This window comes from Pseudomonas sp. CFBP2511, assembly GCF_030209255.1.
GTDB classification, from domain to species: Bacteria; Pseudomonadota; Gammaproteobacteria; order Pseudomonadales; family Pseudomonadaceae; genus Aquipseudomonas; species Aquipseudomonas avellanae.
Genome location: NZ_JARVSI010000018.1, coordinates 1 through 55,718, shown reverse-complemented (window position 1 = coordinate 55,718; position 55,718 = coordinate 1). Strand labels below are relative to the sequence as shown.

Below are 55,718 nucleotides of genomic sequence, written 5' to 3'. Positions count from 1 at the left end.
TCGTGGGGCAGCGTTGTACCGCCCAGCAGTTGATAACCGGGCACCGAGCGCTGCTCTTTGTTCTGGTACTCGACGTCCAGTTGCAGCAGGGCCCGCTCGCTGATGTTCCAGTCGAACGCCAGCGATGCAAAATCGCGCTGACCGTCGGCATGCTCGACATAGGAACGAATGTCTTCGTGAGCCAGGTTGGCGCGCAGACCGAATTGCTGCTCGCTGCCGAACCAGCCGCCGACGTCGGTGGCAATGTAGCGCTCACCGTGCTCGTTGCTGGACACCGTGACCGACCGGACGTCCTGCGCGCGTTTGGTCTGATAGTTGATGACGCCACCCGGCTCGGAAACGCCGCTCTGCAGGCCAGACAAGCCTTTAAGCAGCTCGACCTGTTGCTTGTTTTCCAGCGCCACGTTCTGCTCGCCGGCGATGCTGCGGCCGTTGATGCGATAGCTGTTGGCCGCATTCAACGAGAAGCCGCGCACCACAAAGTTTTCGTAATAGCCCACCGGCGCATAGCCCTCGCCCACCGAGGCATCGTTGCGCAGCACGTCACTCAGCAGCTTTGCCTGACGGTCCTTGATCAGCGCTTCGCTGAACACCGACACCGAAGCGGGCGTGTCGAGCAACAAAGCCTGATCGAGCCCATAAATCGATGCACGGCCAGCTCTATAGTCGCTGGCGCTTTCCTGCTCGCTGAACCCGGTTACGTTGACCGCATCCAGATTGAGCGGCTCTGCGGCCAGCAGCGGCGAGGCGACCGCCATCCCCAGGGGCAGCAATCGCCAGGCGTGATGCATGGCAGGTCGGTATGGCGTACTCATCGATCAGACTCCGCAGGGACAGGCGCCTGGACAGACGCGATGCACCTTCCGGCAGGGGGCAACCTTGTACGTTCACTGCCGGTTTTTTTCAACCTCTACGTGACGCTTCGGTATAAACGAAGGGTTCTGGAAAACTTTACTTACGAAGCAGACGGCAGGCAGCGAAGCAAAACTGTTGCAGGCTGGAATAATTAAGCGTGAATTAAGTAAGCGCAGCTAATCTGACGCCAACAAAACGGCTGAACCAATCAGCGTTTGACGACTCCATTAAAACAGATCAATCAGAAGGAACACCTTATGAAACTTATGCCTGCCCTCTTCGCTGCTGTTGCCCTCACTGCTGCTGCCGGTGCTGCCCAAGCCGATATTGGTCCCGATGAAGTAGTTCGCCTGCACAAGGCGGGCACAGTAGGTGACTTCGAACAGTTCAACAAACAGGCTCTGGCTGCACACCCCGGCTTCACGATCCACGATACCGAGCTGGACAAGACCGTTACTGGCCAACTCGTTTATCAGATCGAGCTGAAAGGTCCTAATCGCGTTGAATGGAACTACGACGTTGACGCCAAGACCGGCAAAGTGGTGCGTGACGCGCAAGATCATTAATCCGGCAGCCTGACCTACCTGTAACACTTATAAGAAAATTCCCACGTACTTGTGGGAATTTTCGTTTCAAGCATTTGACACTTATTAATTAGCCAGCCCGACTTTCAATACACTTCCCTTGTCGTCATCGGTCAACAGGTACACATAACCATCCGGTCCCTGACGCACATCGCGTATCCGCTGTTTCATGTCTTTCAACAGTCGTTCTTCATGAACGATCTTGTCACCCTCGAACTTCAGCCTGATCAGTTCTTCAGTCGCCAGTGCACCGATGAACAGACTGTGATCCCATGCCTTGAACAGGCTGTGGTCATAGAACGCCATCCCGCTGATGCCCGGTGACACTTCCCAGACGTGGAACGGTATTTTGAAGCCTTCGACAAACGTGCCCTTGGCTTCAGGAATCGGTTCGCCCGAATAATTGATGCCGTGGGTCGCGATTGGCCAGCCGTAGTTCTGACCGCGTTCGATAATGTTCAACTCGTCGCCGCCTTTGGGCCCGTGCTCGTTGGTCCACAATGTGCCAGTCCATGGGTTGAGCGCTGCGCCCTGCTGGTTGCGATGGCCGTAAGACCAGATCTCTGGCCGGACGTTTTTCTGACCGACAAAAGGGTTGTCTTTCGGCACGCTGCCGTCCGGGTAGATACGCACAACCTTGCCTTGCAGCTTGTCCAGGTCCTGCGCGGTCGGGCGATCATTGTTCTCGCCCAGTGCGATAAACAGGTAACCATCGCGATCAAAGACCATTCGCGAGCCGAAGTGATTGCCGACCGACAGTTTTGGCTGCTGGCGGAAGATCACCTCAAAGTCTTCCAGACGGGTCATGTCTCTGGATAGACGGCCACGCCCCGCTGCCGTACCGGCAGTATCACCCTCGGCGGCGGTCTTGCCGCTGCCTTCGGAGTAGGTCAGATACACCATTCGGTCCTTGGCGAAGTCTGGCGACAGCACGACGTCAAGCAGGCCACCTTGCTTGCGCGCCCAGACTTCAGGCACGCCGGAAAGCGGCTTGGACAGCTTGCCATCCGCCGACACGATGCGCAGGTTGCCGGAACGCTCGGTCACCAGCATGCCCTGTTTGTCAGGCAAAAACGCCAGCCCCCAAGGATGGTCTAGCCCTTCAGCCACCGAACTGACAGTCAATGTGCCCAGCTCGCTTTTGTACTGCTCGGTAGCGGCGCTCGCCGTCATCGGCAGGCTCAGAATGGCCGCTGTACACCATGTCGCGATCAGGGTTTTTTTAAGCATGGGCGTTTCCTTATGCATTGAGTCGACGTCCCGTCAGTCAACGGGCTCGTTGGGTTGAAAATGTTGAACATTCAGTTGGCGCGTTTGGGGTCTGTGGTCGGTATAGACGGTCGCGGCGAGGTCTGACGCGTCGGGTAACCGTTACCGATACCGCCGTTCTCCAGCGTAGGCTTGCGCACGGGTGGCGCAATGTTGGGGCCAGGAGCGCGCGGCACGCTCGATTCGGTGCCCTGACGGCTGTTGGGGTTGGAACGCTTGATCGGGCTGTTGTAGGGGTTGCTGCTGGCACCGTTATTGAGGGTGCTGTTCGGCAGGGTCTGTGCCTGAATGGCACTGACTCCCGACAACGCAACGAGCGCGCCTGTAATAAGATTGCGCATAAAACTGTTCATCACATACCTCTTGGTACAGGTGAAGGCTCCGGGTAACGATGGAGACCCAGGCCTTTGATGGCAATCGAGGCTTCAGGTTCGACCCGACACTGACGATGAGCAAGTAAAGCGATGCGCAAGTTTGTAACAAGGATGGTCAAAGCCCGATACGCTGGAGAACGAGATGCGGGCCGTGGTCTTGTTTCTGCAGGGGCCTGAAGTGGCCGCTATGCGGTCACAGGTCTTCGGCGTGCGGGCAGGTGCTGCTCGGCTTCAGCGGCATGCTGAAGGTGAACACGGTGCCACCTTCCTGCGTCGAGCACACGTCAAGCTTGCCGCCGTGAGCCTGCGCTATCTCGCTGGCGATATACAAACCCAGCCCCAGCCCGGCCTGCGGCTCGTTAGTGATCGGCCGTGAGTACGGCAGAAACAGCTGCGAACGCATTGACTCGGGGATCGGCTCACCCTGATTGGCAACGCTGAGCACAAACCTGTCGCCGAGCACCCCGGCAGCTACCTCGACCGAGCTGTCAGAGGCGCCGTGGGTGATCGCGTTGGAGACCAGATTGGACAGCAGTTGCGCGATCCGCTCATGGTCACAGCGAATGAGCTCCAGCGCCCCGATATTCGACCGAATCAGTCGGGAGGGGTGCACACGCTGTATCTCAGACACCACATGCTCAAGCGTTTTGTCCAGGCCATGGGCGTCGTGAATGCTCAACGGAATGCCATGCCCCATACGACCACGGGCGAAATCAAGCACGTCATCGACCAGTTGCGAGGCACGCTGGCCCGACGTCAGGATGTGCTGAGCGACCTGCAACGTCTTGTCATCCAGCGGGCGGCGCAGTAACAGCTCGGCACTCGCATTGATGGCAAACAGCGGATTGCGCAGGTCATGCCCCAGAACGGCGATGAATTGATCACGCAGCTCAGCCACTTCGCGCTCGGCCAGAAGATCGGCCTGCACACGCTGCATGTTCTCCTCGGCCTCGATCTGCAGCGCCAGAAGGCGCGCGAACGACACCATCATCGCCTCGATAGGCGTGCCGGTCAGCTTGGCGGGCTTGGGATCGAGCGCACAGATGGTGCCGAAAAAACTGCCATCGGTGAGAAAAATGGGTATCGATATGTAGCTCTGGAAGTTGTAGCGACGCGGTGTGTGATGCGCGCAGAACAGCTCGTCCTCAGCGACATGGTCGATCACCACCGGCTTATGAGAGGCACGTATCTCGTGGCAGATCGTACTGATCAGCTCCAGCTCACCACCAGGCTTCAAACCAAAACCGAGGTTGTCCAGGACGGCGCAGGCCGTCCAGGAGTCTTCGGTGACGCGCGCCACTGCCGCGAAACCCAGGCCGGTGGATTCGGTAATGACTTGCAGAATCGCCGGCACCGCGCTGATCCGGCTGATTGTGGCTACATCATTTGAAATGGATTGCCGCATGTAGGACCTGTTTTAGCCTGGAGGTGATGGCGCAGGACGACATTCTACGTGCTTGATGCTATTTGTGCGCTCGGGATCGGCCTCTTTGAAGATTACCTCACCGGGCACAACTGCCGTTGCAGAAGGCGTCCAGTCATACAACCGGACGCGGAAAGGCGACTGTGAAGGTTGTGCCCGCGTCGGTCGAAGAACTAACCGTTATCTCGCCCAGGTGTGCCCGAATAATCTCGCGGACGATGAACAGACCCAGACCGACGGTTCTGGTTTCATCGCTGTCGCTGACCACATGCATCACGGGCTCGTAGAGATCGTCGACTTTTTCCAGCGGTATCGGCTCGCCGAAATTGTGCACCGACAACTTGATCAGGTAAGTCTCGAACGATGAGGTAATCAGAATATCGCTGCCATCTTCGCCATAATTGACAGCGTTGCTGACCAGATTACCGAGCACCTGCAACAGACGATCAGGGTCAGCCGAGCACGCGCCCTGCCCCTCGCTGCGATGAACCAACACACGGTGGGGGAACACCTGACGCAGCTCCTCCACACCTCGGGCGACAACCGCGTGCAGGTCGATAAGCTGAGGGACCACGGTGATGCCGCTGCCGACGCGGGCATGGGTGAAGTCCAGCAGATCGACAATCATGCGCTCGGCACGGTCGGTGGAATGATGGATATGCCCCAGAATGCGCTCCTGCCGCGACTCGAGCTTGGTACGCTCCAGCAGCCCGGCAGCCATCTTGATCGCCGCCAGCGGATTGCGCAGGTCGTGACTGACAATACCGATCATCTGTTCGGCAAAAATCGCTCGTATTTCTGCCTCGGCGTGGGCCAGACGCAGGCGGTTGCGTGCCGAGGTCAGCTCGCTCTGAACCGTCATCTGATGCTGCAGCAGCTCTTCGGCCAGCTTGCGTGCGGCCAGCAATTCACGTTCGTACTTGTTGCGTTCCTCGGCCAGAAACACTGCCACCTCGTGCAGAAACCCTGACGGGTACTCACGGCGTATGGCGTTGAGCATCATGGGCACCGAGCGGCCATCGGCGTGGATCAGCTCGACTTTGACTTCGGCAATCGATCCCTGGGTCTGCAACAGCGGTGCCCAATGGGTTTGCAGAAAGACTTTGCCTGCCAGATTCAACAGGTCCTGGAAGCGTCGGCCGATCACCGCCTCGCGCTCCAGCCCCAGCCAGCGGCAGAAGGTCAGATTGGCACGTTCTATCGTGCCATTGGGCAACGTCACCAGCAGGCCGCAGGCTGCATGTTCGTACAGCTCGCCTGTTGCCGGCAGACTCTCCTGCTCAAGCAGCATGATCAGGGCTCTCGTAAGGTGCCAGAAACAGATTCATGGCCGTAATACACTCTTGCGGCGCACTCATGTGCGGGTAATGCCCGACGTTGTCGATCATGTGCAAGGCGCTGTCGGCGATCACATGGTGTAGATACTCGCCGACCTGCACTGGCACGACCAGATCGTCGCTGCTTTGCAAAATGAGCGTCCTGCTGTTGAATCGCGCAACATCGGCACGATGGTCGGAGAGGAACGTCACGCGAGCAAACTGCTTGGCGATTTCGGCATTGGTGCGACAAAAACTGCTGGCGAGTTCTTCGCTCAGTTCCGGCCGGTCGCCAGCCCCCATCAACGTCGGCGCCATGGTGCTGGCCCAGCCCAGGTAATTGCTTTCCAGGGTTTCCAGCAGCGAGTCCACGTCAGCGCGGGTAAACCCGCCCAGGTAATCGCCGTCGTTGAGGTAGTGAGGCGAAGGACCGACCATGATGTGGCTGTCGAACCGGCCTGGCGACTGAAGCTCGGCGAGCACGGCGATCATGCAACTGACCGAGTGACCGATGTGCACCACCGGCCCGGTTCCGGCGAACTCGTCGGCCAGTTCCAGCAAGTCAGTGGCGTAGCCCTTGAGCGAGGCGTATTTGTGCGGGTACCAGGCCGACACATCGGAGTTGCCACTGCCCACCAGGTCAAAGAGCACAACCTTGAAGCGCTCGGCAAAGTGAGGCGCCATAAAACGCCACATGTGCTGATCGCAGCCAAATCCATGAGCAAAAATCAGAGTGGCCGGTCCATCGCCCATGATGTTGACGTTATTGCGCTGTTGGACCGACATATCGGGCTCCGAAAATAGCCACGCCACCGGCTTGGTGTGCATGCAGTCATGATGATGAGAGGAGATTATCACCGTTAAAGGCACACTAGTGGCACAAACAGAATTTTAGGGCCGGAGTTTGAAGAAGATTAATGACCGTTGCGGTTGTCACGGTCAAGAATACTTCCGGGTGCCGCAACAGAGGTGTGACGCAGAGTGTCACCAAAGGCGTGCCAACGCAGGTTGAACCGCCCCGCACAAGTTGGCACAAGAGCTGGCCTGATCCATGTCTAGCGACCAGCGCCTTACTCGCCGATGTCTTCGTTCCACAGTTCGGGCTTGTCGGCGATGAAGCCTTGCATCATGTGCTTGCAGCGCTCGTTATCGAGCACCTCGATCTGCACACCGCGCGAGCGCAACAGTTCTTCCTCACCCATGAATGACTGGTTTTCGCCAACGATTACTTTGCGAATGCCGTAAAGCAAAATTGCGCCACTGCACATCGCGCAAGGGGACAGCGTGGTGTAGAGCACCGCTTCACGGTACACGCTGGCGGGTTGACGACCGGCGTTCTCCAGTGCGTCCATCTCGCCATGTCGTGTGGCACTGCCCTCTTGCACCCGGCGGTTATGGCCCCGGCCGATGATCTTGCCTGCGTGAACGATGACCGAGCCGATGGGGATTCCGCCTTCATCCAGCCCCAGTTGCGCCTCATCGATTGCAGCCTGCATGAATGCGTCCATGTTTGTGCCTCATCTCTTCAGAAAATAAATCGATCAACGCTGCAACGCCGCCTGGGCATTGCCGAGCGCTCTGCTTACGAATTGTCCCAGCAGTTCCGAGGAACGGGCTTTCATGTCGGCACTGACCTGAGTGTTTCTGACCCGGAATCTGCTCGCCAGCGACGGCGAGTCATTGCCTTCATTGAGCAAGCGCAACTCTTCGGCAGTGAAGGAGCGTGCATACGCTGCAGCCAGATTACGATCCCACTGGGTCTGATAATCAGGCTGCAAACGCTGTAATTCCCTTTGCACCAGTTCCTGCGCTTCGGTCTTGCCGACTGCCTGCACAATACTGGCAAATGTCACCGTGCGCGAGGCACCCTGATAGCCCAGCCAGGCCAAACCTTCACCGAGCTTTCGCTGCTCCACCAGCGCCAGCGCCGTGTCATCGACCTCCTCGGCGCCTGCCGGGTGCATGGAGTCCACACACAGGCAGGCGATCAACGCCAGACCGGCCTGCCACGCTTTGCGCGAGCCATGAATGTGATCAGTCATGGCTCCTCCTGAGCATGAATCGACTGAACCTTGAGCCTAACAGTTTGGCAAGCCATGACCACCTGACAGGTCGCATACCGGTCATTGATGACGCTATCAGCTATGCCAGATCTGTCATCATCCAACAGCCTCGGTCAAAGGGCTGCACTGACCCGACTGGCAACATCGGCAGGCAACCAGGTTTTCCAGACGTCAGGGTTCTGCTTGAGGAACCTGGTGGCAGCGACCTTGGGATCTTCATGCTTCTTGCTCATGTCACTGAGCGTCTGGTTGAGCAGGCCGATCGGGAAATCGACCTGTTTGAAGACACTCACCAGTTCCGGGTACTGCTTGCTGAATTCTGCGGACACACCAATGGACAAGGTCGCGGCCAGCGAGGACGTGCCCCGCGGATTGGAGTTACTGGCGTCGGTCAGGGTTTTCCAGGCTTCAGCGTCGAAGGCTGGCTCTTGCAGCTTGATGAACTTATAAGTGCCCAACAGCGGTGTTGGCGACCAGTAGTAAAACAGCACCGGCTTGCCAAGGCGGATGGCTGCTGCCACCTCGGCATCCAGCGCTGCCCCCGAACCTGTGCGAAAGTTGACGAAGCTGTCGTTGAGGCCATAAGCCTTGAGCTTTTGCGTATTGACGATCTCTGAGGTCCAGCCGCTCGGGCTGTTGAGGAAGCGGCCTTTTTCAGGCGACTCCGGGTCTTTGAAGACATCCTTGTAGCGTGCCAGATCCTCAACCGTCTTCAACTCGGGCGCCATCGGCTTGATGCCTTTGGCGGCATCACCCTTGATCACATACTCAGGCACCCACCAGCCTTCGTCTGCGTGCTTGACGATATCGCCCAGCCCCAACACCTTGCCTTCGGCCTCGGCCTTGACCCACACCGGGCTGCGTCCGGCCCACTCTTCGGCAATCACCTGGATGTCGTTCTTTGCCAGAGCGGTTTCCAGGCTGACGGTGCTGCCGGGCAAGGTGTCGGTCGGGTAGCCATAGCCCTTCTCGACGATGGTGCGCAGCACTTCGGTGATCAGGCTGCCGCTTTCCCAGGTCAGTGCGCCAAACTGGATCGGCCTGGCTTTTTCAGCAGACATCGCAGGCGCACTGGCCAGTCCCAGCGCCAGCAGTGAACAGCTCAGCAGTCGTATCAGTAATCTCATGCTCACCTCGAATGGCGCGGGAAAAATCGTCTCTGAAACTATCGACATCAGCGCGCTACGATTAGTTGTAACGACGTGGGCCTCTGTATGATGCGAACCCTTATATCCGCGCCGTCGAGCCCGCTTGCGATGCCCGAAATCCAGTTTTGCCTGTTACCCGATGCCTGCCGCCCGCTGCTGGGCAAGTTCTATCGCGAACACCAGTCGTCAATGCGCGCAGCCAGCAAAGGACAGGCCTGGGTTGCGAAGCAGGAAGAAATCATCGGTGCCTTGTGTCTTACGCCCGTGGCGGACGGTTACTGGCTGACCGGGCTGTTCGTGGCGCCACCGTTACGTGGCAAAGCAGTCGCGCAACGTTTGATCGACGCCGCACTGCTGCCCCTGTCAGGCCCGGTCTGGTTGTTTTGCCATCCCGACCTGCAAGGTTTTTATCGACTGGCAGGGTTTGAAACGGCGCAGCGTCTACCGCAGGCGCTGGGCGAACGATTGATGCGTTACAGCCGCAGCAAACCTTTGGTGGCGCTGCATCGGGAAGCCTAGCGGGTTTGCGCAGCGCACGAGCGATCATTCATCCGCATTGGGGTCCATGTCCGGAAACATCACGTCCATGAAGCCGAATTTGCTGAAATCAGTAATGCGCGACGGGTACAGCCGACCGATCAGATGATCGCATTCATGCTGGACAACCCGCGCGTGAAAACCGTGAGCGATGCGTTCGATCGGCTGACCGTCCGGGTCAAAACCTTCATAACGGATGCTCTGATAACGGTCCACCATGCCACGTAACCCTGGCACCGACAAACAGCCTTCCCAGCCCTCTTCAACGCCAGGATGCAATGGGGTAATCAACGGGTTGAGGAGGATGGTCTGGGGGACGGCTTCGGCCTGGGGATAACGCTCGCTGCGTTCAAAACCGAAAATCACCAACTGCAGATCAATGCCGATCTGCGGTGCCGCCAGGCCCACTCCGCCCACGCTGTGCATGGTCTCGAACATGTCGGCAATCAGCGTCTCAAGCTCACTGCTGCCGAACATTTCTGCGGGAACCGGCGGGGCGATGCGCAACAAGCGCTCATCGCCCATCTTCAGGATGTTACGGATCATGGCTGCCTGCCCTTCGGGTAAAACGCGATCTTGCCACAGATAGTGATCAGGTTTCGTCAGCCTTCGGCAATGGCACTGAATGATCGCGGCCCAGGCCGGAAACGTGCTGCTTGCCGCCCGCTTCGTTCTGCTCGTCACCCAGACCGTCGCCCGGTTCTTTCTCGCCTGCTTCCTTGCCTTCTGCGGACATGTGCTCGATCACCGCATTCATTTCCGCCCCCAGCAACAGCACGGCAGCGGAAATATAAAAGTACAGCAACAGCACAATGATCGCACCAATGCTGCCGTACATGGCGTTGTAGTCCGCAAACGTCTTGACGTAGAAGCCGAATGCCAGCGAGGCGACAATCCACACCACCACGGCCAGCACCGAGCCGGGCGTGATGAAACGAAACTCTTGTTTCACGTCAGGCATCACGTAGTAGATCAACGCCACAGCGACCATCAATAGCAGGATGATTGCCGGCCAGCGCAGGATGGTCCACAACGTGACAATAAAGTCTTCCATGCCGATCTGCGCCGCGATCCAGTTCATCACCTGCGGGCCGAGCACCATGAATGCCGCTGCTGCGAGCAACATGCCGGCAATACCGACGGTGTAGAGAATCGACAGCGGAAAGCGTTTCCAGATAGGGCGTCCTTCAACCACATCATAGGCAGCGTTCATGGCGCTCATCATCAGGCGCACACCCGCCGAAGCGGTCCACAAAGCGATCACGATACCGATCGACAGCAAGCCGCCCTTGGATTGCTGCAACTGGTCAATGACCGGGTTGACCTGCTCCAAGGCCTGCGGGGGCAGGACCAACTCGGATTGCAGGCGCAGCCACGAGAAAAAGTCAGGCAGGTGCAGAAAACCGATCAAGGCGATCAGAAACAGCAGAAACGGGAACAACGAAAACAGCATCTGGTAAGCCAGTGCCGAAGCGTAGGTGGACATCTCGTCGTCAAGAAACTCATTGACGGTGCGCAACAGCACTTTGCTGACTCGCAGTTGACGCAAATGGGGGAAAATCATGGCGCTTCCTCTCGCTCCCTAACTGGAACACCTTACATCCTGAAGACCGGTATTTCCTGCACCACACGCCAAGCTGTTCAAAGCGACATGCAAACACCGATGGCACATTGACTGGGCAGGTCGTGAAAGGTTTCAGTCTCGCAGAGCAGAAAGCATAACGGCCATCCTGGGATGACCGTTATCGGCGTGGCGTATTCCCGGCCTGAATGTGCCGGGAACCGTCGATTCACACCTTGTCGACGCCTTTCTTGACGGCGTCTTTCACTTCACCTTTAGCCTGCTGGCCTTCGCCTTTGAGCTCTTGCGCCTTGCCTTCAGCCTGCAACTTAGTGTTATCGGTAGCCTTGCCAACAGCCTGCTTGACGTTGCCCACTGCTTCGTTGGCCATGCCTTTGACTTTATCGCTGGTGCTGCTCATCGAAAATCTCCTGGGTCTGAAGACCGCGCTGGAATCGGATGTCGTACTCGACAAAATGATTGACCTGCCTCGATTGCGAAGAGTTTCAAGTATTTTTGAGCCTCGTGATGCCGCCCGTCCGCTGGCCGCCGAAGCGGCATTTCAATCGCTCGCGGCGAGTTTGTGACGGACTTTGTGCGAGAATGCGCCGCACAGGTGTCCGGCACTGCCGACAGGCTGAACAATCCGATTCTCAGGAACGCTATGAAACTCGATAAAAAACTGGCCATCGCACGCAGAAACCAGGAGCTGGGCGGCGCAGTGCTCGGCGTCAACAACACACACTTCGCAGTGCTCGACCCCAAACGCAACATCTGGTGGTTCGACCTGCCGGTTCCGCGCCTGCAAGTAGGCCAGTACGAGTGGTTGCACCTGCTGCTGCACACGCCCCAGACCGACCAGTTGCTGCACTTGAAAGTGACCACTGTGTTCATGCGTGACCACATGGAAGGCCTTGAGGTACGCAACGCAGACAAGCGCAAACCGACGGTCAGCCTGGAGTTGAGCGCCGACAAGGACTCGTTCCTCAAGGACATGCGCCCCAAGGGCAGCACGCTGGGTTTTGCCGGCTTCTTGCAGAACTGACCTGATGTTGTGACGGTTGCCCGTGGAAGTCGCCGGTCAGCGACTTTCATTGTGCAGGCAGTTTTCCTCTAACCGCCGAAGCGTCGAACGGCCAGATACCCTGCCGTGCCGGCCAGTGCCGACACCACCGTGCCCCACGCGAGATCTACCAGCGCCAGTTGCGCAGGCCAGCCCTGCAACGTCGCCCAGTTGGTCAGGTCGTAGGTGCCGTAGGCAACCAGCCCCAGCAGACCACTGAACAGGGTCGCGCGGCTCAAGCGCTGCTCCCTGACGGCTGGCATCACGCCGAACACCACCACACCCGCGCCGTAGAGCAGATAAAACGCAATCGCAGGGCCCAATACGGGTGTGGCCAGCATCAGCGGCCCGAGCCATTCTCGGTAGGTCGGCCCCATGAGTACGCCCAGCCATAAGCCGTCGAGGATCAGAAACGCCAGCAGCGTGCCGATGTAAGCCGTCAGTATTTTTTTCATGGGGCGCCCCTTGGTCAGATTCCGGGCTCGGAAAGGCCCGCATGAGGGTATGACCCGCAGTGTTCGCCAGAATGCGGGCGGTTTGGGGTACATTTTTGCAGAAACCGCTAATGGGGCTTTCAAGAGGGGTGTGAAGGGGTGGGTGATGGCAGGCTTCTGCCTGGAGGGCGTGGGAGCTTTCGGAGGTTACGGCGGCTGCGAAGCGGCCCTGAAACCGATGCATACGGTTATACCTGACGTACCGTATGTTTCCCGTTCCCACTCCGCGTGGTAATGCATTTCGTGACGCTCTGCGTCACACAGCTCTGCGATTCAGTGAGATTTCGGCTCGACTTGAGGCACCTTTTCGCCCCTCGGCGAGTTACTTTGAAGGATCAAAGTAACCAAAATCCCGGCTCCGTTTCCGGCCCGACTTCGTCGGGTTCCTTCGTCCTGTCACTTACGTCGCACTCTGCGTCGCCAGTGATACCGCGATAAAAAAGCGCTTTCGTTTATGTGCAGTGAGTACGGGCAAGGCATGCCGTTGTGTTGCTGCACAGATGTGACGCAGAGCATCGGCACAAGAATCAGTCAGGTTTCTGTATAACCCTGAGCGCGCAGCCGCGGCGCTCAGCTATCCAGGACTGGGCGATGTATCAGACCAGGTCGATGCGGTCAGCGTGAATCACGATCTGACCCTGTTTGTACAACGCACCGATGGCTTTCTTGAAGTTGCCTTTGCTGACGCCGAACAAGCCGCTGATGACTTGCGGGTCGCTCTTGTCGCTGACGGGCAAGGTGCCGTTGTTCTCGCGCAGTTTGGAGAGGATTTTTGTGTTAAGGCTGCTGGCCGCTTCTGCGCCCACCGGCTGTAGGCTCAGGCTGATATTGCCGTCGCTACGAATTTCCTTGATGTAGCCTTTTTCCTGCTTGCCGGCGCGCATGAACTTGAACACTTCGTTCTTGTGAATCAGGCCCCAGTGCTTGTTGTTGATGATCGCCTTGAAGCCCATGTCGGTCGCTTCAGCCACCAGCAGGTCGACTTCCTGGCCCACGCTGTAGTTGGCAGGCGTCTTGTCCAGATAGCGATCCAGACGTGCAGTGGCGGTGATGCGGCGTGTGTGTTTGTCGAGATAGACGTGAACCACGCAGTACTCGCCAGCCTGCAGGGTGCGCTTCTCTTCGGAGTAAGGCAGCAGCAGGTCCTTGGGCAGGCCCCAGTCCAGGAACACGCCGATGCTGTTGACTTCAACCACCTTGAGGCTGGCAAACTCGCCGACCTGCACCTTGGGTTTCTCAGTGGTGGCGATCAGCTTGTCTTCGCTGTCCAGGTAGATGAACACATTGAGCCAGTCTTCATCTTCGGTCGGCACATCCTTGGGGATGTACCGATTGGGCAGCAGGATTTCGCCATCCTGCGCTCCGTCCAGGTACAGACCGAAGTTAGTGTGCTTGACGATTTGCAAGCTGTTGTAGCGCCCGATTAAAGCCATTTCCAGATACCCTCATTACGTGGGCGGCATTCTACCCGAGTTTCTGTCCGGGTTCGCGTTGCGTGGTAACCGGCATCAACACGGCTTCCATTCGTCAGGTTCCTCGCCCCTGACAAATCACCCGGCGCTGTGAGCTCGGGTACTCGATAACTTAAAATCCCCTTTAAAACAAAGAGTTGAATTTTTTCAGCGTCACGAGCAGAACTGTCAGCCGCGCACGCCTGCCTCGAGCGGATGCCATATTTGCCAAGCAACAATCAAGCATTTCCTGTATTCTGGCTGGCCGTATTACGTTTATGAAGGTAAATGGCAGCCATGCGTATCAAAGCATCCCACTCGAAAGCCAAACCCGCCCCAGCCGTTGAAACGAGCGACTCGATCAACGCGCAAATCGCGGCTTTCCTGAAATCCGGCGGCGAAATCCAGCAAATTGCCAAAGGCGTGAGTGGCCAGACCTTCGCACCGTCCAAGCAGATCAATCTCGGTAAAAAGTAAAACCGCGTTTTGCCTGTCGATCTCTATGCGCCTTGACCCTCAAGGCGCTAGATTGACCATCCTTCGCTGGATATTCTTCCGGCCACGCTGCTACTCTCTCCTCTGATATCACTATGACCACGAGCTGGATCACGCTCTGGACGCTATCTCCTTTGTGGAATGCTCGAATGAAGAACTGGATGCTTTTCGGCGCACTTGTCTACCTTGGCGGCTGCGCATCGCATCATTGCGAAAACGGTCCCAACGGCAGCCAGCTTGCCGACGGCTCCTGCCGGGCCGAGCATTTGCTGTACCAGAACGACATGCTCCAGGCCAAGTTGCTGATCAGCGAAGACAACCGCGAGAACTACGAGCTGGCCGAAGCCATACTGCGCCGTGCCGGCCTTGACGATGCTTCGGGTGAGGCCGAGTTCTACGAGGCCGTTCTGCTGATTCGTCAGCAGGCGGATCAGGACCGGGTCATACACTTGCTGCAGACCGCCGCAAAGAACAAGCACCCCTTGGCCATCGCCCTGCTCTCTCAGCAACTGAGCATCAGCGACCCGAAACTGTCTCAGCATTATCAGGCCGAGTACGCCGAACTGGACGTCGCCAAGAGCGGTTATCCGTCGTTCACACAGGCGCTGGTGGTGATTCGAGGGTTGGTCATTCCGCCCGCGCAGACCACCGCTGCCACTCAATAATCGGCAAATCGATGAACGGTCTGTTTAAAGACGATTTCGCCGGTATCCTTGCAGGGCTCTAGCACGCGGCTTGTGTCTGGCTCCTGAGCCATTTTCGATACGCCATTCCTGACCACACTCCTCGCAAATCAAGGAGTGAGCCATGCTCAGCCATCGCTTACACGCGTTGTTTATCGGCGCCCTGTTTGTCTGTCAGTCCGTCTCTGCCCAGGTTCTGGAGCGGGACCTGGGTGCTTTCGACCTGAAGCTCGCCACCACGCCCACGCGCAGCATGGCACAAGGCTTGGTAACACCCAGCGGCGGCTCGGGTTCTTTTCATGGCGGGCTGGACCTGACCCACGAGAGCGGCTTCTACTTCGGCCAATGGGCGCCGAACATGGGCTTCGCTTCCGACACGGGAATGGAGCTGGATTCCTACATGGGCTTCAAGAAGCCGTTCGACAGCACCCTCGGTTACGAGCTGGGGATGATTCGCTACAGCTACCCGGACACCAGCCAGATCGACAGCCACGAATTCTATGCCGGGCTGCGAATGCAAAGCAGCCGCATTGGTGCTGCGTTCAGCAACGATGTGGGCACGCGTGACAGCACGGTGTTTGTCGATCTGGGGGCCATCGAACAATTGGGCGTCGGGGTGCGCATGCAGTACGCCAACCACCAGTTCGACACCCCGCAATCTTCCGCTGACGGCGGTTTGATCAACGGCTTCAACGACTGGTCACTGAACCTGTCACGCCCTTGGCTGGGCATCGACATGAACCTCATCTACAGCGGTTCAAGCCTGAGCGGCGGCGATTGCAGCGTCTACAGCGGCCACAACGCACGCTGTGAAGGGACGTTCACGCTCAAGGCCGTGCGTTCGTTTTTTTAACCCTCTAACTGGGTTGAACTGCTAGCCATTACACTCCTCTACTGCACGTCAGTACGCCAAGGAGTTGTCATGCCGTCTCTGTTGAAAGCCTTCATCACCCTGTTGATGACCGTATCGCTGCTTGCCGGATGCAATCAGGTCGGGCTGGCGTATCGCAATCTGGATGTGATCATTCCGTGGACGCTCAGCGACTACCTGGACATGAACTCGGAGCAGAAAAGCTGGCTGGATGTGCGCCTCAAGCAACACCTGAGCTGGCATTGCAGCACGCAGTTGCCGGAATACCTGACCTGGCTGGACAAGCTGGAGGACATGGTCAAGAACGACCGCGTGACTTATGAAGGGCTTGAGGCCCGCACCAGCGAGGCCAAAGACGCGATAGCAAAGATCTCCCGGGAAATCACCCCGTCAGCTGTGGAACTGCTGTCGCGCTTTGACGACAAGCAAGTACAGGAAATGCAGGAGTCGTTCGCCAAGGATCAGCGCAAGCGCGAGAACAAATACCTCGACCAGCCGCTGGAACGCCAGATTGCCGAGCGCGCCGACCGCATGCAAAAACGCTTGACCCCGTGGATCGGCAAATTGAATCAGGCGCAGAAGGATCGAATTCAAGCCTGGTCCGCCTCGCTCGGCGAGCAGAACAAAGCCTGGATCGACAACCGTACTCGCTGGCAGAACCTCTTTTTGGCCACCGTACAACAGCGTCAGGCCAGCGATTTCCCGCAGCGCATCGCCGCCCTGCTACAGGACCGCGAAACGTTCTGGACGCCTGAGTACCGCAAGGCCTATGACCAGACCGAGAAGGCTGCCATCTCACTGCTGGTGGACATCACCGCCCAGAGCACGCCGGAGCAACGCACCCGCCTGCTGGGCCGCATCGCCGACATGCGCAAGGACTTCACCGACCTGGATTGTCTGAAGTCGCAGCAGTGATCGGGCGTGGGGAACGACAACGCTCGAGATAACTATCATGCCTGCGCTCCGCGTTGGCGCGCAGTTATGGTCGCTCTGCGTCCGGTCTTGAATCGGCACGCAGAGCATCCTTGGTATCAGGCAATCTGTGGCTTTTTAGCAATCTCTTCAAAGATCGATCGATCAAGAGGATCACCTGCCTGCTCGTTCAGCACCTGACGCGGATGATCGTTACCCGGAATGCTGCTGTCGATCAAAGCCAGCAGTCTTGCACCGAGAGCGGTAAGAATATAGGTAGAACCATCCCCGCCTTCCACATGAGGAAGCGGTTCGATAAAGCCGCGATTGAGCAGCGTCTCAAATTCAGTGGCTGTGGATTTGACGCCGTCGTTCTGCACGTCGTGCAACAAACTCTCAATAAGGTCCCAGTTGTAAGTCATTTTTCTAAACCTCCGTCCAGCATGGATTGATCGCCCATGACCTCCAGCCACAGGCATACGACTCAGAAAATGTGACCTGCGGGAGTGTGTGACGGTTCAGAGAAGCTGCTGGAAGGTATACAGGCGGTTGTCTGCGCAGAGGGCAAACGAGGGGAAGAACTGATCGTTCCCGCCTGCGCGGGAACGATCATGGCAATCACTCGGCAGCAGGGGCCGGGGTGCTGCGTTTTTTCAGGGGTGCCATGCCGTCCTGGCTGACCAGATCAGACTTGGGACGGTTGACCGTCTTGCGCTTGGTAGGGCCTTTGGCCGCTACTTTCTTCTTGTCGCCCTTCACGTCGGTCTTTTTCTTCTTGACGCCTACCGCCTTGCCCGACGCCTTGACCTTCTTCGGCCCGCCGTAGGTGCCTTTGACTTCCTTGATGACACGACGCTCGAAGCTCTGCTTGAGGTAGCGCTCGACGCTCGACATCAGGTTCCAGTCGCCATGACAGATCAGCGAGATCGCCAGACCGTCGCTGCCCGCACGGCCGGTACGACCGACGCGGTGGACGTAATCGTCACCGCTGCGTGGCATGTCGAAGTTGATCACCATGTCCAGGCCTTCGACATCAAGACCGCGAGCCGCGACATCGGTCGCGACCATGATCTTCGCGCCGCCCTGCTTCAGGCGGTCGATGGCGGCCTTGCGGTCCTTCTGGTCCTTGTCGCCGTGCAGCACGAACGCTTTGTATTCCAGCGCAACCAGACGGCCATACAGGCGGTCGGCCATGGCCTTGGTGTTGGTGAAGATAATGGCTTTCTGGTAGGTCTCGTTGGCCAGCAACCAGTTCAACACCTGCTCTTTGTGCACGTTGTGGTCGGCAGTGATGATCTGGTGGCGTGTGCCGGAAGCCAGTTCGCTGACGCTGTTGACTTGCAGATGCTGTGGATCCTTGAGCACCTTGCCGATCATTTCCCGCAGGCCGGCACCGCCGGTGGTTGCAGAGAACAGCATGGTCTGCTCGCGGCCGGCGCATTCGCCTGCCAGACGTTCGACGTCTTCGGAGAAGCCCATGTCAAGCATGCGGTCGGCTTCGTCCAGCACCAGCACTTCAACGTGCTTGAGGTCGAGGTTGCCAGCGTTGAGCTGCTCCAGCAGACGACCCGGCGTGCCGATAAGGATGTCCGGAACCTTGCGCAGCATGGCTGCCTGGACCTTGAAGTCCTCACCACCAGTGATCAAACCGGCCTTGACGAAGGTGAACTGGGAAAACCGCTCGACTTCCTTGAGGGTCTGCTGAGCCAGCTCACGGGTCGGCAGCAGGATCACCGCGCGAATATCAACGCGAACCTTGGCCGGGCCGATCAGGCGGTTGAGGATCGGCAACACAAAGGCGGCTGTCTTGCCACTACCGGTTTGCGCAGTCACCCGCAGGTCGCGCCCTTGCAGTGCGAGCGGGATGGCGGCCGCCTGCACGGGCGTAGGCTCGACAAATTTAAGCTCGGCCACAGCTTTAAGCAGGCGTTCGTGCAGGGCGAATTCGGAAAACACGGGTGTTACCTCGACGAAAAACAAAAATACAGCTGCATAGCGTAACGGTTTCGAGCGCCGGGGCCGAGTTTCTTTACCACCAAAGGTCGATTTTGTTTATCTGTTGGTCGATGACCTGCCGCCGAAAGCTACTCGTTCAAACGTCAAGACTCGGTGATCAAGCACGCCAGATCACGCTGGCAGCAAGATATCCACCACCAACCCACCGCCCAGGACAAAAGGTGGAGCGGGTGCACAGCCAGCTAGAAATTCGCAGCGTCCACCGGCTTGCCAGCCAGCAATCGGCCTTGATCATCGTAAAGCCCGGAGCGAAACCACCCGCGCAGCCGTCGCTGCTTGAGTCTATGCTTGCGCTGACTGTTCATCCGCCCTGAGTGATCGGACAGTCCATCAGGCAGGCAATGTGAATTATTCGACGCTGACTTCGGTGCTGTTGTGTCTGTTGCTCGGCGCCCCTGCCTGGGCCGATCATTATCAGGTCGTCACCGAAGAATGGGCGCCTTACAACTATGAAGAAAACGGCCAACTCACCGGTATGACCACCGAGATTGTCCGGGCGATCATGGCGGTCAGCGGGAACGACTTCAACATCGTGCTGGCACCCAGCATGAGGGCGAGTCATACCTTGCAGATGCGGCCAAAGACCATCATGTATTCCATGTTCCGCACGCCGGAACGCGAGGCGTTGTACAAGTGGGTCGGCCCCATCGTCGAAGAGTCGGTGCACCCTTATCAGTTGGCAACGGCGGCACCGGTCACCTCCCTCGAACAACTGCTGCACGCACCGCAAATCACCACGCGGCACGCAGGCCTGCTGCCCGACATGCTGCAATCGCTGGGCTTTAAAAACCTCGACAAAAGCGCTGCGCAAAGCGTCCAGCTTTACCGCATGCTGCTGAACGGCCGCACCGCCATCATCATCGGCGACACCGATGCGGGCGTGGCGTACCAGAGCCGACAGCTGAACATTGCCCCCGGCACGCTGCGACAGATACCCATCGAACTGTACCGCTCCTCGCTGTACATCGCCTTCAGCCGCGACTGTGAAGACGAACTGGTCGCCTCATGGGCCAGAGCGCTGGAGACACTGCGCCAATCGGGGGAACTGGAGCGTATTCAGCGAAGGTATGAGCAGCTTGTCGGGCAGTGATTGATGCCAGAAATGACACAGCGCTGTCTTTGATCAAACACTGTGCATCCTGCCAACCATGGTGACAAAAACTGTCCCCGTTACTGTGTACTGTCATCTCCACACTCAACGTGGAAGATGACTGATGCAACGTATTCAATACAGCAAATACGGTAGCCCGGAGTTGATGCGGCTTGAGGATTTCGAGTTGTCTGCTCCAGGAACAGGCGAGGTGGCGGTGCAGGTCAGGTTTGCGGCTATCAACCCGATCGACTGGAAACTGCGCAACGGGGTGATGAAGATCGTCACGGGCAAAGCGTTTCCCCGAGCGATGGGCATGGATTTTTCGGGCACGATCATCTCGGTTGGCGCGGGTGTCACTCGGTTAAAGGTGGGCGACGCGGTGCTGGGGCTTGCACGCTTCAAGGAAAGCGGCGCATTTGCTCAGGCTGTCGTGACCAAAGAAGCGTTTCTGGCCAAGAAACCCGAGTCACTTTCATTCGAGCTTGCAGCCTGCATCGGCACGCCGGGCATCACCGCCTGGAACGGGCTGATCGATAAAGCGAAGCTGCAGGCAGGCCAGCATGTGTTCATCAACGGCTGTTCGGGAGCAGTCGGCGAAGCGGCGGTGCAGATCGCGCGTGACTTCGGTGCCACGGTCTGGGGCAGTTGCAGCGCCGGGGATTTCGACCGGGCAAAAGCGCTGGGTGTACAGAATGTCTACGACTACAGAACCACCCATGTATCGGCTGTTCCTGCACGCTTCGATGTGGTCTACGACACTGCGGCAACGCTGACGGTATCGGAAGGCGTTGAGATGCTGAAACCGGGTGGCGTATTTCTGGATCTGAATCCTGGTCCTGGCAAGTTCATGCGTGCCCTCTTTGATCGCAGGCTCAAGCCCATCATCGGTTCGCCACGCGTCGAAATTCTGGATAAGCTGGCCGATGCTGCCAGCAAGGGCACCTTCAAGACCCCGGTGGGTGAAGTCGTTCCCTTGAGCGGCGCAATCAAATTGATCACCGAACTCGAGAAAGGTCGCAAGCTCGGTGGCAAAGGTGTTATCGCGATGGAGTAGGCATGGCCAGAAGTCATCGTTTGTTTGAGCTGATGCAAGCGCTTCGCCGACATCGCAGGACGGTATCAGGCGCATCTCTTGCGCAGGAACTGGGCGTTTCGCTGCGCACCATCCGTCGTGATGTGGCGACCCTGCAAGGCATGGGTGCTGATATCGATGGCGAGCCGGGCCTGGGTTACATTCTCAAGCCCGGTTTTCTGCTGCCTCCCTTGTCGTTCACGGAAGAAGAGCTACAGGCGCTGATGATCGGCGCACAGTGGGTCAGTCGCCAGACCGACGACAAGTTCGCCTTCGCTGTAAGAAACGCCCTGGCCAAGATCAGCGCCGTTTTGCCTGTGGAGATGCGCCCGACACTGGAGGACGAAACGTTCTACATCAGCAAGCCGCTCAGCGTTTCAACGACCATCGACCTGAGCGAGATCCGCCGCGCGCTGCGCGACCAGTGCAAGTTGAGCATCACGCTTGCGATAGAGCATGCGCCCAAGGATGCGCAGATCATCTGGCCGATCATGCTCGGCTTCATCGAAGCCAGGCGTCATCTGGCGGCTTGGTGTGAGGGCGACAGTCAATACCGGGTAATCGACATGGATGACATTGCAGACGCGCACGTGCTGACTGAACGCTACACACGCAACCGCCGCCAGCTCATCAAGGAGTGGCGTGCACTGGAAGTTCTGCCCTGCAACGTCCGGGGCGAGACCTGCTGACAGGACCGACCGCGCCCTTGACCCTCGCCCTGCCCTTCATGCCATGTACCGAACAGCTGGACCGTTTAATCGGCCAGCTTTTCGTACTGCCTGGAGCAGGGCGCTCAGTATCCCGACGCCTTGGCCAGTTGCCGCAATCCGAACTGCGGCGCGATGCGGCTCAGCAAATACAGCATCTGGCTCAAGCCTGGGCGAATCTCAGTCTTTCCTGCTGCAATACCGGCCATCGCCTGATCGACAAGTTTAGCGAGCGGCATAGGCGCCGGGCCTTTTGCCGCGTGCTCGCTGACCAGATTGTTAAACAGCGCAGTGTCGGTACTCGGCGGAGCAATCTCGATCACGTTGAGTGAGGTATTTTTGAATTGCACGCGCAATGCACGCGTGTAGGCATGTAACCCGGCCTTCGCGGCGCTGTAGATCGGAGACGCCGTAAAGGGAACGAACGCCAGCCCGGAGGTAATATTGACGATCATTGCCTGAGGCCGACTGAGCAGGTGCGGGAGAAACTGCTGCACCATTCTGATCGGGCCATTCAGATCAACGTCGATTTCAACCGCTACATCATCAAGCGAGCGGAGCGCAGAAAGTTCGATGTTGCGCATGATGCCTGCGTTGTTCACCAGAATATCTAGCGTCGGAAATTCGCGCATCAGTTGCTCATGCAACTTCACAATGTCTTCTGGTCGGCCGACGTCGCTGCGTATTGCCTTGACACCCGGCAACTCGCGCTGGGCTGCTTGTAATCTTGCCTCGTCCCGCCCGGTAATGATGACAACGTTTCCCATGGCCAGAAAGCGGCGGGCGAGTTCAAGGCCTATTCCGCTTGTCCCCCCTGTGATCAGTACTGTCTTTGCGCTCAAGTTCATTGCTGCCATTCCCATACTGACTTTGCTCTCATCAGGAAAAACGATCAGGACCACTTTAAATAGTGCGAATGTGAGCGACGCAGCCTGGCGCTACACAATTGAAGCTTCAAACCTGTCGCGGCCTGCAGATTCAATTGCCCAAGCAAAAACAGTCTGCGCTGCGTTAACAGCTCATCAAGGGCGTTGCCTTGTCCGTACCATGCTAAGTGGCGAGGCGGACAGTTTCTGTCACCAGGGTCCTGTGGCTGTTCATAACGGATAAACACTCTCCCCCACCGGTCGTTTTCCAGCGCATCAACATGCCACGATGCAAGAAACCGCATGCCTTGAGGCATAGGTGAAAAAATTGCACAGACGAAGCGCGAACATTCATGAGCAATGTTCATCTCGGCATGTACTCCCACGCAGACAAGAAACCGCTGCGCACCCGGTATGCTTCTTTCACAGCATTTCTCGGGGGAACAACGCCATGGCAGACGCACGAGTGAGACCTTCAAAAACAGAGCAATTCGCAGGCCTGACGTTATCGGCCTGTCTGGGGTTGAGCCTTTTGATACCGTTTATTCCAGGCACGGCTTTCGCACAACAACCCTATTCCTCATCGCCGAGTCATAACGTTCAGGAGCGCAGTATGAACATCAGCATGATTGCCGACGACAAGGTCGTCACGTTTCATCTGGAAGACAGCGCAACAACCAGAGACTTTGTCGCGATGCTGCCGCTTGAACTCACGCTGGAAGACTACGCTGCCACCGAGAAGATCGGCACGCTCCCGCGCAAGCTGGACGTGAGCGGTGCGGCGGCTGGCAGCACGCCAGTCGAGGGCGATATTGCCTATTACGCGCCGTGGGGCAATCTGGCGATTTACCACAAAGGCTTTGAATACTCGCCAGGGCTGGTGAGGCTGGGCAGAATCGAATCAGGCATGGAAACCATCCGAAAGCCAGGCGCTGTGGCGGTCAGATTTGAAGTCGCAAAAGACTGAAAACGAAAAAGGCCCTGCGCTTGCAGGGCCTTTTGAAGTGCTCGGATTACCGGCTGATTACTTCAGGTTCTTCTTGAAGAACTCACCCAGTGTGTCGAACGGGATGAGATCGACCCGATCATACAGATCCACATGCCCAGCACCCGGCACGATAATCAGTTGCTTGGGCTGGCCGGCCAGTTTGTAGGCTTCTTCGCTGAATTCCAGCGAGTGTGCAGCCGAACCCGCGATGAACAGCATGGGCCGTGGCGAGATCGTTGCGATGTCGTTGAACGGGTAGAAGTTCATGAACTTGACGTTGCTGGTCAGCGTCGGGTGGGTGGTCAGTTCAGGTGATTGGCCTTCGGGCGTGAACTCGCCCCGTGCCGTGCGATAGAAGTCATAGAACTCACGTTCGATTGGGCCGGACTTCTCAGTCAGCTTGTGCACGGTACCGCTGGTGTAGGCCGTGTCGCCGCCGCTGAATTCCACATCACGCTGCAGCGCCGCCTGCTCGATGGTTTTCTTGCGCTGCGCCAGGGTCTGCCCATGTTTAAGGCCATTGCGATTGGCGGCGCCCATGTCGTACATGCTGACGGTGGCGATGGCTTTCATGCGCGGGTCGATCTTCGCGGCACTGATGACAAAACTGCCGCTGCCGCAGATGCCCAATACACCGATGCGGTTCTTGTCCACAAACGTCTGGGTGCCAAGAAAGTCCACAGCGGCACTGAAGTCTTCGGCATAGATGTCCGGTGAAACAGCGTTGCGCGGCAGGCCTTCACTTTCGCCCCAGAACGACAGGTCCAGCGACAGCGTCACGAAGCCCTGCTCGGCCAGTTTCTGCGCATAGAGGTTGGCGCTTTGCTCTTTCACGGCACCCATCGGATGGCCGACGATGATTGCCGGTGCTTTTGTATTCGGGTCAGAGCCTTTGGGGATGAACAGGCTGCCGCCGACTTTCATCTTGTACTGATTAGTGAACAACACTTTTTGCGCAGTGACTGTGTCGCTTTTGTAGAAATTATCGGCACCGTGAGACATGTCTGCTCCTATCGCAGAATATGAGCTTATTAACAGCCCAAGCATCAAAAGAAACTTTTTCATGGAGCGTTCCCCTCATTGAATGATTGACCAGCGTGGTTTTGTTCAGCGCTTACGTGGGGCGTTGTTGATCAGTACGAGCGTTAAGTCGTGCCGCCCCGGCAAGCGCGGCCGAAGCCGCCAGCAGCACGCCACCGAGCGTGAACGGGCTCCACCAGCCGAGGTTGTCGAACAGCGCCCCCCCTACGCCCGCACCCGCCGTGATTGCCATCTGAATGGTTGCGACCATTAGCCCGCCGCCTGCCTCGGCATCGTCGGGCAGTGCTCTGCTCAACCACAGGCCCCAGGCAACAGGTGCTGGCGTGGCGATCAGCCCCCAGGCAGCAAGCACGGCGGCGACGGCCAGCGGCGAATGGCCCAGGCCGACGAGTGCCGCTGCAAGCACCGCCATCACCAGCGGAATCGCGATCAGCCAGGCATAAATGCGTTTTTGCAACAGCCCGCCAATCAGGTAAGTCCCGAGCAACCCGCTGGCACCCAGCAACAGCAGCATCAGCGACAGGGTGGTGACGCTTACGCCGGTGACGTCTTCCAGAAACGGGCGCAAGTAAGTGAAGACGGCGAACTGGCCCATGAACAGCAGCATGATGGCGGCCATGCCAATGGCGATCTGCGGAGTGCGCAGCAGTTGAAACGGGTTACGCGCCCGACTGTTCGGCGCGTTGTTCATCGCCGGAAGGCTCAGCCATTGCCAGACGAAAGCTAGTGCGGCGAGCGGGACAACCAGAAAAAAAGCGCCACGCCAGCCAATGTACTGGCCCATGAAACTGCCCAACGGCGCAGCCACAGTGGCCGCCAGCGCGTTGCCGCCGTTGATCAGCGCCAGGCCCTTGGCGACGGATTCTTTGGGCACCAGTTTCATCACGGTCGCTGTCGACATCGACCAGAAGCCGCCGATGGCGACCCCGAGCAATGCACGGCCGGTCATGAATAGCCAGCCGCTGGACGCCAGCGTGACGATCACCCCGGACACCAGCAACAACAGGCTGAAGCCCAGCAGGACATGCTTGCGGTCAAGATGCCCGGTCAACGAGGTGTTCAGCAGGCTGGTCAATACGGCAAAAAAGCCGGAAATCGAAATCGCCTGCCCGGCCTGGCCCTGGCTGATGCCGAGATCCTGCGCGATCGGTGTCAGCAGGCTGACCGGCATGAACTCCGACGCAATCAGCACCACCACACACAGGGCCATGGAAAACACGGCGCCCCAGGCAGGCGGGTGAGCCGTTGCCGTTGTCTGCTGCGGGGTTGATTCAAATGCGTTCATGCGTCACTGACCTGGCGAATAGCAAAATAGTCGGCACAGGTTAGGGCAAAGGGATTAGGATGATTAGATACCGCAATTCCCACGCGATTGTGAGAGATATTCAGCAATGAGCATACCCAAACTCAACGATCTGCAAGCCTTCCTGCTGGTTGCACGGGAGCAGAGCTTTACCAAGGCCGCCATCAAACTGGGTATCACGCCCTCGGCCCTGAGCCACACAATGCGAGCGCTTGAAGAGCGCATGGGCTTGCGCCTGCTGGCCAGAACCACACGCAACGTGGCCCCCACCGAAGCGGGCGAACAGTTGATGCGCTCAATAGGGCCGCTGCTGGATCAGATCGCCGCAGAAGTCGAAGTATTGGGCGAGCTGCGCGACAAACCCGCTGGCACCATCCGCATCACCTGTTCCGATGACGCCGCAGAAGGCATCCTTCGGCCCATGCTGGCGGGGTTTCTTGCGCAGTACCCGGATATCCAGATCGAAGTCTGCATCGACTACGGCTTCACCAACATTGTCAGCGAACGTTTCGACGCGGGCATTCGCCTGGGTGAATCCATCAGCAAGGACATGATCGCCGTGCGTCTGGGGCCGGACTGGCGCTTGTCAGTGGTCGGGGCGCCTGGCTACTTCGAGAACCATCCCGTGCCGCTGCAACCCCAGGACCTGACTCAGCACACCTGCATCAACATCCGCCATTCCCCGAACGGAAGTTGCTATGCCTGGGAGTTCGAAAAAGACAGCCGCAAACTGAACATCCGGGTCAATGGCCAGTTCACGTCCAACAGCATGATCCACGTCCTCAACGCCGCACTCGACGGCGTGGGCCTGGCCTACGTGCCAATTTCACTGGCCCGACCGCACCTCGAAAGCGGCCGTCTGAAAGAAGTACTGGTGGACTGGAGCCCGTACTTTGAAGGCTTTCATTTGTATTACCCGAACCGGCGTCAGGCGTCGCCAGCGTTTACGGCGTTTGTCGAGGCGGTGAGGTATCGCGGCTAGCAGCTCGTTTTACTGCGCAGCCTTTATAGCTTCTGCGACCTTGTTCAGCGAGCCTTCGGCAGGCTCGGCGAGCAGTTTAAGTTCGGTGGTTTTGCCGCGCACAATCACTTGCATGCCGGTTGGCGCGCCCTGCGCATCGCCCACAATCCGGTAAGTGGTGTCGCCGCGCACGAAGCTCAATGCGTGAGTGGCGTCGTCGTACTTCAGTTGCTCACCTTCGGCCTGGGGATACACCAGCCCGACCAAATTCTTGCTGTCCACTGCAGCGTAATAAACCGGCTCCGCAAACTCGGAGCGAAACAGGACAATCCGTTTGCCGGACGGCGCAAGCCTGAACGACAAGAGCGTTTCACGCTGTTCGTCTTCTTCCCAGACAATGCGGGTGGTGTAGGTCATTTTTCCATTCTGATTGCGGCCCACCGTTTCAGTCGGCAGCCCCGACCCGCCGGTGTGTTCAATGACTGTTTGCGTCTCCAGAACCGGCTCACCGTTATGGATGCCGTAAGTAGACATCTGGTGCCAGCAGCAACCGCTTTTGGTCATGGTCTCGACCGTACGGGTTTTCTCATCCACGCTGAACAGGCCGCAGTTACTTTGCGCCAGCTCGGTAAACGAATCGCTGTGCCGCAAACCGTCAGCCGTGCCGAGAAAGACCTGATACGAGGGGCCGTGATAGCAGCTGTTCTGACCGTCCATCAAGGCCAGGTCCTTGATGCCATCGAAATTGAAATCCTGATAGATCAATACGCTCTGCTCGCCGTAAGGCAACTCGTGCACATTGGTCTTGACCTCACCGGTTTTCGGGTCAGTGCCAAGCACCAGCTCATCGGACTGTACGCGGATCAAGGCTTTGCCGCTGGCCTTGTCGTAAACGTTGATGACGCCAGGACGAAACACGTCGTCCTTGGTGGAAATTTCCAGCGTGGCCCGGTATCGATCAGAAAAGTCCTGCAAGGTGTAGCTGTCCCTGGTCACGCCCGCAAAGCCTGCAGCGTCCATCTCACCATAGGTCGCCGGCGCAACGGCTGCACTGGCCAGGGTAGACGAGGCCAACCCGACAAGTACCCACAAGGCCTGCAACCCGAGACGTGACGCGCAGCGTTGAACGATGGATAAATGCAAGACGCAACTCCCTTGATAATGAGTGATGAGTGTACTTCAGCCCGACCAGCCTGTTAGTGAATGGTGTTCACAGGGCCAGGCAAGTATCTCTGGCTAATCAATGCTTCGCCAGTGCCCTAGAGTGGTGCCCTACCCCTCTTGAGAAGAAGTAAATGACCGAGGTAACAGTAGTCATCGGCGCGGGATCGATTGGCCAGGCCATCGCTCGGCGTGTCAGTGCCGGCAAGCATGTTGTGCGGCACATCGCCAAATAGCCGGACACCCGCATCAAACCCGTCTGCGACGATATCGACCAGGCGAGTGTCCGCCACACACTCGATATGGATCTGTGGGTTGTCCTTCAAAAAGCGGGGCATGACGTGGCGTATCAACAGCATGAAGGACGACTCGGACGCACTCAGACGTATCAGGCCCGAAGGCGTGTTGCGCTCGGGTTTCGCCCACGGCCCCGCGATGGAAAACAAGGCAGCCATCACCCTGATCCGTGATGCTGCGTCAGTTGCCGTGAGCTGCAGTAACCCGAGAAACGAAACTCCCAAAACTTAGGCTCGCGCCTGTGTCGATCAGGTAATCGAGCAACTGCATCATTGGCGCGTCATCGAAAGACCGGTTCATCAGGGATTCACTTTCCCAATAGCCGGTAAGCCGCCAGAGCCCCGCCTCTTGAGGGCTGCGCGTCAATGTGTAATCGAGGCATCCACAAGCGGCCTGAAGGCCGTCGATGTAAGTCCGGGCGGTCTGTGCGAACGTCGAGTCCAACGGCTCGACCAGGCGTATTTCAATAGTATTGATGCATTCGGTAGCCATCGGCTGATCCTGCTTGATTGGCTCGGCGCGAATCTAACTGCCGTCAGACCCGGCGACTACCTCACTGATCCTGCATATGCATGTGAGCTGGGCTCATCAATACGATCAAGCCCGCGTAACTCGCGACGTTGAAGTTCAACAATGGGCTTGCCGATACACTTTGAAATCATTGGCCAACGTTTACTTCGTGTTTATAGACCGCCCTGTCCGAACCGGTAAATGTTTTAATCACGCCCCCTCTTCACTCTCGGGCTTCGGGTTTCATGGATATTCAATCGCTTTGGCTTCGTACTCAGGAACTATGGGGCATGCTCGACCAGCATCCGTGGGTGCGCACCGGGCTGGCGCTGATCCTGTTGCTGACCACCGCGCTGGTGCTCGGCCGCGTGGCGCGCTTTGTGGTGCTGTACACCGTCAGGATGCTCGGTCGTCAGCCGTCGTTGCACTGGATCAACGATTTTCGCCATAACAAGGTTTTCCACCGACTGGCGCAAATGGTGCCTTCGCTGGTTGTCCAGTTCGGGCTCAACCTGGTGCCCGGCCTGACCGCCACGGGCAAGAACGTCATCGGCAACCTGGCCATGGCGTTCACCATTCTGTTCATGACCCTGGCCATCGGCGCACTGCTCAACGCCCTGCTGGACATCTACGCCCGCACCGAGCACGCCCGCACCCGCTCGATCAAGGGCTACGTGCAACTGTCGAAGATGATTCTGTATGTGTTCGCCGCGATCATCATCGTCGCCACACTGATCGACCGTTCGCCGCTGTTGCTGCTGTCAGGCCTCGGCGCCATGTCGGCGGTCATTCTGTTGGTCTACAAAGACACCCTGCTGTCGTTCGTCGCCAGCGTACAGCTGACCAGCAACGACATGCTGCGCGTCGGCGACTGGATCGAAATGCCGCAAGTGGGCGCCGATGGCGACGTGGTGGACATCACCCTGCATACCGTGAAGGTGCAGAACTTCGACAAAACCATCGTCTCCATCCCGACCTGGCGCTTGATGTCAGAGTCGTTCCGCAACTGGCGCGGCATGCAGCAATCCGGCGGACGGCGCATCAAACGCAGCCTGTTCATCGACGCCAGCGGCGTGCGCTTCGTACGCGACGATGAAGAACAACAACTCATGCAAATCCACCTGCTCACCGACTACATCGGCCGCAAACAAGCCGAACTGCTGGCCTGGAACGAAGCGCAAGGCAACGTCGCCCAAATGTCCGCCAACCGCCGACGCATGACCAACATCGGCACCTTCCGCGCCTACGCCCTGGCGTACGTGAAAAGCCACGTGGACATCAACTCCGGCATGACCTGCATGGTTCGCCAACTGGAGCCGACTTCGCAGGGCATCCCGCTGGAAATCTACTGCTTCACGCGTACGACGGTGTGGGTGGATTACGAGCGGATACAGGGGGATATTTTTGATTATCTGATTACGGTGATGCCGGAGTTCGGGTTGAGTTTGTATCAGCAGCCGAGTGGGGCGGATATGCGGGTTGGGTTGGGGAGTCGGCCTAACGAATCCGTGTAGTGCTGGCGCCGAAAGCACGCTGACGAAACGTTTTTGAAATCGCTAGGAAGAACTGCGCATTCACGTTTCAAGCTAACCAAACTCGCCTTGCATTACCTCGATTAACGCCGAAGTCCAGTACGCGAATTCTGCCAGGCACGCACATCGAACCTTGCAAAGCCTGACAGGGTATACAAGCACCTTGACCGCATTCGCCTGATCGACCTCATCTTCGTCATGGATGACGAGGGTTCGGACACTACCCGCCCTCTGAGCTGGACAATGCCAAAGAAATGAGTACATTCAGGCAAGCGCTCAATGCGGAGCCCGAGCAGCCCTACGTCACTTCCAAGGAATGTTTCTGATGTCAGTCGATAATATTGTTCGCAACTACAAACAGAGCCAGGCACAGCAGCTATTGGCTCGCCTCGAAGCAGATGAGAGCAAGCCTCATACGCTCGCTTCGCCACCTGACTCGAAAGAGTTCATCATTCGCATCCAGCTGAGCCATGAGCGTCACTACGATCAAGTCCATGAGCTACTAGAAAAAGTCGGAGTTACCCGGACGATCACGACTCGCGATGGCACCCAACGTGATCTTCCCCATGCGATGTTCTACCTGCGCCAGGGACAGAAAGTCACCAACAAGTTCGTCTTCGTAGCATTAGTGAATACGCTTGAAGAGCATGCAAAGCTCCACCACCTGCACGACCTCAATCCGCAAATCATGGTCATGAATGCGGACGAGGTTTACCTAGAGCTTGATCCGAGCAAGCAGTCATGATTGGGCATACCCACGGCTTCCCGGACTCCGATTGGGCGCAGGCGAAAGCCGCTGCACGAGAAATTCTGATCAGGCGAGCTCGGCTGAGAAGCCGTGAGCTAATTACATACAGAGACTTCGTAGCCCAGCTCCCATTAGCCATCGCACACGATGATCACCGGCTCAGCTTCCTGCTCGATGAAATCTCGACGGAGGAGTATGCCGAGGGACGAGGCTTCCTGACTGCACTTGTTGTGCATCAAGAAGACTGGAAGCCAGGCGTCGGCTTTTTCACCATGGCTCGTAGGTGCGGTGCTGAAGTGAACAATGAGGAGGCGTTCTACCTGGACACGTTCAACTATCTAGTGACGTACTGGCGAGCGCACTAGGGCTCAGTGAAATACGGGGGGGTCACGCTGGAAGCGGTCATGGGTTAACCTGAAGATGCAGCCCGATTATACTCAACAACTTTCAAAGGCTCCGAAATCTTTAAATCAGATTGCTCCCTGTTCTCTGAGTGGCGATGATTTGCTAGTGTGCTATCTCAAAATAAACGTGCCTGGCAGGCGTATCTATCCAGCTGAATATTCTATGAAAAACCCTCTACCTAAAGAGCTTTTATTTTGAGACTGCACACCAGGCGGTCAGCTAGACATAAGGGACTTGTACCCAACGTACATGAATGCTGCCATACAAATCAGATAAGCAGGCACAAGAAGCTTGAGGTTACGGGTGAGCTGGAGGATGGGTGAGGGGCCGACACGCCTGACCAAAAAATTCATAACCCCGATAGCACAAATCAAAACAAGCAGTGTGGAGCTGAACGACACGACAGCAGCATAGTCGGTGCATTTAACTTCAACCCGGCTTAAGACAAGAATAAAAGAGGAAAACACAGTAATCAGGGCACCTAACGACCACAAAGACAGATCACCAGCAAGCCTTCGTACAAACCCGGCAACACGCCCTTTCATAAACTCTCTAGACTTTGGTTTTTGGACAGAGGCCTCCAGGTCTTTGAAAAACAGCGCAGGGAGGCAAAGTAGCAAAGACACCGACCCCAGGCCGTTAATCATCCTGCCAAGTGATTGCTGCATCCGATCAAAGTAATCTAAGGGCTTAATGCCCAACGCGTCTATGGCATAGTAAGCCGCAAGCACTGAAATGGACGCCCAAACCACTGCACGAAATAATAGATCGCGATAGAGCTTTTCCTTTAGCCAATCGTCAAAATCATTTTTATCAGTTGCCATCAAGAACTCACTTGGTCAAATTAAAAGAATAATGGCTAAATAATACCACAGCAATTGAACTATAAGTACTCTCTCATTAGCAAGTACCACCCGAACGTCCATAGCGCGAGTTGGGTTTGATTGCGGAATATCCTCGACATGGTGACCCAGAAAGCACATCGACCAAGGCAGGTATTCTGGCGCAGATTACTCAGAAACAAGCGGAGCGCGCATTGAACAATCTGGCGGGAGAACACCACTTCACCACCCCGCCCTCCCCCAGAACTCTTCCGCAGACTGACTAAGCACTGCCTTCGGCCTAGTCAAATGAATCTCCAGCGGTATATCCCAGCTCTCATCAAGCGCTCTGACCAAGCGCCCGTCCTGAACTTCCTGTTCGGTGAGGCTCTTGGGTAGCCACGCCACGCCCTTACTTTCCAGGGCCATGGACATGAGTACCGCCGCAAGGTGGCTGCTGAACAGGGGCTTGAGGTGAAGGTAATCTTCCTTGCCACGCAGTCTGTGGGCGACGATGCGTCCCAGTCCGGATTCATGGGTGTACGCGAGGTAGGGCAATGCCGCAGGTGAGGTGCCGAAGTGGGTGGAAGCGCTTGCAAGCGGTACGAGAACGTCCTCGCCCACCTTCTTGCTGATGAACTGATCCGGGGCCAGTAAAGGCGGTACGTCGGGGTGGCGGTGGCAGAGCAAAAACTGCACTTGGCCATGTATCAGCATTTGCTCGCAGACCGCCATGCTGTCGGAATGCAACTGCACGGCTTCGATAAGCGCTCCGCTTTCCGAGCTTCGCAGCCACTTGGGGAAGAAGGTGAACGACAGCGAGTGGGTTGCCGCGAAGTTGAGTGACTTGGCTGCCACGCCAGCAACTTCCTGGGCCTCACTGCGCATCCGGTACAAGTGTCGAGCGGCTTCCTGGGCGCTGGGCAAGATCTGCCTTCCGGCCTCGGTGAGGGTTGCGCCTTGAGGTGTGCGGACAAATAGCGCAACCCCCATCCAGTTCTCCAGTGACCGAACTCTGCGGCTGAAGGCCGGCTGGGTGACATGGCGTGCCTGCGCGGCACGAACAAAGCTGCCGTACTCCGCAAGCGCTGAAAGATCTTCAAGCCAAACCAGTTCCAAGGGCCATGCCTCCTGTGCATAGGGTGCGGCATTAATAGCATTGGGCGGGTGGCGTCGCAACGCCTAACGTGGGGCCACAAACAACAAGAGGCCCCCCTCATGCGCATCGTAGACATTCGTGAAAAAACGGTTTCTATCGCCTCCCCGATTGCCAACGCCTACATCGACTTTTCGAAAATGACCTGCTCGGTCGTCGCGGTCATTACCGATGTGATTCGCGACGGCAAACCTGTTATCGGCTACGGTTTCAACTCCAATGGTCGCTACGGTCAGGGCGCGCTGATGCGTGATCGTTTCCTGGCGCGTATTACCGAAGCTGACCCGGACACGCTCATCGACCATGCAAACAACAACCTGGACCCATTCGCCATCTGGAAAGCCCTGATGACCAACGAGAAGCCCGGCGGCCACGGTGAGCGCTCGGTTGCAGTGGGCACCCTCGACATGGCGGTGTGGGACGCTGTCGCCAAGATTGAAGGTAAACCTTTGTACCGGCTGCTGGCTGACCGCTACCGCGACGGCGTGGCCGACGACAAGGTCTGGGTCTACGCAGCAGGTGGCTACTACTACCCTGGCAAAGACCAGACCAAGCTCAAGGCAGAAATGCAGAGCTATCTGGACCGTGGCTACGACGTCGTCAAGATGAAGATCGGTGCGGTGCCACTCGACGAAGATATTCGTCGCATCGAAGCGGTGCTTGAAGTGGTTGGGGACGGTCGTCGGCTGGCGGTCGATGCCAATGGTCGTTTCGATCTTCAGACCGGTATTGCCTACGCCGAAGCCATCAAGAAGTACAACCTCTTCTGGTACGAAGAGGTCGGTGATCCGCTGGACTACGCGTTGCAGGCCGAACTTGCCAATCACTATGAACTGCCGATGGCGACCGGGGAAAATCTGTTCTCCCACCAGGATGCCCGCAACCTCCTACGCCACGGCGGCATGCGCCCTGATCGCGACTACCTGCAATTCGACTGTGCGCTGTCTTACGGGCTTGTGGAATACATGCGCACCTTGAAGGTGATGGAAGAAATGGGTTGGTCTTCCCGCCGCGTGGTGCCGCATGGTGGCCACCAGATGTCCCTGAACATCGCAGCCGGCTTGCACCTGGGCGGCAACGAATCTTACCCGGATGTGTTTCAGCCTTTCGGCGGTTTTGCTGACGGGATCAAGGTCGAGAACGGTTATGTCGGCCTGCCGGATATTCCAGGTGTCGGCTTCGAAGCCAAGTCCGCGTTGTACGCCGTCATGCGCGAGTTGGGCGAAGGCTGATCAATCTCTATCTGCGGTCTCGTTGAAAGAGGCCGCAGAATCAGGCGTCACCCAACGACGCCACGCCACCTGCCCATCACAACAATAAAATGAGGTGCTTGCGTGAAAACTTCCAGGTCCCGCTGGTACGGCCAGCTGTATGTACAAGTGCTGATCGGCATCGTGATCGGCGCAGCAATCGGTTACTTCGTGCCCGATGTCGGCGCCAAGCTTCAGCCCTTTGCCGATGGTTTCATCAAACTGATCAAGATGCTGTTGGCGCCCATCATTTTCGGTACGGTGGTTGTCGGTATCGCCAAGATGGGCAGCATCAAGGAGGTCGGGCGGATTGGCGTGAAAGCGCTGATCTACTTCGAGATTCTTTCAACCATTGCGCTGGTGATCGGTCTGGTTATGGTCAACATTGTGAAGCCTGGCGTCGGGATGAATATCAACGTCAGCGCACTTGATGGCAGTGCTATCAGCAAGTACAGCCAGGCTGCCAGTGACCAAGGCGGCACTGTTGATTTCTTTCTCAACATTATCCCGCACACGTTCATGGGCGCGTTCTCCAATGGCGTCATGTTGCAGGTCATTCTGCTTTCGGTGTTGATGGGCGTCGCTCTGGTTCAAATGGGCGAAACCAGCAAGCCGCTGATCAATACCATCGATCTGTTCCTGCAAGGCTTGTTCAAGATCGTCGCCATGGTCATGCGCCTGGCCCCGCTGGGTGCGGGTGCAGGAATGGCATTCACGATCGGCAAGTACGGAATTGGTACGTTGCTGTCACTCGGTCAATTACTGGTCGCCCTCTATGTCACAACCCTGATTTTCATCGTCGTTGTGTTGGGTACGGTTGCCAGATGGTCGGGCATGCCGCTCATGCAATTCCTGCGTTACTTCAAGGATGAAATTCTCATCACGCTTGGCACCTGCTCGACGGAAGCCGTGCTGCCGCGAATGATGGTGAAGCTTGAAAAACTGGGCTGCAAAAAATCGGTAGTGGGCATGGTGTTGCCAACGGGATACACCTTCAATGCGGACGGCACTTGCATCTACCTCACCATGGCCGCGATCTTTATCGCCCAGGCGACCAACACACCACTGACCTTTGTGGATCAGATGATTCTGCTCGGTGTATTCCTGCTGACTTCAAAAGGATCAGCGGGCGTGGCGGGTGCAGGGTTTGTAACACTGGCGGCAACGCTTACAACCATCCACTCCATTCCACTGGTAGGACTCGTTTTACTTCTTGGCATCGACCGGTTCCTGAACGAAGCGCGGGCCGTGACCAACCTGATCGGTAATGGCATCGGCACCATCGCCATTGCCAAGTGGGACAACTCGTTCGATGTCGAGGCCTGCGAGCGTGAAATCGCCGCCATGAAAGATGAAAAAAAGGCGCGCAAGGCACTGCTGGCGCAAAAGTAATCTCAAACGCGCCTCGTGCACGTTGTTCAAATACCGCATGCCCGGTTACGGGTCTGCGGTTTTAACGCCAATCGTTTTGTTCAGGCTTTCGGGGCTGCCAGCACACAGGCCGTCCATTACCAGGTTCATCAATCTGGCGATGCGCAAGCGCCATTGGCTTTGAGAATCCACTTGCCATATACCTGCGATGGCCAGAAAAAAGTCGTCGGCAGTAATCCCGCTACGGATTGTTCCGGCTCTTTCATTAGCCCTTAAAAGCAGCTCGGCAGCCGCCTGAACCGGCACGTATCCCGTCTGCCCTGGAAACTCATACACAGATGCAGCCTGTCGTATCGCGATGGCGAGACCCGCCTTGGTCATCGCATATTCAACAAGGCAGTCCATCCACTCCCGTAGTGCGTCTTTGGGTGGTTTGGTGGCGAGCAGTGTTTCTGCCAATGAAGCCACTTGCTGCATTTCGAACTGATAAACCTCGAATACCAGTTTCTCTCGGGTAGGGAAGTGGCGATAAAACGTGCCCTGCCCTACCGCGGCCTTCTTCGCAATCGTGCTCAGCGGAACCGCAGGATCAGCCGTCAACTCCACCACCGCGACTTCCAGTATCCGTTCCCGGTTTTTCCTGGCGTCAGAACGCATCACCAACTCGTCAGTCATGAGCAACGATTTTCCTTGTGCGTATTGCTAAACGGACAGTTGTCCGGTAATTTGCCGCAAGTGGACACCTGTCCGCTTACGCATCATTTCTGGAGTCTACTATGAACGGCACTGGCAATACGATTCTGGTTACCGGCGGCACCTCAGGCATCGGCCTTGGTCTGGCCCTCAGGCTTCACAAGGCGGGCAATAAAGTCATCATCGCGGGTCGTCGCAAGGCCCTGCTGGACAAGATCGTATCGGAACATCCAGGTATTGAATCAGTAGTGCTCGACGTCACCGATCCACACTCCATCCAGCACAGCAGCGAAGCGCTTGCGATCAGCCATCCGAATCTGAACGTTCTCATAAACAACGCGGGCATCATGCACTGGGAGGACCTGACCGATGCGAAGTACCTGAGCACCGCCGAAAATATCGTGACCACCAACCTGCTTGGCACGATTCGCATGGTGTATGCATTTACTCCGAATCTGCTCAAACAGCCCAGCGCGACAATCGTTAATGTCAGCTCGGCGTTGGCATTCGTTCCGTTGCCTGCGACACCGACCTACAGCGCAACCAAAGCGGCCGTTCACTCATTTACTCAAAGCCTTCGGGTGCAACTGGCGGACTCGCCGGTCGAGGTTATCGAGCTTGCACCGCCGGGCGTGCGTACCACATTGCTTGGCCAGGAAAATGACGAGCACGCAATGCCGCTGGAAGCGTTTCTGGATGAGATCTTCAAACTGCTCGATATCTCCCCAACCCCACAAGAACTTGTCGTGGAGCGCGCCAAGCCTTTGCGATTTGCTGAAGCAAACGGTTCACATGGTGAGGTGTTGAAGATGCTTGCGGGATACAAACCGCCGGCAGAATGACGTTAAACGCGTCGGTAGCCGTTGATGCCATCGCTGTCAGCAGATGGCATCGCAGCCACGGCAAGATCATCAGCGCGCTTTCAGATGAAGCATTGCGTAGTGTTCGTAGTGCCCGCATCCGTTCTTCACGACAGGGTCTTGAGACGTAATCGCCGCGATGTCCTGATCATCCTCGATTTGATATAGCGAAACACCGTAGCTTCCGGCCGGATCGATCACCGGGCCGTGGGCTACGATCAATCCCTGCTCCAGCAGCTCATTCAGATAACTGCCGTGCTGACTCATCCACTGACGCTCATCAGCCGTCAGGGTTGTCAGAAAATCTGCACGCGGCGGGATGTATTTGCAAAGGTAATATTTCATGCGTCAAGCCTTGTTGTTTGAGTGCTTATTAAAAATCAGAACGTTATGGGCGCTTTAAAGCTTTTTGCCCGAGGCAATGCTTTTGAATATGGCGTTCTCGAAAACGCTCGGCAGATAGTGCTGAAGGAACAAGATCATTCCGGCCATTTTTGCAACAGGATGGCTAAACGGTGGTTTTTTTGTAGCGATCACGTTGACGATTGCGTTCACAACGGCTTTTGGTGATTCTGCCTCGTCGATACCCTTCTGGGTGACCAGGTCTACTTTTTTACGGTAAAGATCGTAGTCGGCGATCTTGCTGCCCGTCGCCGAGTGGGCATTGCTCCCCAAATTAGTGTTGAACCACCCGGGTTCGATCACGCTGACATTGATATTGAATTGATTCAATTCAAAGCGCAAAGACTTGAAGTAGCCTTCCACAGCGTGTTTGGAGGCCGCGTAGTAAGACAGATTAGGTGGCCCTATCAACCCGACCATCGAGCTGACGGTAATAATTTGCCCATTTTTCTGCCGACGCATGTACGGCAAGAGGGCGTTCGTCACTTTGACCGTGCCCCAGAAATTTGTCTCGAACTGCTGACGACCTGTTTCTATCGGTGTCTCTTCGGCAAGGCCGGTGACCATATAGCCCGCGTTATTGACCAATACGTCCAATCGGGTGATATGTTTAAAAAGCTCGTCAGTGAACGCCTGGACAGAGCTATCGTCATTGATGTCCAGGCGCAGTAGTTTGAACCGAACGCTGCCCGCGTATTTTTCAGGATAACGACTCGTGCCCACGACGTTGAAGCCTTGTTGATGCAGATGAGTGGCAAGCAGCAACCCGAAGCCCGATGAAGCACCTGTAATTAAAACTGTCTTTTTCATACGACTACCATGAGTGGAAGGAAAGGCGCAAACCTGTCTTGTTCTCGAAAGTGCTTGGGTAACTCTGCACCTCAGACAATGCATACAATGCTCGCCCAATGAACAGTTGGCACTCGCCTAACGCGCCAACCTGACCTCGAAACGCGCCAATTTTGTTCTGGCGTAACTGGCGTCATCCGCCGTTGTCGTGGCGTGATTGGCGACTTAAACTGGGCCCTTGCTGATTGAACCCGAACCTTTCCATGAGTGAAGTGAATGTCCCCTACTGGTAAACGCAGTTCGGCTCTGGACTACTCGGTCTGGCCGGGATGGCGGGTATTGATGCAGGATGCCGGACTGGCGACGGCGCCCGTCTTGCGTCGCGCGCAATTGCCGGGTGATTTGTTCACACGACAAAATGTTCGTCTGGACTCGGCGCACTTCTTCAAGCTTTGGGAGGCGATCGAAGCCGAGGCTGCATCCATCAATGCGGACTTGCCGGCGCCTTTGCAAATTGCCAAGGTCATGTCTTCGGACTGGTTTGATCCAGAACTTTTTGCCGCGCTGTGCAGCGCCAACATGGCCGACGCCCTGGAGCGCATTGCCAAATACGTAAGGTTGATCGCGCCCATGGTCATTCGGGTCGTGCCGACCAAAGCGCACACCACCGTCACCATGGATTTTCTGGACGCCTGCGAACCGCCCACTGTGTTTCTGGCATTCAAGCTCGTGTTTTTTGTTCAATTGGCCAGACTGGCGACACGCAGTCCTGTGCAGCCCTTGCAGGTTAACTGGCCGTCGCCATCGACGCCTGGCCCGGACTTGCAGGCCTATCAAGCGTACTTCGGCATTCCAGTGACTCACGCGCCACAGGCCAGCCTGGTATTTGCAGCGGCGGACGTAGAGCGCCCGTTTCTGACGGAAAACCACAAGATGTGGTTGTTCTTCGAGCCCGGTCTGCGACAGCGATTGTCTGAACTGGACAGGACATCCGGAATGGTCGAGCGGGTACGCAGTGCGCTGCTTGAGTCTTTACCGGCAGGCGCGGTATCGATGCAGCAGATCAGCCGAAAACTGGGCGTCAGTACCCGCACTCTGCAGCGCAGGTTGCAGGATGAAGGGACGACGTTTCAGCAGACGCTCGATACGCTGCGCGATTCCCTGGCACGCCACTACCTGCGCAGCACAGCCATGTCGAGTGCGCAGATATCGTTTCTTCTGGGCTTCGAGGACGCCAATTCCTTTGCTCGCGCATTCCAGTCATGGACAGGCAGTACGCCGGGCAAGGTGAGGGCTGAAATGGATAACTCCCGTCATCCATCGACCGCGCGTTCAGGCGAATAAAACATCACGGCTGATACAGGACTGTGTTTTTGATTGGCTGATGACGGTATGCAGGCGTTCGAGTTGAGCGATGACCGGGCGTGCAGGTCAATCTGCAAAATAGTTGGCTACCGTCTTCAGAAAATATTTATATATTTCCAACCTCGCAAGAAAAACCCGCAAACTTCATTTCGACGAACACCCAACGGCCACTCATGAAAATGCCTTGTCTATAGCAGACCGACATGAGTGGCACCTAATACCTCAACACATTAAGTGTTGAATCATAAAGTAAAGGACTACCATGAAAAAGATACTGATCAGCTTCGCAGTTACTACTTCCCTGATGGGAATATCCGCGGTCTCTCAGGCAATGGAAAACTGCCCTGCCGTCGCAAAAATCGAAAAGGTTTCTCCAGGTGTCTACCGTGCAAACGGTAACGATGGAGAATGGACCGGTATTCTTCAAGGGGCTGTGGCGAAAGAAATGCCCGTGCAGTCTTTTGAGATGGCGCTGGCCACTCAGGAAAATCCGGTCGGCCCTCAACGAATTCAATACTGCACGTACAACATTGCTGGTCGCGACACCGTCGACATGCGCTTTACCGCAACCAGTGGACAACATATCACTGTGAAAACCGAAGGCAGCGCCTGGAAAAAAGAAGAAGGGCCACTGGGTCTTATCTACAACGTGTGCGAAAAAACGTCCCCTGAAAACTGCACGTTCACGATTCTCAAGTAGCCCCAACTGATAGGTAAAACTCTTCAACTGGCTCGCAAACGCCCGTTGAAGAGCCGCTCATGTCAGATCATGCAAATCCTTGCCCAGCGCAGGCATGACTTCGAAATGAGAAAACACCACTTCAAGCCCTCCCCGCTCCGGGCTGCAGCACATGGACCCTACGGCATAACGCTCGCTCAGCGGGAATGCTGCCAGACGCAACAATGGCCAGCGCAGCCCGTCGCTGGAATGCTGAATGCGCATTACGCCCTTGGCGACAGTGACTCGCAGCCAGAGCCCTGATGAGGAGTCATCAAACACGCCCGTGGCCCAATCCGACTGCCCGCAGGTCAAAACACTGCCCAGCATCAGGGCGCCATCGCTGACCTCGACACCCGTTTTCACCCAGTTGCGCTCATCGACTCGCACCATCAGGCCCGCCTGGTCATACAGAGTTTTGAAATCACCCTGCACATGCACTTGCGCGGTGAAGTCACCCTTCACTGAAACACCTAGAAAATGGCCGGTGTCTCGACAGAAGCCATAATGCGTCTGCTGCCAGAAGTCAGTTTCGGGGTCTGTGATGACAGTCAGGCGCTGATCCGTCACGCTCCACTGCCTGGGTTCGTTCAACCAGATACCTTTTTCGAACATGCTGACTCCTATGTGGCTGAATACTGAGGACAGGTTGCTGGCCAGATCGCCAGCAGCTGTTTTCGCACCGTTCAGAAATTCTACAGGGCAACAGCACTCAGTGGCTGATCATCCACGGCCTGCCCGCAGTCTTGCCTTTGAGGGCGTGCGGGTTTGCCTTGGTCGGTTGCACCACTTTGGCAGGCCCGCAGCACCCACAGCCCTTTGGATGACGCTTGCTGTCCTGATACTCAGCCACGGTTTTAGGCGCATGGGCGCTGCGTTCGTTGGCGGCGATGGCGCTGCGGGTATTGCCCGTCATGGTCGCCAGACCGGGCGCTGACAATATCACCCGCATGCTGGAGACTTCGCAGACCGGGCAATCGCAAGGCAGCGCACTGTCGGCCATTGGGCGCAGGGCGGTGAAGTAGCCGCACTCGGGGCAATCGTATTCGTACATGGGCATACACAGTTCTCCGAAAAAAATTCGTCGGCAACGCCGATACCGTCCGCTCATTCTGGTGAACGCCGCGCGCAGACAGACGTCACCAGAACGATCCCGGGCGGGCGCTTACTTGTCCGGCGCAATCGGCAAGTCGATGCTGCCGTCGATAAAGCGGGTCGGGCCGTCGGCGTTCGGGTTGATATCGAACTTGAAGATCTCGGTCGGCAGCCAGAGCGTTGCGCAGGCATTGGGAATATCGACGATGCCGCTGATATGGCCCTGCACCGGCGCCGAACCCAGCAGCGCGTAGCCCTGCGCGGGCGAGTAACCGAACTTGGTCATGTAGTTGATGGCGTTGAGGCACGCCTGTCGATAGGCGACGTTGACGTCCAGGTAGTGCTGCTGGCCTGATTCATCGACCGAGATGCCCTCAAAGATCAGGTACTTGTTGTAGGTCGGCACGATCGGGCTGGGTTTGAAGACAGGGTTCTTGATCCCGTACTTGGCCATGCCGCCTTTGATCAGCTCAACGCGCATGTGCACCCAGCCAGCCATTTCAATGGCACCGCAAAAGGTGATCTCGCCATCGCCCTGACTGAAGTGCAGATCGCCCACCGACAGACCGGCGCCGTCCACGTACACCGGAAAAAACACCTTGGAACCACGGGACAAATCCTTGATATCGCAGTTACCGCCATGTTCGCGGGGCGGCACGGTGCGCGCCCCGGTGGCAGCAGCCAGATCACGCTTGGGCCCGCCTTTCATCTTGCCCAGGTGCGCGGTTTTGGCGTGCGGCGGGTTGGCCAGCGGCGGGACGCGCCCAGGGTCGGTGTCGATCAATTCCTGCTCGCGACGGTTCCACTCGGCGAGCATCTTGTGGTCCGGCAGACAGCCGATCAGCCCCGGATGGATCAAACCGGCAAACTCGACACCGGGAATGTGCCGCGAACTGGTCATCATGCCCTTGAAGTCCCAGATCGCCTTCTGAGCCATCGGAAAGTGGTCGGTAAGAAACCCGCCGCCGTTCTGTCTGGAAAAGAAGCCGTTGAAGCCCCACTGCGAATCAGCCCGAGCGCCGATGTCCAGCAGGTCGACCACCAGCAGGTCGCCGGGCTCTGCACCGTGCACACCGACCGGGCCGGACAGGTAATGGACCGTCGAAAGATCGACGTCGCGTACATCGCTGGCATCGTCGTTGTTCTTGATAGCCCCGGCGGTCCAGTCGTAGGTTTCCAGAATAAAGTCTTCACCGGGCTTGACCCAGCACGCCATGGGAATATCCGGGTGCCAGCGGTTGTGGATCTGCTCGTTTTCAGTCACAGGCTGATTGAGGTCGACTTTGATCAGAACTTCGGTCATGGCGTATCTCCTTTCTGGGGAATGTGGCTTATCGCGGGCAAGCGGATGCCTTGGGCCTTGTGCGACAGACAACGCGCAGGCCCGCGATAACGGTGTTTCAAGTCATGAAGCGTGAGGTCAGGGTTTACACCGACAGGTAACGACTGATCGTCGCCTCATCGACATTGGCCCGGCTTTCCTCGACGACAAACCGGCCCTTCTCGATCACCAGAAACCGGTCGGCAATTTCCAGGGTGAACGACAGCACCTGCTCGGACACAACGATGGTCAGGTCATGCAGGGAACGAATCTCTTTGAGCGTGCGTGCGATGTCCTTGATGATCGACGGCTGAATGCCTTCGGTGGGCTCGTCCAGCAATAGAACCTTGGGCTTGGTCGCCAGTGCGCGGGCGATGGCCAATTGTTGTTGCTGCCCGCCGGACAGGTTGCCGCCGCGTCGCCCGCGCATGTCAAACAGCACTGGAAACAGCGCATAGAGGTCGTCTGGCACCTTGCCTTTGGCCGAGGCTGGCAGGCCAGTCTGGATATTTTCCAGTACCGTCATGGCCGGAAAGATCATTCGGCCCTGAGGCACATAGGCCATGCCATGCTCGACCCTGGCGTGGGTTTCCATCGCCGAGATGTCCACGCCGGCAACCGTCACCTGGCCACCCCATTGCGGCAATATGCCCATCAGGCTTTTGAACAGGGTGGTCTTGCCCATACCATTGCGGCCCATCACCGCGACTATTTCCTGCTTATCGACCTTCAAGTTCAGGTCATGAAGAATCTGGCTCTGACCGTAACCGCAAGCCAACTGGTTGATCGCAAACATGCTGTGCTCCTCAGTGGCCCAGATAGACTTCAATGACTTTCGGGTTCTTCTGCACCGACTCCATGCTGCCCTCGGCAAGCACCTTGCCCTGATGCAACACCGTGACCTTGTGCGCGATGCTTTTGACGAACTCCATGTCGTGCTCGATCACCAGCACCGAGCGGCCCTGGCTGATCCGCTTGAGCAGCTCGGCAGTTTGCGCACGCTCACTGACGCTCATCCCGGCGACCGGTTCGTCGAGCATCAACAGCTCCGGGTCCTGCATCAGCAGCATGCCGATTTCCAGCCACTGCTTCTGGCCGTGGGACAACAGCCCTGCCTGCTGGCGTAACAGGTCACCGAGAAAAATTTCTGCAGCCACCTGATTCACCCGGTCCACCACTTCATCGGTACGCTGAAAAAACAGCGCGCCGAATACCGTGCGGCCTTTGGGGAAAGACATTTCCAGGTTCTCGAACACCGACAGGTTGTCGTAGATCGACGGGGTCTGGAACTTGCGCCCCACACCGGCACGCACAATGTCGTATTCCTTCATACGGGTGAGCTCACGGCCCTTGAACTCAATGCTGCCGCTGGTGGCGCGGGTCTTGCCGCAGATCAAATCGAGCACGGTGGTCTTGCCCGCACCATTGGGCCCGATCACCACGCGGACTTCGTTGCGGTCGATGTACAGATTGAGATCGTCCACCGCCTTGAAACCGTCGAAGGACACGGTCAGCCCTTCGATGGCCAGCACCGGCTTGGGCATGTGAAACGCGGTCGGCTGGCTCATGACTGAGTCTCCACGCTGCTTTTCACCGGTGTGTTTTTTACGGGTGCGTGGCCAGCGCCGGGAATGGCAGGCGCGACCGGCTTGTCACTGCGTTTGAAGCGCCCCAGCCACTTGCGCCCGTGGCTTTCCCACAGACCCGCCAGGCCATCCGGGAAGTACATGACCACAGCGATAAACAACCCGCCCATCAAGTACAACCAGAGCTCTGGAAAGGACTCCGAGAAGTAGGTTTTCCCGTAGTTGACCAGCAACGAGCCATACACCGCCCCCAGCAACGACATGCGTCCGCCGACTGCGGCAAATATCACCATCTCGATGGACGGCACGATGCCCACGAACGAGGGCGACATGAAACCCACCTGCAAAGCGAACATGGCCCCGCCGATGGCCGAGAAACCGGCCGCGACGCAGTAAACGAATATCTTGAAACCCGCCACGTCATAGCCCGAAAACCGTACGCGCTCTTCCTTGTCGCGCATGGCCATCAGCAGGCGACCGAGCTTGGAAGCCAGAATGAACTTGCCGATCAGGATGCAGCCCAGCAGCAGGCCCGCATTGACGAAATACAGAGCCAACTTGGCGCCATCGCTGCGGATGTCCCAGCCCAGCAACGTCTTGAGATCGGTAATACCGTTAATGCCTCCGGTCAGGCCCTGCTGGCCGATGATCAGCACCGTGAGAATCAGCGCAATGGCCTGGGTGACGATGGAGAAATACACATCGCCCACACGCCGCTTGAACAGCGCAGTGCCGATGATCCACGCGAGCAGCACGGGCACGGCAATCACGGCGAAGACGCTGAACGTGAAGCTGTGAAACGGCACCCACAACGCTGGCAGTTCGGTGATCTGGTTCCAGTCCATGAAGTCGGGAATACCCGGTGTTGACTGGATTTTCGTGCTCTGGGGGTCGCTGGCTTCCAGCTTGAGAAACATCGCCATGCAATACCCGCCCAGACCAAAAAACACGCCTTGGCCCAGGCTGAGAATTCCGCCATAGCCCCAGCACAACACCAGGCCCACCGCGACAAAGGCATAGGTCAGGTATTTGCCGATCATGTTCAGACGAAAAGCGTCAAGGGTAAGCGGAAAGACCAGCAGAATCAGGGCCGCGAGGATCAGCAGGCCGATAACACCCTGTCGTCCGCCCATGAGTTTGTCTATTGCGTTCATCGGGCGACCTCTACTTGCGAACTTTGCTTGAGAACAACCCTTGCGGGCGCATCAGCAGAATCAGAATCACGGCAGACAGGGTCAGCACCTTGGCCATCGATCCACTCATGAAAAACTCGGCAATCGACTGCGTCTGGGCAATGGTGAACGCCGAAGCAATCGTGCCCAGCAGGCTTTGCGCACCGCCGAAGACCACCACCAGAAACGTGTCGACGATATACAGCGACCCGGCCGTCGGCCCGGTGGAGCCGATGGTGGTAAACGCCGCGCCCGCCACCCCCGCCACGCCGCAACCCAGCGCAAAGGTCATGCGGTCCACTTCGCGGGTGTTGATCCCCACGGCGCGGCTCATCACCCGGTTCTGCACCGTTGCCCGCACATGCAGGCCCCAGCGTGTGCGGTACAGCATGAGGAAGATGCAACCGGTCAGCAGCACGGTCAGCGCCATCACGAACAGGCCATTGCGCGGAATCTCGATGGTGTCGCTCAGGCTGACCGCGCCCATCAGCCACTCGGGCGGGTTGGCGCTGACTTCCCGGGCACCGAAGATCGAACGCAGCGCTTGTTGCATTACCAGCGACAAACCCCAGGTCGCCAACAATGTGTCCAGCGGCCGGTGATAGAGACGGCTGATCATCACCCGCTCGACCACCCAGCCAATCGAGCCCGCCACCACGAACGACAGCGCAATGGCGAAGAAAAAGTAGTAAGGCTGCATCGACGGCATATAGGTCTGCACCAGCGTCGACAGCACATAGGTGGTGTACGCGCCGACGGTCAGAAACTCGCCGTGGGCCATGTTGATCACGCCCATCTGGCCGAAAATGATTGCCAGCCCGAGCGCCATGAGCAACAGCACGCAGAACACCGAAAGCCCGTTGAACCCTTGCATGGCGGCGATAGCACCGAACTCAGATAGCCATTGCATGGTGATGGTCCCCGAATGAAGAGAAAGGCAGGCGAAACACCGTCAGGGTGGGAGCCGACTGCCCCCCACCCTGCGCAGTGCTTACTGGTAGCCTTTCGGGAAAGGGTTGGGCTCGATCAGGTCAGATTCGTAGATCACCTTGAACTGGCCATTGGCTTGAACCTCACCGATGCGCGTCTTGCTCCACAGGTGATGGTTTTCGTGAACTTTCACGTAGCCTTCAGGCGCCGTCTTGAGCTCGATACCCGGGGATGCCGCGACCACCTTGTCGACATCAAAGCTGCCGGCTTTCTCGACTGCGGCTTTCCACAACCATGGGCCGAGGTAGGCAGCCTGGGTCACGTCGCCCATCACCGAATCCTTGCCGTATTTGGCCTTGAACGCGTCAACAAAGGCTTTGTTGTTGGGGTTGTCGAGGCTCTGGAAGTACTTCATGGAGGCGTAGAAACCTTCCATGTTTTCGCCGCCGATGCCGAGCAGTTCGTCTTCGGTGACCGACAAGGTCAGCAGGTTCTGTTTGGTGGACGTCACACCTGCAGCCTTGAGCTGTTTGTAGAACGCTACGTTGGAGCCACCGACCACGGCGGCGAACACCACATCCGGTTTCTTCAGCTTGACCTTGTTGATCAGCGAGCCGAACTGGGTGTTGCCCAGCGGGTAATAATCCTCGCCGACCACGGTGCCATGCAGAACGTTTTCAATGTGCTTGCGAGCGATCTTCATCGAGGTACGCGGCCAGATGTAATCCGAGCCGATCAGGTAAAAGGTCTTGGCGCCCTTCTCTTTGGCAATCCAGTCCAGGCCCGCAAGAATCTGCTGGGTCGCTTCCTGGCCGGTATAAATCACGTTTTTGGATTGCTCCAGGCCTTCATAGAACGTCGGGTAGTACAAAAGCCCGTTTTCCTTCTCGAACACCGGCAGCACGGCTTTGCGCGAGGCCGATGTCCAGCAGCCAAACACCGCCGCTACCTTGTCGCCGACCAGCAGCTTTCTGGCTTTTTCGGCAAAGGTCGGCCAATCGGACGCACCATCCTCCTGCACCACTTTGATCTGCCGACCGAGAATGCCGCCCGATGCGTTGATCTGCTCGATCGCCAGGCGCTCGGCTTGAATCGAACCGGTCTCAGAGATCGCCATCGTGCCGGTGGCCGAGTGCAACTGACCGACAGTGACTTCGGTCGCGGTAACCGCAAGGCCAGTGGTGTTGGCGTCGGCGGCGATGGCTGCCTGACCGAAAATACTGGCGGCAATCAGCGACAGCGCCGCCGTGCCCAAGGCCAGCCGTCGGGGGAGTGAGCGCTTGGTGCTTGTCAGGGATGTGTCCATGGTGCGGCTCCTGTGCGAGTGAGTCCTGACTGACGCTCTGTTGGCGTCTGGTCACGAGGTGGGCTCAGCATGAAGCGGCGTGCACGATGCGGGTATACGCAGCATGACGTAGTCGCATACGTCATTTGACTTACCGCCAGCGGACGGATTTGCAGGCATGATTGCGCACCTGCGCAAGCCGCGGGCATGGATATTGCTGGCTTTTGTTGTACAGCGTTTGTTTTATCAGGGAGCTTCGAACGACCTATTACCCCTCCTCTGGAGACGTACCGTGCGACCTTCAGGCTCTCAGCGCATCATAAAAATTCGACGCGACTACAACCGCCTGGTCGCCGACGAAACAATGGAAGACTACGCGCTCAGGTTCACGCCCAAATCGTTTCGCAAATGGTCGGAATGGCGCATTTCGAACACGGCCGTTGGTGCCGTGTCCTTTTTGGCACTCGAGGCCATCGGCGGCGCGCTGGTGATCAGCTACGGGTTCACCAATACCCTCTGGGCAATCCTCGCCACTGCACTGGTGATCTTCCTGACCGGCCTGCCAATCAGCTACTACGCAGCGCGCTATGGCGTCGACATGGACCTGCTGACCCGTGGCGCAGGGTTCGGCTACATCGGCTCGACCATCACGTCGCTGATCTACGCCAGCTTCACCTTTCTGTTCTTCGCCCTTGAAGCGGCAATCATGGCCCTGGCGCTGGAGCTTTACTTCCACATTCCGATTGCGCTGGCCTACATCATTTGCTCAATCATCGTCATCCCGCTGGCGGTTTACGGCGTCACCCTGATCAGCCGCTTGCAGATGTGGTCACAACCGTTGTGGCTGACGCTGCTGCTGGTGCCCTATGTGTTCGTGATCTGGAAAAACCCCGATGCCCTCGTCGACTGGCTGAGTTTCTCCGGGCGCGAAGGTGAAGGCGGCACCTTTGACCTGTTGTTTTTCGGTGCGGCGTTCAGCGTCGCGCTGTCGTTGGTGACGCAGATCGGCGAGCAGGTCGACTACCTGCGCTTTCTCCCGGAAAAGACCCGGCACAACCGCAAACGCTGGTGGGCCGCATTGCTCATGGCAGGGCCTGGCTGGATCATCCCCGGCGCGCTGAAAATCATGGCCGGGGCCTTCCTGGCTTTTCTCGCCCTGCAACATGAAGTGCCCGTTGAGCGCGCCGCCGAGCCGACGCAGATGTACCTGGTCGCCTTCCGGTACGTGTTCAGTTCCCCCGAGTGGGCGCTGGCGGCCATGACCCTGTTCGTGATCATTTCCCAGATCAAGATCAACATGACCAATGCCTACGCAGGCTCGCTGGCCTGGTCGAACTTTTTTGTCCGCGTCACCCACAGCCACCCGGGGCGTGTGGTCTGGCTGGTCTTCAACGTGGCCATCGCGCTGGTGCTGATGGAGCTCGGCGTGTTCGATGCCATCGAGCAGGTGCTGGGGCTGTATGCCAACGTCGCCATTGCCTGGATTGGTGCGCTGGTCGCTGATCTGGTCATCAACAAGCCTATGGGCTGGTCGCCGAAACACATCGAGTTCAAGCGCGCGCACCTTTACGACATCAACCCCGTGGGCGTCGGTGCCATGTCGATTGCCTCACTGGTGTCGTTCTGCGCCCACTTCGGGCTGTTCGGCGCCATTGCTCAAGCCGCACCGCCCTTGATTTCGCTGGCCATCGCGCTGGTCACCGCCCCGCTGCTCGCCTGGCTGACCGACGGCAAGTACTACATCGCCCGCACCAGCTCCGACACCCTGCTCTACCCGCAAGGACGGCAGGAATCATTGCTGTGCGGCCTGTGCAACAACGCCTTTGAAACGCCCGACATGGCCTACTGCCCGGCCTATCGAACGCCCATCTGTTCGCTGTGCTGCTCACTGGATGCGCGTTGCGGGGACCAGTGCAAACCACGGGCGCGGCTGTCCATGCAGTTCGAGGACCTGATCGGCAAGGTGCTGCCACGCTTTCCGCGCCACTACCTGCACACCCGGCTGGCGCAATACCTGGGCCTGTTGACCATCCTGGTGGCGGGCTCGTCGGGAGCACTTGCGTTGATCTACAACCAGGTCGCCCATGGCCTGATCGACCAATCGCCAGAGGCCCATCACCTGTTGATGCTGGCCTTCCTGAAAGCGTTTTTGACCGTCTGCGTGTTCGCCGGGGTCCTCGCCTGGTGGGTGGTGCTGACCCGAGAAAGCCGCCGGGTGGCGCAGGAAGAGTCCGAGCGCCAAACCTCCCTGCTCATACAGGAAATCGACGCCCACGAAAAAACCGACCAGGCGCTGCAAAAAGCCAAGGAAGCTTCGGAGGCCGCCAACGCAGCGAAAAGTCGCTACATCACCGGGCTGTCCCATGAGCTTCGCACGCCCCTGAACAGCATTCTGGGCTTCACGCAGATTCTGCAACGCGACACAACGACCCCGCCCCATCATCAGGACCCGCTGGCAACTATCATGCGCAGCAGTTCGCACTTGCTGTCGCTGATCAACGGGTTACTGGACGTGGCCAAGATCGAGGCCGGAAAACTGAAGCTTGAGCCCACCGAGATTCTGTTTCAGGAATTCCTACACGACCTGGAAAAGATGTTCGCCGGCACCGCTCAGGAAAAAAACCTTGGTTTCCGCCTGGAGCTGGAGGGCCGCATGCCTATGGTGGTGCGCGGTGACGAGAAACGGGTACGGCAGATCCTGATCAACCTGCTGGGCAATGCCGTGAATTTCACCGACAGCGGCGAAGTGGTGTTACGGGTCAGTTATCGCCGCGAGACCGCCATTTTCGACATCGTCGACAGCGGCATAGGCATTGCCCCGGAGCAAATTGAACGGATCTTCCAGCCCTTCGAGCGTGGCGGTCAGACGCGTCATGACAACGGCGTAGGTTTGGGCCTGACGATCACCCGCATGCTGACCGCGCTGATGGGCGGTGCGCTGTCGGTTTCCAGCACGCCGGGCGAAGGCACGCACTTCAAGGTGCGCCTGTTTCTGTCGGAAGTGCGGGTGCCCAAGGCGGTGATCGACGTTAATCATGACGTGGTCGGCTATGACGGCGAGCGGCGTCTGGTGCTGGTGGTCGACGACCACATCGAGCACCGCAAGGTCATCAGCGGCATGCTTGAACCGCTGGGCTTCACCGTCGCCCAGGCCGAAAACGGTATGGAAGCAGTTCGCCAGGTGTCCCTGCTGCACCCGGACCTGATCCTGATGGACCTGTCCATGCCGGACATGGACGGCTGGGCCACCCTGCGCATGATCCGTCGCAACGCACGCTCGAACGCGCCGGTCATCGTACTGTCGGCCAACGCCAATGCAAGCACCGACGACGACATCGGCCACGACTACCTGTCCAAACCCGTGCACCTGCGCGACCTGCTGGATCGCCTCAAACATCACCTTAACCTCAACTGGCAACATCGCTCCCGCACTGCCAGCGAAACAAAAACCCCGTGGATCCTGCCGCCGCGCGAAGACCTTGAAGACCTGTACACCCTGTGCGGTCTGGGGTACGTACGCGGTATCCAGAACAAACTGGACGCCATTGAAACCAGCAACATCGCGAGCGGCAGTTTCGTCACCGACCTGCGCGCGCTGGCCAAAGGTTTTCGTCTGGATGAACTCAGCCTGCACCTCAAGGAGATGCTCGATGAACGCCCTTAGCCAACCCAGCGACAAAGGCGTCATCCTGATCGTCGACGACACCCCGGACAACCTCGCGCTGCTCTCCGATGCGCTGGACGAAGCGGGCTACATGGTCATGGTGGCGCTGGATGGCATCAGCGCCCTGATGCGCATCCAGCGCCGCCGCCCGGACCTGATCCTGCTCGACGCCATGATGCCGGGAATGGACGGCTTCGAGACCTGCCGACAAATCAAGCAACAGCCCGACGCCTCGAACATCCCGGTACTGTTCATGACCGCCCTGACCGACAGCGAACACGTCGTCGAAGGCTTCGAAGCCGGCGCGATCGACTACGTGATCAAACCCATCCAGTGCAACGAAATGATCGCCAGAGTCGCCTCCCACCTGCGCACCGCGCGCACCCTGCAATCCGCCCGCAGCACCTCGCAACCACCCGGCATCAACGACGCCGCCGCTTACACCCGTCTCTCCAGCAGCTTTCAACTGACCGAACGCGAAGTCGACGTGCTTCGCTGGGTAGCGTGCGGCAAGACCAACAAGGACATTGCCGATATTTTGCAGTTGAGCCCCAGGACGGTTAACAAGCACCTGGAGCATATCTATGTGAAGTTGGGGGTGGAGACGCGGACGGCGGCGACGTCGGTTGCGTTGGCGGCGATGGCAAGGGTGTAGGTGGGTTGGTGCTTTCCACCTGCGTATCGGCCATGGTCTCGGTTTTGACCAGGCGGTTTTCGCAGTCGTAGGTGAAGGTTTGCCAGCGCACGATGCCTACGGCTTTTTCGATCAGGTTGCCCCAGGCGTCGTATTTGTATTCGTGGTTGCGCCACTGTTTGAGGCGGTTGTCTTTGACGTGGTCAAAGCGGCTGGTGTTGAAGTTCAGGCGGTTGGCCGCTGCGTCGTAGCGGAACTCTTCGCCATCGACGATCAAGCCGTTGTTGCGCGCCAGCAACTGGCCGTTGGCTTCGTATTCGTAGCGGGTTTCGCCGCGCAGTTTGTCGAGGGTGCGGCTCAGTTCACCAGCCGGGTCGTATTCATAACGGCGGTGGATGGAGTTGTAGGCGTGTTCGACGTATCGCTCGGGCTTTATCAGCGGGTTCTGGATCTGCGACAGCTTTTCGGCGGGCAGGGTGGTTGCGTACTGCCAGGCTTTGCGGCCCATGCTGTCGTAGCCGAAGCAACTGGTGAGCTTGCCCTGGGTGCGGTAGATCTCGCGGTGCAGGTCGTCGCGTTCCATGTCGCTGATCAACTGGCCTTCGAGGTTCAACTGGTGCAGGTGACCACTGCCGTAATACAGGTGGTTCAGGTGCTGGCCGGTGGGAAGGGTCAGCGTGGTCAGGTTGCTCAGCGGATCGTAGTCGTAGGTCAGCGCGCCTTGTGGCGTGGTCTCTTTCGTCAGGCGGCCCAGCAGGTCGTAGGTAAATTCCAGTTTCTCGGCGGTGACGCCGAGTTTTCTGCCGGTGTCGGTCTGTTTGCGCTGAATCGACAGCAACCGGTCGCCGTCGTCGTATTCGTAGTCCTGACGCGCATCGTCGTTGAGTTTGGCCAGCAGGCGACCAATCGGGTCGCGCTCAAGAAAGGTGCTGCGGCGTAGCTGTTCGCCTTTGTCGCCGTAGCCGATTTCCTCGACCTGAGTCAGGTGGCCGCCGAGGTTGTAGCTGAAACGGCGGGTGAGGTTGTCGATGCGCTTTTCTTCGATCAGGCGGTCGGAATTGTCGTAGGCGAAGTTGTAGGTGGCGTCGTTTTCGTTGGTCAGGGCGATGAGGCGGATGGCCTTGTCGTACTGGTAGGCAACGGCCTTGCCCTTGGCGTCTTCACGTCGGGTCGGCAAACCTCGAGCATTGCGTGACAGCCGGGTGATCTGGCCTTTGCCATTGGTGTGCGAAACGACCTGACCCAGCGCGTTGTAGGCAAAGGACTCAACGCTGCCATCAGGGTGGTTGATGCGCAGCACTTCACCGTCGGGTTTGCGCTCCAGCGTGGTTGTGGTGTTCAGCGCATCGGTGACGGCGATCAGGTGGCCGCGATCGTCATAGCGGTAGTGGGTGTCTTTGCCTGAGCAGTCCTGGAAGCGCACCACTTGAGCCAGGCTGTTCCACCACAGGTATTTGGACTTGTAGGTCGCATCGATGAAGCAGAAGGAGACTAAAGCAATGTTAGTACCCCCACTGCAAGTTTGGTTTTTAAAGAGTCTTAAAAGTTTACAACATTAAATTGCCTCTGCGAGTAAATCGTAGACAACAGGAGGACTATCAATCAGCTTCTTCATTTGCAATAAAGCAAAAGCATCACTCCTGAAATTATCAAGCCCTCATGACTGAGCGCTGTATCGCAATTAAAAACAGGAAAGATTCTCGATCAGCAGAAAATCAAAAATGAATTTCTGCTAATCAATAAATTGTTCAACATAACTTTGGACAAGATCATAGCCGGCGACACCTAAAACATTATATTTTTTATACCGAGAATGCTCTAGCATCTCTAAGAATTCGTCTTCAAAGTATAACGCACCAGCATCCCTATAATACTTAAGCTTTTCTTTTTCAGAGCTTAAAGAGATGTTTCCGACGATTTTCCATTTTCCGTTTTTCAGATTATCAACAGATGTAAATATCACATTCTCCATTCCTCTGGAATTTTTAAAACGAAGAAATTCTTTATCTACCAAATCAACAACACCCTCATTATCAGCCACACTCAAAACGCCGAAAGAGAAAACTCTTTTAAAGCGATCCTTGAAAGCGCATATTATTTGACAAACAACAAGCTTTCCGGAGATTGAAGGCAGTAAAAAAATATCTCCTGATTTATATTTCACGACTAAATCCCTGCTTTGATAGTAGTTAAGGCATCTTTAAGAATTGTATTACCCCAAGCGGAGCTATCACCAGCCACCTTATACATTGAAGCATTAGGGTTGGAGGTACTGAACGAGCGTATTTTATTTAGAAGATTTGTCAGCGGATTCATAGATTGCGCCCCACCATGCATGCCTATAAGTTTTTGCTCAAGAAATTTAGCTTCTGCCTTGCTAAGGTTATTAGGGAAAACTGTTAGTTTTTCAAGGTTAGATTTTCCCGGTGTCTGAGCATGCGCGGCTAATCGGACAGGAGCATCACCACGACCGACATATTTTATTTTGCCACCGGCATGAAGAACATATAAGCCTTGTCCATTCACAGAGTCATATTTACTACCAGAGCCACCAGGTTTACGCATTGAAGGTAAACCATTACATGAGGTAAGTCCTAGTGGATCAAGCCACGCCTGAGAGTTTGGCGCATACTGATAAAGATTAAACCCACCCGCCAACCCAATCGGATCCTGCGTAGTAAACCGCCCAATCTCCGGATCATAATACCGAAACGTATTGTAGTGCAGCCCCGTCTCGACATCAAAATACTGTCCCTGAAACCGTAGGTTCTGCTCGACCTCGTTCACCACCAGCTTTTCCACTGCCC

The 55,718-nt window shown here is 57.2% G+C and carries 59 protein-coding genes and 3 pseudogenes (1 of these 62 running past the window's edge); 24 read left to right on the top strand and 38 right to left on the bottom strand.

Going from position 1 to position 55,718, the window contains the following annotated elements:
* A protein-coding gene (locus QRN38_RS15370) for a TonB-dependent siderophore receptor (RefSeq protein ID WP_057418495.1) crosses the window boundary here: on the bottom strand, nt 1–815 show its 5' end (the start). 1,360 nt of this gene lie to the left of the window's left edge; the window shows 815 of its 2,175 coding nt (coding positions 1–815); it begins with the start codon at nt 813–815; the stop codon falls past the left edge of the window.
* 297 nt (nt 816–1,112) lie between these two features.
* Here QRN38_RS15370 and QRN38_RS15365 point away from each other — a divergent pair, with 297 nt between their 5' ends.
* Nucleotides 1,113–1,421: a PepSY domain-containing protein gene (locus QRN38_RS15365; RefSeq protein WP_005767572.1), complete on the top strand. Its 309-nt coding sequence runs from the start codon at nt 1,113–1,115 to the stop codon at nt 1,419–1,421.
* A gap of 84 nt (nt 1,422–1,505) precedes the next feature.
* On the opposite strand, the gene QRN38_RS15360 is transcribed toward QRN38_RS15365, so the two are convergent.
* From QRN38_RS15360 to QRN38_RS15325, 8 genes are all read right to left on the bottom strand, one after another.
* On the bottom strand, nt 1,506–2,669 hold the full coding sequence (locus QRN38_RS15360) for a PQQ-dependent sugar dehydrogenase (protein WP_024667382.1): 1,164 nt from the start codon (nt 2,667–2,669) through the stop codon (nt 1,506–1,508).
* 71 nt (nt 2,670–2,740) lie between these two features.
* Entirely contained in the window at nt 2,741–3,061 is a 321-nt protein-coding gene (locus tag QRN38_RS15355) for a hypothetical protein (RefSeq protein WP_057418494.1), read from the bottom strand.
* 214 nt (nt 3,062–3,275) lie between these two features.
* A complete protein-coding gene (locus QRN38_RS15350) occupies nt 3,276–4,487 on the bottom strand; it encodes a GAF domain-containing sensor histidine kinase (protein WP_057418493.1) in 1,212 nt (403 codons plus the stop codon).
* A gap of 133 nt (nt 4,488–4,620) precedes the next feature.
* Nucleotides 4,621–5,796 (bottom strand): PAS domain-containing sensor histidine kinase, encoded by a 1,176-nt coding sequence (locus QRN38_RS15345; protein WP_005767564.1) that lies wholly within the window; start codon nt 5,794–5,796, stop codon nt 4,621–4,623.
* Complete coding sequence (locus tag QRN38_RS15340) at nt 5,786–6,607, bottom strand: alpha/beta fold hydrolase (RefSeq protein WP_007245707.1); 822 nt, start codon at nt 6,605–6,607, stop codon at nt 5,786–5,788. The genes QRN38_RS15345 and QRN38_RS15340 overlap by 11 nt, the downstream gene beginning before the upstream one ends.
* Before the next feature lie 284 nt (nt 6,608–6,891).
* Nucleotides 6,892–7,329, bottom strand: coding sequence for a nucleoside deaminase (locus QRN38_RS15335; RefSeq protein WP_003382543.1), 438 nt, complete (start codon nt 7,327–7,329; stop codon nt 6,892–6,894).
* Between the two features lie 33 nt (nt 7,330–7,362).
* Nucleotides 7,363–7,863 carry a hypothetical protein gene (locus QRN38_RS15330; protein ID WP_005767558.1) on the bottom strand — a complete coding sequence of 167 codons (501 nt, stop codon included), beginning with the start codon at nt 7,861–7,863 and terminating at the stop codon, nt 7,363–7,365.
* Between the two features lie 134 nt (nt 7,864–7,997).
* Nucleotides 7,998–9,011, bottom strand: a complete 1,014-nt coding sequence (locus QRN38_RS15325) for an ABC transporter substrate-binding protein (protein WP_057418492.1) — start codon at nt 9,009–9,011, stop codon at nt 7,998–8,000.
* Nucleotides 9,012–9,140: 129 nt separating this feature from the next.
* Between QRN38_RS15325 and QRN38_RS15320 the strand changes: the two genes are divergently transcribed.
* On the top strand, nt 9,141–9,551 hold the full coding sequence (locus tag QRN38_RS15320; RefSeq protein ID WP_057418491.1) for a GNAT family N-acetyltransferase: 411 nt from the start codon (nt 9,141–9,143) through the stop codon (nt 9,549–9,551).
* Nucleotides 9,552–9,575: 24 nt separating this feature from the next.
* Here QRN38_RS15320 and def read toward each other — a convergent pair whose 3' ends face one another.
* The 3 genes from def to QRN38_RS15305 form a co-directional block, all read right to left on the bottom strand.
* Entirely contained in the window at nt 9,576–10,115 is a 540-nt protein-coding gene (gene def / locus QRN38_RS15315; protein ID WP_007245711.1) for a peptide deformylase, read from the bottom strand.
* Nucleotides 10,116–10,161: 46 nt separating this feature from the next.
* Nucleotides 10,162–11,133 (bottom strand): YihY/virulence factor BrkB family protein, encoded by a 972-nt coding sequence (locus tag QRN38_RS15310; RefSeq protein WP_005767549.1) that lies wholly within the window; start codon nt 11,131–11,133, stop codon nt 10,162–10,164.
* Nucleotides 11,134–11,359: 226 nt separating this feature from the next.
* Complete coding sequence (locus QRN38_RS15305; protein ID WP_005767547.1) at nt 11,360–11,551, bottom strand: CsbD family protein; 192 nt, start codon at nt 11,549–11,551, stop codon at nt 11,360–11,362.
* Between QRN38_RS15305 and QRN38_RS15300 the strand changes: the two genes are divergently transcribed.
* A complete protein-coding gene (locus tag QRN38_RS15300; protein ID WP_226992687.1) occupies nt 11,541–11,717 on the top strand; it encodes a hypothetical protein in 177 nt (58 codons plus the stop codon). The genes QRN38_RS15305 and QRN38_RS15300 overlap by 11 nt on opposite strands.
* Before the next feature lie 77 nt (nt 11,718–11,794).
* Nucleotides 11,795–12,175 carry a hypothetical protein gene (locus QRN38_RS15295; protein ID WP_003382533.1) on the top strand — a complete coding sequence of 127 codons (381 nt, stop codon included), beginning with the start codon at nt 11,795–11,797 and terminating at the stop codon, nt 12,173–12,175.
* A 68-nt stretch (nt 12,176–12,243) separates the two neighbouring features.
* Here QRN38_RS15295 and QRN38_RS15290 read toward each other — a convergent pair whose 3' ends face one another.
* Together QRN38_RS15290 and QRN38_RS15285 are read right to left on the bottom strand one after the other, a co-directional pair.
* The gene (locus QRN38_RS15290; protein ID WP_005767545.1) at nt 12,244–12,648 is read right to left on the bottom strand and encodes a DUF2177 family protein; all 405 of its coding nucleotides are present in this window, start codon (nt 12,646–12,648) and stop codon (nt 12,244–12,246) included.
* 635 nt (nt 12,649–13,283) lie between these two features.
* Complete coding sequence (locus tag QRN38_RS15285; protein WP_005740539.1) at nt 13,284–14,120, bottom strand: CvfB family protein; 837 nt, start codon at nt 14,118–14,120, stop codon at nt 13,284–13,286.
* A gap of 306 nt (nt 14,121–14,426) precedes the next feature.
* Here QRN38_RS15285 and QRN38_RS15280 point away from each other — a divergent pair, with 306 nt between their 5' ends.
* From QRN38_RS15280 to QRN38_RS15265, 4 genes are all read left to right on the top strand, one after another.
* Nucleotides 14,427–14,615 (top strand): PFL_1563 family small protein, encoded by a 189-nt coding sequence (locus QRN38_RS15280; protein WP_002554403.1) that lies wholly within the window; start codon nt 14,427–14,429, stop codon nt 14,613–14,615.
* Nucleotides 14,616–14,782: 167 nt separating this feature from the next.
* The gene (locus QRN38_RS15275) at nt 14,783–15,298 is read left to right on the top strand and encodes a hypothetical protein (protein WP_057418489.1); all 516 of its coding nucleotides are present in this window, start codon (nt 14,783–14,785) and stop codon (nt 15,296–15,298) included.
* Nucleotides 15,299–15,440: 142 nt separating this feature from the next.
* Complete coding sequence (locus QRN38_RS15270; RefSeq protein WP_003382526.1) at nt 15,441–16,169, top strand: TorF family putative porin; 729 nt, start codon at nt 15,441–15,443, stop codon at nt 16,167–16,169.
* A gap of 69 nt (nt 16,170–16,238) precedes the next feature.
* Nucleotides 16,239–17,102: a DUF6279 family lipoprotein gene (locus QRN38_RS15265; RefSeq protein ID WP_024667373.1), complete on the top strand. Its 864-nt coding sequence runs from the start codon at nt 16,239–16,241 to the stop codon at nt 17,100–17,102.
* 116 nt (nt 17,103–17,218) lie between these two features.
* On the opposite strand, the gene QRN38_RS15260 is transcribed toward QRN38_RS15265, so the two are convergent.
* Nucleotides 17,219–17,521, bottom strand: a complete 303-nt coding sequence (locus QRN38_RS15260; RefSeq protein ID WP_057418488.1) for a hypothetical protein — start codon at nt 17,519–17,521, stop codon at nt 17,219–17,221.
* 196 nt (nt 17,522–17,717) lie between these two features.
* Nucleotides 17,718–19,055: a DEAD/DEAH box helicase gene (locus tag QRN38_RS15255; protein WP_005616197.1), complete on the bottom strand. Its 1,338-nt coding sequence runs from the start codon at nt 19,053–19,055 to the stop codon at nt 17,718–17,720.
* A gap of 403 nt (nt 19,056–19,458) precedes the next feature.
* Between QRN38_RS15255 and QRN38_RS15250 the strand changes: the two genes are divergently transcribed.
* The 3 genes from QRN38_RS15250 (at nt 19,459) to QRN38_RS15240 (ending at nt 21,969) form a co-directional block, all read left to right on the top strand.
* Complete coding sequence (locus QRN38_RS15250; protein ID WP_005767533.1) at nt 19,459–20,205, top strand: substrate-binding periplasmic protein; 747 nt, start codon at nt 19,459–19,461, stop codon at nt 20,203–20,205.
* A 124-nt stretch (nt 20,206–20,329) separates the two neighbouring features.
* A complete protein-coding gene (locus tag QRN38_RS15245) occupies nt 20,330–21,262 on the top strand; it encodes an NAD(P)-dependent alcohol dehydrogenase (protein WP_005767531.1) in 933 nt (310 codons plus the stop codon).
* A 2-nt stretch (nt 21,263–21,264) separates the two neighbouring features.
* A complete protein-coding gene (locus QRN38_RS15240) occupies nt 21,265–21,969 on the top strand; it encodes a helix-turn-helix transcriptional regulator (RefSeq protein WP_005767529.1) in 705 nt (234 codons plus the stop codon).
* Between the two features lie 104 nt (nt 21,970–22,073).
* On the opposite strand, the gene QRN38_RS15235 is transcribed toward QRN38_RS15240, so the two are convergent.
* Nucleotides 22,074–22,835, bottom strand: a complete 762-nt coding sequence (locus QRN38_RS15235; protein ID WP_007245721.1) for an SDR family NAD(P)-dependent oxidoreductase — start codon at nt 22,833–22,835, stop codon at nt 22,074–22,076.
* A gap of 631 nt (nt 22,836–23,466) precedes the next feature.
* Here QRN38_RS15235 and QRN38_RS15230 point away from each other — a divergent pair.
* On the top strand, nt 23,467–23,820 hold the full coding sequence (locus QRN38_RS15230; protein WP_010202297.1) for a cyclophilin-like fold protein: 354 nt from the start codon (nt 23,467–23,469) through the stop codon (nt 23,818–23,820).
* 57 nt (nt 23,821–23,877) lie between these two features.
* Here the strand turns inward: QRN38_RS15230 and QRN38_RS15225 are convergent, their stop codons facing one another.
* Both QRN38_RS15225 and QRN38_RS15220 read right to left on the bottom strand, forming a co-directional pair.
* Nucleotides 23,878–24,906 (bottom strand): alpha/beta hydrolase, encoded by a 1,029-nt coding sequence (locus QRN38_RS15225; protein WP_057418487.1) that lies wholly within the window; start codon nt 24,904–24,906, stop codon nt 23,878–23,880.
* A gap of 49 nt (nt 24,907–24,955) precedes the next feature.
* On the bottom strand, nt 24,956–26,167 hold the full coding sequence (locus QRN38_RS15220; RefSeq protein ID WP_057418486.1) for an MFS transporter: 1,212 nt from the start codon (nt 26,165–26,167) through the stop codon (nt 24,956–24,958).
* A 106-nt stretch (nt 26,168–26,273) separates the two neighbouring features.
* Between QRN38_RS15220 and QRN38_RS15215 the strand changes: the two genes are divergently transcribed.
* On the top strand, nt 26,274–27,167 hold the full coding sequence (locus QRN38_RS15215) for a LysR family transcriptional regulator (protein ID WP_057418485.1): 894 nt from the start codon (nt 26,274–26,276) through the stop codon (nt 27,165–27,167).
* 9 nt (nt 27,168–27,176) lie between these two features.
* On the opposite strand, the gene QRN38_RS15210 is transcribed toward QRN38_RS15215, so the two are convergent.
* On the bottom strand, nt 27,177–28,289 hold the full coding sequence (locus QRN38_RS15210; protein ID WP_057418484.1) for an XAC2610-related protein: 1,113 nt from the start codon (nt 28,287–28,289) through the stop codon (nt 27,177–27,179).
* 152 nt (nt 28,290–28,441) lie between these two features.
* On the opposite strand from QRN38_RS15210, the pseudogene QRN38_RS15205 reads away from it, so the two are divergent.
* A pseudogene (locus QRN38_RS15205) lies at nt 28,442–28,525 on the top strand (SDR family oxidoreductase); the annotation flags it as partial.
* Here QRN38_RS15205 and QRN38_RS28030 read toward each other — a convergent pair.
* Together QRN38_RS28030 and QRN38_RS15200 are read right to left on the bottom strand one after the other, a co-directional pair.
* Nucleotides 28,511–28,720, bottom strand: a pseudogene (locus QRN38_RS28030) (LysR substrate-binding domain-containing protein); the annotation flags it as partial. The pseudogenes QRN38_RS15205 and QRN38_RS28030 sit on opposite strands and share 15 nt — an antisense overlap.
* A gap of 64 nt (nt 28,721–28,784) precedes the next feature.
* Nucleotides 28,785–29,096, bottom strand: coding sequence for an antibiotic biosynthesis monooxygenase (locus QRN38_RS15200; RefSeq protein ID WP_010202291.1), 312 nt, complete (start codon nt 29,094–29,096; stop codon nt 28,785–28,787).
* Between the two features lie 263 nt (nt 29,097–29,359).
* On the opposite strand from QRN38_RS15200, the gene QRN38_RS15195 reads away from it, so the two are divergent.
* The 3 genes from QRN38_RS15195 (at nt 29,360) to QRN38_RS15185 (ending at nt 31,759) form a co-directional block, all read left to right on the top strand.
* A complete protein-coding gene (locus tag QRN38_RS15195) occupies nt 29,360–30,628 on the top strand; it encodes a mechanosensitive ion channel family protein (protein WP_057418483.1) in 1,269 nt (422 codons plus the stop codon).
* Between the two features lie 343 nt (nt 30,629–30,971).
* Nucleotides 30,972–31,391: a hypothetical protein gene (locus QRN38_RS15190; protein ID WP_057418481.1), complete on the top strand. Its 420-nt coding sequence runs from the start codon at nt 30,972–30,974 to the stop codon at nt 31,389–31,391.
* A complete protein-coding gene (locus QRN38_RS15185; RefSeq protein ID WP_057418480.1) occupies nt 31,388–31,759 on the top strand; it encodes a hypothetical protein in 372 nt (123 codons plus the stop codon). Before QRN38_RS15190 ends, QRN38_RS15185 begins: the two co-directional genes overlap by 4 nt.
* A gap of 255 nt (nt 31,760–32,014) precedes the next feature.
* On the opposite strand, the gene QRN38_RS15180 is transcribed toward QRN38_RS15185, so the two are convergent.
* A complete protein-coding gene (locus tag QRN38_RS15180; RefSeq protein WP_024680610.1) occupies nt 32,015–32,623 on the bottom strand; it encodes a hypothetical protein in 609 nt (202 codons plus the stop codon).
* Nucleotides 32,624–32,863: 240 nt separating this feature from the next.
* A complete protein-coding gene (locus tag QRN38_RS15175) occupies nt 32,864–33,739 on the bottom strand; it encodes a LysR family transcriptional regulator (protein WP_005767508.1) in 876 nt (291 codons plus the stop codon).
* Between the two features lie 99 nt (nt 33,740–33,838).
* Between QRN38_RS15175 and QRN38_RS15170 the strand changes: the two genes are divergently transcribed.
* Together QRN38_RS15170 and dctA are read left to right on the top strand one after the other, a co-directional pair.
* A complete protein-coding gene (locus QRN38_RS15170; RefSeq protein WP_005767507.1) occupies nt 33,839–35,008 on the top strand; it encodes a mandelate racemase/muconate lactonizing enzyme family protein in 1,170 nt (389 codons plus the stop codon).
* Between the two features lie 102 nt (nt 35,009–35,110).
* Nucleotides 35,111–36,418 (top strand): C4-dicarboxylate transporter DctA, encoded by a 1,308-nt coding sequence (dctA, locus tag QRN38_RS15165; RefSeq protein WP_057418479.1) that lies wholly within the window; start codon nt 35,111–35,113, stop codon nt 36,416–36,418.
* A gap of 45 nt (nt 36,419–36,463) precedes the next feature.
* Here dctA and QRN38_RS15160 read toward each other — a convergent pair whose 3' ends face one another.
* Nucleotides 36,464–37,072, bottom strand: coding sequence for a TetR/AcrR family transcriptional regulator (locus QRN38_RS15160; RefSeq protein WP_057418478.1), 609 nt, complete (start codon nt 37,070–37,072; stop codon nt 36,464–36,466).
* Nucleotides 37,073–37,173: 101 nt separating this feature from the next.
* On the opposite strand from QRN38_RS15160, the gene QRN38_RS15155 reads away from it, so the two are divergent.
* Complete coding sequence (locus tag QRN38_RS15155; RefSeq protein ID WP_007245738.1) at nt 37,174–37,932, top strand: SDR family oxidoreductase; 759 nt, start codon at nt 37,174–37,176, stop codon at nt 37,930–37,932.
* A 69-nt stretch (nt 37,933–38,001) separates the two neighbouring features.
* Here QRN38_RS15155 and QRN38_RS15150 read toward each other — a convergent pair whose 3' ends face one another.
* Both QRN38_RS15150 and QRN38_RS15145 read right to left on the bottom strand, forming a co-directional pair.
* Nucleotides 38,002–38,295, bottom strand: coding sequence for a YciI family protein (locus QRN38_RS15150; protein WP_005767500.1), 294 nt, complete (start codon nt 38,293–38,295; stop codon nt 38,002–38,004).
* A 54-nt stretch (nt 38,296–38,349) separates the two neighbouring features.
* On the bottom strand, nt 38,350–39,162 hold the full coding sequence (locus tag QRN38_RS15145) for an SDR family NAD(P)-dependent oxidoreductase (RefSeq protein WP_057417457.1): 813 nt from the start codon (nt 39,160–39,162) through the stop codon (nt 38,350–38,352).
* 321 nt (nt 39,163–39,483) lie between these two features.
* Here QRN38_RS15145 and QRN38_RS15140 point away from each other — a divergent pair, with 321 nt between their 5' ends.
* Complete coding sequence (locus QRN38_RS15140; protein ID WP_162491787.1) at nt 39,484–40,485, top strand: AraC family transcriptional regulator; 1,002 nt, start codon at nt 39,484–39,486, stop codon at nt 40,483–40,485.
* Nucleotides 40,486–40,768: 283 nt separating this feature from the next.
* Nucleotides 40,769–41,206, top strand: a complete 438-nt coding sequence (locus tag QRN38_RS15135; protein WP_005767494.1) for a DUF3757 domain-containing protein — start codon at nt 40,769–40,771, stop codon at nt 41,204–41,206.
* A 57-nt stretch (nt 41,207–41,263) separates the two neighbouring features.
* Here the strand turns inward: QRN38_RS15135 and QRN38_RS15130 are convergent, their stop codons facing one another.
* From QRN38_RS15130 to urtA, 8 genes are all read right to left on the bottom strand, one after another.
* Complete coding sequence (locus tag QRN38_RS15130) at nt 41,264–41,839, bottom strand: DUF1349 domain-containing protein (protein WP_005767492.1); 576 nt, start codon at nt 41,837–41,839, stop codon at nt 41,264–41,266.
* 97 nt (nt 41,840–41,936) lie between these two features.
* Complete coding sequence (locus QRN38_RS15125) at nt 41,937–42,284, bottom strand: FmdB family zinc ribbon protein (protein WP_010213526.1); 348 nt, start codon at nt 42,282–42,284, stop codon at nt 41,937–41,939.
* 105 nt (nt 42,285–42,389) lie between these two features.
* The gene (fmdA, locus tag QRN38_RS15120) at nt 42,390–43,622 is read right to left on the bottom strand and encodes a formamidase (protein ID WP_057417455.1); all 1,233 of its coding nucleotides are present in this window, start codon (nt 43,620–43,622) and stop codon (nt 42,390–42,392) included.
* A 124-nt stretch (nt 43,623–43,746) separates the two neighbouring features.
* Nucleotides 43,747–44,436 (bottom strand): urea ABC transporter ATP-binding subunit UrtE, encoded by a 690-nt coding sequence (gene urtE / locus QRN38_RS15115; RefSeq protein WP_057417454.1) that lies wholly within the window; start codon nt 44,434–44,436, stop codon nt 43,747–43,749.
* Nucleotides 44,437–44,446: 10 nt separating this feature from the next.
* Entirely contained in the window at nt 44,447–45,208 is a 762-nt protein-coding gene (gene urtD, locus QRN38_RS15110; protein ID WP_005619907.1) for an urea ABC transporter ATP-binding protein UrtD, read from the bottom strand.
* Complete coding sequence (gene urtC / locus QRN38_RS15105; RefSeq protein ID WP_057417409.1) at nt 45,205–46,380, bottom strand: urea ABC transporter permease subunit UrtC; 1,176 nt, start codon at nt 46,378–46,380, stop codon at nt 45,205–45,207. Before urtC ends, urtD begins: the two co-directional genes overlap by 4 nt.
* 10 nt (nt 46,381–46,390) lie before the next feature.
* Nucleotides 46,391–47,308 carry an urea ABC transporter permease subunit UrtB gene (gene urtB / locus QRN38_RS15100; protein WP_024668053.1) on the bottom strand — a complete coding sequence of 306 codons (918 nt, stop codon included), beginning with the start codon at nt 47,306–47,308 and terminating at the stop codon, nt 46,391–46,393.
* Nucleotides 47,309–47,389: 81 nt separating this feature from the next.
* A complete protein-coding gene (gene urtA / locus QRN38_RS15095) occupies nt 47,390–48,634 on the bottom strand; it encodes an urea ABC transporter substrate-binding protein (RefSeq protein ID WP_005767480.1) in 1,245 nt (414 codons plus the stop codon).
* Between the two features lie 271 nt (nt 48,635–48,905).
* Here urtA and QRN38_RS15090 point away from each other — a divergent pair, with 271 nt between their 5' ends.
* Nucleotides 48,906–52,277, top strand: coding sequence for an ATP-binding protein (locus tag QRN38_RS15090; RefSeq protein WP_057417453.1), 3,372 nt, complete (start codon nt 48,906–48,908; stop codon nt 52,275–52,277).
* Nucleotides 52,264–52,932, top strand: a complete 669-nt coding sequence (locus tag QRN38_RS15085; protein ID WP_024668055.1) for a response regulator — start codon at nt 52,264–52,266, stop codon at nt 52,930–52,932. Before QRN38_RS15090 ends, QRN38_RS15085 begins: the two co-directional genes overlap by 14 nt.
* A 4-nt stretch (nt 52,933–52,936) precedes the next feature.
* Here QRN38_RS15085 and QRN38_RS15080 read toward each other — a convergent pair.
* The 3 genes and pseudogenes from QRN38_RS15080 to QRN38_RS15070 form a co-directional block, all read right to left on the bottom strand.
* A pseudogene (locus QRN38_RS15080) lies at nt 52,937–54,388 on the bottom strand (type IV secretion protein Rhs); the annotation flags it as partial.
* 255 nt (nt 54,389–54,643) lie between these two features.
* Nucleotides 54,644–55,075 carry an Imm26 family immunity protein gene (locus tag QRN38_RS15075; RefSeq protein WP_057418476.1) on the bottom strand — a complete coding sequence of 144 codons (432 nt, stop codon included), beginning with the start codon at nt 55,073–55,075 and terminating at the stop codon, nt 54,644–54,646.
* A gap of 2 nt (nt 55,076–55,077) precedes the next feature.
* A partial coding sequence (locus QRN38_RS15070) for an RHS repeat-associated core domain-containing protein (protein WP_285362440.1) occupies nt 55,078–55,718 on the bottom strand: 641 nt, incomplete at its 5' end.

Bases quoted from the DNA above. Each gene is read 5' to 3' on its own strand.
- urtC (WP_057417409.1), bottom strand. From the start codon at position 46,380: ATGAACGCAATAGACAAACTCATGGGCGGACGACAGGGTGTTATCGGC.
- QRN38_RS15275 (WP_057418489.1), top strand. From the start codon at position 14,783: ATGAAGAACTGGATGCTTTTCGGCGCACTTGTCTACCTTGGCGGCTGC.
- QRN38_RS15180 (WP_024680610.1), bottom strand. From the start codon at position 32,623: ATGGCAACTGATAAAAATGATTTTGACGATTGGCTAAAGGAAAAGCTC.
- QRN38_RS15350 (WP_057418493.1), bottom strand. From the start codon at position 4,487: ATGCGGCAATCCATTTCAAATGATGTAGCCACAATCAGCCGGATCAGC.
- QRN38_RS15285 (WP_005740539.1), bottom strand. From the start codon at position 14,120: ATGGCTTTAATCGGGCGCTACAACAGCTTGCAAATCGTCAAGCACACT.
- QRN38_RS15230 (WP_010202297.1), top strand. From the start codon at position 23,467: ATGAACATCAGCATGATTGCCGACGACAAGGTCGTCACGTTTCATCTG.
- QRN38_RS15150 (WP_005767500.1), bottom strand. From the start codon at position 38,295: ATGAAATATTACCTTTGCAAATACATCCCGCCGCGTGCAGATTTTCTG.
- QRN38_RS15125 (WP_010213526.1), bottom strand. From the start codon at position 42,284: ATGCCCATGTACGAATACGATTGCCCCGAGTGCGGCTACTTCACCGCC.
- QRN38_RS15340 (WP_007245707.1), bottom strand. From the start codon at position 6,607: ATGTCGGTCCAACAGCGCAATAACGTCAACATCATGGGCGATGGACCG.
- QRN38_RS15310 (WP_005767549.1), bottom strand. From the start codon at position 11,133: ATGATTTTCCCCCATTTGCGTCAACTGCGAGTCAGCAAAGTGCTGTTG.
- QRN38_RS15325 (WP_057418492.1), bottom strand. From the start codon at position 9,011: ATGAGATTACTGATACGACTGCTGAGCTGTTCACTGCTGGCGCTGGGA.
- QRN38_RS15215 (WP_057418485.1), top strand. From the start codon at position 26,274: ATGAGCATACCCAAACTCAACGATCTGCAAGCCTTCCTGCTGGTTGCA.
- QRN38_RS15235 (WP_007245721.1), bottom strand. From the start codon at position 22,835: ATGAACTTGAGCGCAAAGACAGTACTGATCACAGGGGGGACAAGCGGA.
- QRN38_RS15290 (WP_005767545.1), bottom strand. From the start codon at position 12,648: ATGAAAAAAATACTGACGGCTTACATCGGCACGCTGCTGGCGTTTCTG.
- QRN38_RS15245 (WP_005767531.1), top strand. From the start codon at position 20,330: ATGCAACGTATTCAATACAGCAAATACGGTAGCCCGGAGTTGATGCGG.
- urtE (WP_057417454.1), bottom strand. From the start codon at position 44,436: ATGTTTGCGATCAACCAGTTGGCTTGCGGTTACGGTCAGAGCCAGATT.
- QRN38_RS15335 (WP_003382543.1), bottom strand. From the start codon at position 7,329: ATGGACGCATTCATGCAGGCTGCAATCGATGAGGCGCAACTGGGGCTG.
- QRN38_RS15190 (WP_057418481.1), top strand. From the start codon at position 30,972: ATGTCAGTCGATAATATTGTTCGCAACTACAAACAGAGCCAGGCACAG.
- QRN38_RS15320 (WP_057418491.1), top strand. From the start codon at position 9,141: ATGCCCGAAATCCAGTTTTGCCTGTTACCCGATGCCTGCCGCCCGCTG.
- QRN38_RS15145 (WP_057417457.1), bottom strand. From the start codon at position 39,162: ATGAAAAAGACAGTTTTAATTACAGGTGCTTCATCGGGCTTCGGGTTG.
- QRN38_RS15355 (WP_057418494.1), bottom strand. From the start codon at position 3,061: ATGAACAGTTTTATGCGCAATCTTATTACAGGCGCGCTCGTTGCGTTG.
- QRN38_RS15240 (WP_005767529.1), top strand. From the start codon at position 21,265: ATGGCCAGAAGTCATCGTTTGTTTGAGCTGATGCAAGCGCTTCGCCGA.
- QRN38_RS15345 (WP_005767564.1), bottom strand. From the start codon at position 5,796: ATGCTGCTTGAGCAGGAGAGTCTGCCGGCAACAGGCGAGCTGTACGAA.
- QRN38_RS15155 (WP_007245738.1), top strand. From the start codon at position 37,174: ATGAACGGCACTGGCAATACGATTCTGGTTACCGGCGGCACCTCAGGC.
- QRN38_RS15270 (WP_003382526.1), top strand. From the start codon at position 15,441: ATGCTCAGCCATCGCTTACACGCGTTGTTTATCGGCGCCCTGTTTGTC.
- QRN38_RS15160 (WP_057418478.1), bottom strand. From the start codon at position 37,072: ATGACTGACGAGTTGGTGATGCGTTCTGACGCCAGGAAAAACCGGGAA.
- QRN38_RS15170 (WP_005767507.1), top strand. From the start codon at position 33,839: ATGCGCATCGTAGACATTCGTGAAAAAACGGTTTCTATCGCCTCCCCG.
- QRN38_RS15260 (WP_057418488.1), bottom strand. From the start codon at position 17,521: ATGACTTACAACTGGGACCTTATTGAGAGTTTGTTGCACGACGTGCAG.
- urtB (WP_024668053.1), bottom strand. From the start codon at position 47,308: ATGCAATGGCTATCTGAGTTCGGTGCTATCGCCGCCATGCAAGGGTTC.
- QRN38_RS15265 (WP_024667373.1), top strand. From the start codon at position 16,239: ATGCCGTCTCTGTTGAAAGCCTTCATCACCCTGTTGATGACCGTATCG.
- QRN38_RS15330 (WP_005767558.1), bottom strand. From the start codon at position 7,863: ATGACTGATCACATTCATGGCTCGCGCAAAGCGTGGCAGGCCGGTCTG.
- QRN38_RS15295 (WP_003382533.1), top strand. From the start codon at position 11,795: ATGAAACTCGATAAAAAACTGGCCATCGCACGCAGAAACCAGGAGCTG.
- def (WP_007245711.1), bottom strand. From the start codon at position 10,115: ATGATCCGTAACATCCTGAAGATGGGCGATGAGCGCTTGTTGCGCATC.
- QRN38_RS15185 (WP_057418480.1), top strand. From the start codon at position 31,388: ATGATTGGGCATACCCACGGCTTCCCGGACTCCGATTGGGCGCAGGCG.
- QRN38_RS15225 (WP_057418487.1), bottom strand. From the start codon at position 24,906: ATGAAAAAGTTTCTTTTGATGCTTGGGCTGTTAATAAGCTCATATTCT.
- QRN38_RS15220 (WP_057418486.1), bottom strand. From the start codon at position 26,167: ATGAACGCATTTGAATCAACCCCGCAGCAGACAACGGCAACGGCTCAC.
- QRN38_RS15085 (WP_024668055.1), top strand. From the start codon at position 52,264: ATGAACGCCCTTAGCCAACCCAGCGACAAAGGCGTCATCCTGATCGTC.
- QRN38_RS15365 (WP_005767572.1), top strand. From the start codon at position 1,113: ATGAAACTTATGCCTGCCCTCTTCGCTGCTGTTGCCCTCACTGCTGCT.
- QRN38_RS15140 (WP_162491787.1), top strand. From the start codon at position 39,484: ATGCAGGATGCCGGACTGGCGACGGCGCCCGTCTTGCGTCGCGCGCAA.
- QRN38_RS15135 (WP_005767494.1), top strand. From the start codon at position 40,769: ATGAAAAAGATACTGATCAGCTTCGCAGTTACTACTTCCCTGATGGGA.
- urtA (WP_005767480.1), bottom strand. From the start codon at position 48,634: ATGGACACATCCCTGACAAGCACCAAGCGCTCACTCCCCCGACGGCTG.
- QRN38_RS15195 (WP_057418483.1), top strand. From the start codon at position 29,360: ATGGATATTCAATCGCTTTGGCTTCGTACTCAGGAACTATGGGGCATG.
- QRN38_RS15360 (WP_024667382.1), bottom strand. From the start codon at position 2,669: ATGCTTAAAAAAACCCTGATCGCGACATGGTGTACAGCGGCCATTCTG.
- QRN38_RS15200 (WP_010202291.1), bottom strand. From the start codon at position 29,096: ATGGCTACCGAATGCATCAATACTATTGAAATACGCCTGGTCGAGCCG.
- QRN38_RS15305 (WP_005767547.1), bottom strand. From the start codon at position 11,551: ATGAGCAGCACCAGCGATAAAGTCAAAGGCATGGCCAACGAAGCAGTG.
- QRN38_RS15280 (WP_002554403.1), top strand. From the start codon at position 14,427: ATGGCAGCCATGCGTATCAAAGCATCCCACTCGAAAGCCAAACCCGCC.
- fmdA (WP_057417455.1), bottom strand. From the start codon at position 43,622: ATGACCGAAGTTCTGATCAAAGTCGACCTCAATCAGCCTGTGACTGAA.
- urtD (WP_005619907.1), bottom strand. From the start codon at position 45,208: ATGAGCCAGCCGACCGCGTTTCACATGCCCAAGCCGGTGCTGGCCATC.
- QRN38_RS15130 (WP_005767492.1), bottom strand. From the start codon at position 41,839: ATGTTCGAAAAAGGTATCTGGTTGAACGAACCCAGGCAGTGGAGCGTG.